General features: G+C 68.4%; 55 protein-coding genes and 1 pseudogene (1 of these 56 cut by a window edge). 30 read left to right on the top strand and 26 right to left on the bottom strand.

What is annotated here, in order from left to right; genetic code table 11:
- Nucleotides 1–1,146: the 5' portion of an ABC1 kinase family protein gene (locus RJ05_RS06095; protein WP_036534119.1), read on the bottom strand. 222 nt of this gene lie to the left of the window's left edge; 1,146 of the gene's 1,368 nt are visible here — the first part of the coding sequence; it begins with the start codon at nt 1,144–1,146; its stop codon lies off the left edge, out of view.
- A 271-nt stretch (nt 1,147–1,417) separates the two neighbouring features.
- Here RJ05_RS06095 and RJ05_RS06090 point away from each other — a divergent pair, with 271 nt between their 5' ends.
- Nucleotides 1,418–2,224, top strand: a complete 807-nt coding sequence (locus RJ05_RS06090; RefSeq protein WP_036534064.1) for a VOC family protein — start codon at nt 1,418–1,420, stop codon at nt 2,222–2,224.
- Between the two features lie 63 nt (nt 2,225–2,287).
- On the opposite strand, the gene ilvD is transcribed toward RJ05_RS06090, so the two are convergent.
- Together ilvD and RJ05_RS06080 are read right to left on the bottom strand one after the other, a co-directional pair.
- Entirely contained in the window at nt 2,288–4,003 is a 1,716-nt protein-coding gene (ilvD, locus tag RJ05_RS06085; protein ID WP_036534116.1) for a dihydroxy-acid dehydratase, read from the bottom strand.
- Nucleotides 4,004–4,064: 61 nt separating this feature from the next.
- A complete protein-coding gene (locus tag RJ05_RS06080) occupies nt 4,065–4,415 on the bottom strand; it encodes a hypothetical protein (RefSeq protein ID WP_036534061.1) in 351 nt (116 codons plus the stop codon).
- Between the two features lie 257 nt (nt 4,416–4,672).
- Between RJ05_RS06080 and RJ05_RS06075 the strand changes: the two genes are divergently transcribed.
- A complete protein-coding gene (locus tag RJ05_RS06075) occupies nt 4,673–6,178 on the top strand; it encodes a hypothetical protein (protein ID WP_036534058.1) in 1,506 nt (501 codons plus the stop codon).
- Between the two features lie 34 nt (nt 6,179–6,212).
- Here RJ05_RS06075 and RJ05_RS06070 read toward each other — a convergent pair whose 3' ends face one another.
- Nucleotides 6,213–7,052, bottom strand: a complete 840-nt coding sequence (locus RJ05_RS06070; RefSeq protein WP_228790712.1) for a DUF72 domain-containing protein — start codon at nt 7,050–7,052, stop codon at nt 6,213–6,215.
- Nucleotides 7,053–7,111: 59 nt separating this feature from the next.
- Between RJ05_RS06070 and RJ05_RS06065 the strand changes: the two genes are divergently transcribed.
- Nucleotides 7,112–7,588 (top strand): RrF2 family transcriptional regulator, encoded by a 477-nt coding sequence (locus tag RJ05_RS06065; protein ID WP_036534052.1) that lies wholly within the window; start codon nt 7,112–7,114, stop codon nt 7,586–7,588.
- A 43-nt stretch (nt 7,589–7,631) separates the two neighbouring features.
- Nucleotides 7,632–8,966, top strand: a complete 1,335-nt coding sequence (locus RJ05_RS06060) for an MFS transporter (protein ID WP_228790715.1) — start codon at nt 7,632–7,634, stop codon at nt 8,964–8,966.
- Here the strand turns inward: RJ05_RS06060 and RJ05_RS06055 are convergent.
- The gene (locus tag RJ05_RS06055) at nt 8,955–9,758 is read right to left on the bottom strand and encodes an SDR family oxidoreductase (protein WP_036534049.1); all 804 of its coding nucleotides are present in this window, start codon (nt 9,756–9,758) and stop codon (nt 8,955–8,957) included. The genes RJ05_RS06060 and RJ05_RS06055 overlap by 12 nt on opposite strands.
- 171 nt (nt 9,759–9,929) lie before the next feature.
- Here RJ05_RS06055 and RJ05_RS06050 point away from each other — a divergent pair, with 171 nt between their 5' ends.
- Complete coding sequence (locus RJ05_RS06050) at nt 9,930–10,631, top strand: metal-dependent hydrolase (RefSeq protein ID WP_036534046.1); 702 nt, start codon at nt 9,930–9,932, stop codon at nt 10,629–10,631.
- A gap of 56 nt (nt 10,632–10,687) precedes the next feature.
- Here the strand turns inward: RJ05_RS06050 and RJ05_RS06045 are convergent, their stop codons facing one another.
- The 3 genes from RJ05_RS06045 to RJ05_RS06035 form a co-directional block, all read right to left on the bottom strand.
- The gene (locus RJ05_RS06045) at nt 10,688–11,956 is read right to left on the bottom strand and encodes a diguanylate cyclase domain-containing protein (protein WP_036534106.1); all 1,269 of its coding nucleotides are present in this window, start codon (nt 11,954–11,956) and stop codon (nt 10,688–10,690) included.
- A gap of 36 nt (nt 11,957–11,992) precedes the next feature.
- Complete coding sequence (locus RJ05_RS06040) at nt 11,993–12,802, bottom strand: SAM-dependent methyltransferase (RefSeq protein ID WP_036534044.1); 810 nt, start codon at nt 12,800–12,802, stop codon at nt 11,993–11,995.
- A gap of 210 nt (nt 12,803–13,012) precedes the next feature.
- On the bottom strand, nt 13,013–14,524 hold the full coding sequence (locus tag RJ05_RS06035) for a flavin-containing monooxygenase (protein WP_036534041.1): 1,512 nt from the start codon (nt 14,522–14,524) through the stop codon (nt 13,013–13,015).
- A gap of 70 nt (nt 14,525–14,594) precedes the next feature.
- Here RJ05_RS06035 and RJ05_RS06030 point away from each other — a divergent pair, with 70 nt between their 5' ends.
- The 14 genes from RJ05_RS06030 to RJ05_RS29215 all read left to right on the top strand — a co-directional run bounded on the left by RJ05_RS06030 (nt 14,595) and on the right by RJ05_RS29215 (nt 28,111).
- Nucleotides 14,595–15,626: an AraC family transcriptional regulator gene (locus RJ05_RS06030; protein ID WP_036534038.1), complete on the top strand. Its 1,032-nt coding sequence runs from the start codon at nt 14,595–14,597 to the stop codon at nt 15,624–15,626.
- A 9-nt stretch (nt 15,627–15,635) separates the two neighbouring features.
- A complete protein-coding gene (locus RJ05_RS06025; RefSeq protein WP_036534035.1) occupies nt 15,636–16,370 on the top strand; it encodes a VIT1/CCC1 transporter family protein in 735 nt (244 codons plus the stop codon).
- Between the two features lie 59 nt (nt 16,371–16,429).
- Nucleotides 16,430–17,221, top strand: coding sequence for a hypothetical protein (locus RJ05_RS06020; protein WP_138445755.1), 792 nt, complete (start codon nt 16,430–16,432; stop codon nt 17,219–17,221).
- A gap of 145 nt (nt 17,222–17,366) precedes the next feature.
- Nucleotides 17,367–18,221 carry an MlaE family ABC transporter permease gene (locus tag RJ05_RS06015; RefSeq protein ID WP_036534030.1) on the top strand — a complete coding sequence of 285 codons (855 nt, stop codon included), beginning with the start codon at nt 17,367–17,369 and terminating at the stop codon, nt 18,219–18,221.
- Between the two features lies 1 nt (nt 18,222).
- Entirely contained in the window at nt 18,223–19,083 is an 861-nt protein-coding gene (locus RJ05_RS06010) for an ABC transporter permease (protein ID WP_036534027.1), read from the top strand.
- Between the two features lie 8 nt (nt 19,084–19,091).
- The gene (locus RJ05_RS06005; RefSeq protein WP_036534025.1) at nt 19,092–20,735 is read left to right on the top strand and encodes an MlaD family protein; all 1,644 of its coding nucleotides are present in this window, start codon (nt 19,092–19,094) and stop codon (nt 20,733–20,735) included.
- 102 nt (nt 20,736–20,837) lie between these two features.
- Complete coding sequence (locus RJ05_RS06000; protein ID WP_036534022.1) at nt 20,838–21,863, top strand: MCE family protein; 1,026 nt, start codon at nt 20,838–20,840, stop codon at nt 21,861–21,863.
- Nucleotides 21,863–22,945, top strand: a complete 1,083-nt coding sequence (locus RJ05_RS05995; protein ID WP_051016285.1) for an MCE family protein — start codon at nt 21,863–21,865, stop codon at nt 22,943–22,945. Before RJ05_RS06000 ends, RJ05_RS05995 begins: the two co-directional genes overlap by 1 nt.
- Nucleotides 22,942–24,036, top strand: coding sequence for an MCE family protein (locus RJ05_RS05990; protein ID WP_036534101.1), 1,095 nt, complete (start codon nt 22,942–22,944; stop codon nt 24,034–24,036). The genes RJ05_RS05995 and RJ05_RS05990 overlap by 4 nt, the downstream gene beginning before the upstream one ends.
- A complete protein-coding gene (locus tag RJ05_RS05985) occupies nt 24,033–25,163 on the top strand; it encodes an MCE family protein (RefSeq protein WP_081597187.1) in 1,131 nt (376 codons plus the stop codon). The genes RJ05_RS05990 and RJ05_RS05985 overlap by 4 nt, the downstream gene beginning before the upstream one ends.
- On the top strand, nt 25,160–26,422 hold the full coding sequence (locus tag RJ05_RS05980) for an MlaD family protein (RefSeq protein ID WP_081597186.1): 1,263 nt from the start codon (nt 25,160–25,162) through the stop codon (nt 26,420–26,422). Before RJ05_RS05985 ends, RJ05_RS05980 begins: the two co-directional genes overlap by 4 nt.
- Before the next feature lie 27 nt (nt 26,423–26,449).
- On the top strand, nt 26,450–27,112 hold the full coding sequence (locus RJ05_RS05975) for an Rv1363c family protein (protein WP_036534020.1): 663 nt from the start codon (nt 26,450–26,452) through the stop codon (nt 27,110–27,112).
- Nucleotides 27,113–27,137: 25 nt separating this feature from the next.
- On the top strand, nt 27,138–27,728 hold the full coding sequence (locus RJ05_RS05970; protein WP_051016284.1) for an SRPBCC family protein: 591 nt from the start codon (nt 27,138–27,140) through the stop codon (nt 27,726–27,728).
- Nucleotides 27,725–28,111 carry a phage holin family protein gene (locus RJ05_RS29215; RefSeq protein ID WP_051016283.1) on the top strand — a complete coding sequence of 129 codons (387 nt, stop codon included), beginning with the start codon at nt 27,725–27,727 and terminating at the stop codon, nt 28,109–28,111. The genes RJ05_RS05970 and RJ05_RS29215 overlap by 4 nt, the downstream gene beginning before the upstream one ends.
- 11 nt (nt 28,112–28,122) lie before the next feature.
- Here the strand turns inward: RJ05_RS29215 and RJ05_RS05960 are convergent, their stop codons facing one another.
- Nucleotides 28,123–29,223: a DUF6670 family protein gene (locus RJ05_RS05960; RefSeq protein ID WP_051016282.1), complete on the bottom strand. Its 1,101-nt coding sequence runs from the start codon at nt 29,221–29,223 to the stop codon at nt 28,123–28,125.
- A gap of 104 nt (nt 29,224–29,327) precedes the next feature.
- The gene (locus RJ05_RS05955; protein ID WP_036534015.1) at nt 29,328–29,957 is read right to left on the bottom strand and encodes a TetR/AcrR family transcriptional regulator; all 630 of its coding nucleotides are present in this window, start codon (nt 29,955–29,957) and stop codon (nt 29,328–29,330) included.
- Between the two features lie 81 nt (nt 29,958–30,038).
- On the opposite strand from RJ05_RS05955, the gene RJ05_RS05950 reads away from it, so the two are divergent.
- Both RJ05_RS05950 and RJ05_RS05945 read left to right on the top strand, forming a co-directional pair.
- Nucleotides 30,039–30,563 carry a MarR family winged helix-turn-helix transcriptional regulator gene (locus RJ05_RS05950; RefSeq protein WP_036534085.1) on the top strand — a complete coding sequence of 175 codons (525 nt, stop codon included), beginning with the start codon at nt 30,039–30,041 and terminating at the stop codon, nt 30,561–30,563.
- On the top strand, nt 30,560–30,940 hold the full coding sequence (locus RJ05_RS05945) for a DUF5313 family protein (protein WP_036534012.1): 381 nt from the start codon (nt 30,560–30,562) through the stop codon (nt 30,938–30,940). Before RJ05_RS05950 ends, RJ05_RS05945 begins: the two co-directional genes overlap by 4 nt.
- A gap of 59 nt (nt 30,941–30,999) precedes the next feature.
- Here RJ05_RS05945 and RJ05_RS05940 read toward each other — a convergent pair whose 3' ends face one another.
- From RJ05_RS05940 to RJ05_RS05900, 9 genes are all read right to left on the bottom strand, one after another.
- The gene (locus RJ05_RS05940) at nt 31,000–31,956 is read right to left on the bottom strand and encodes an MlaD family protein (RefSeq protein ID WP_036534011.1); all 957 of its coding nucleotides are present in this window, start codon (nt 31,954–31,956) and stop codon (nt 31,000–31,002) included.
- Nucleotides 31,953–33,032 carry an MlaD family protein gene (locus RJ05_RS05935; protein ID WP_051016281.1) on the bottom strand — a complete coding sequence of 360 codons (1,080 nt, stop codon included), beginning with the start codon at nt 33,030–33,032 and terminating at the stop codon, nt 31,953–31,955. The genes RJ05_RS05940 and RJ05_RS05935 overlap by 4 nt, the downstream gene beginning before the upstream one ends.
- The gene (locus RJ05_RS05930; protein WP_036534079.1) at nt 33,029–34,132 is read right to left on the bottom strand and encodes an MlaD family protein; all 1,104 of its coding nucleotides are present in this window, start codon (nt 34,130–34,132) and stop codon (nt 33,029–33,031) included. The genes RJ05_RS05935 and RJ05_RS05930 overlap by 4 nt, the downstream gene beginning before the upstream one ends.
- Nucleotides 34,132–35,211 carry an MlaD family protein gene (locus RJ05_RS05925; RefSeq protein WP_036534008.1) on the bottom strand — a complete coding sequence of 360 codons (1,080 nt, stop codon included), beginning with the start codon at nt 35,209–35,211 and terminating at the stop codon, nt 34,132–34,134. The genes RJ05_RS05930 and RJ05_RS05925 overlap by 1 nt, the downstream gene beginning before the upstream one ends.
- Nucleotides 35,199–36,203: an MlaD family protein gene (locus tag RJ05_RS05920; protein WP_036534005.1), complete on the bottom strand. Its 1,005-nt coding sequence runs from the start codon at nt 36,201–36,203 to the stop codon at nt 35,199–35,201. Before RJ05_RS05920 ends, RJ05_RS05925 begins: the two co-directional genes overlap by 13 nt.
- Nucleotides 36,200–37,225 carry an MlaD family protein gene (locus RJ05_RS05915; protein ID WP_036534076.1) on the bottom strand — a complete coding sequence of 342 codons (1,026 nt, stop codon included), beginning with the start codon at nt 37,223–37,225 and terminating at the stop codon, nt 36,200–36,202. Before RJ05_RS05915 ends, RJ05_RS05920 begins: the two co-directional genes overlap by 4 nt.
- A 20-nt stretch (nt 37,226–37,245) precedes the next feature.
- Nucleotides 37,246–38,112, bottom strand: a complete 867-nt coding sequence (locus tag RJ05_RS05910; protein ID WP_036534003.1) for an MlaE family ABC transporter permease — start codon at nt 38,110–38,112, stop codon at nt 37,246–37,248.
- Nucleotides 38,112–38,957: an MlaE family ABC transporter permease gene (locus tag RJ05_RS05905; RefSeq protein ID WP_036534073.1), complete on the bottom strand. Its 846-nt coding sequence runs from the start codon at nt 38,955–38,957 to the stop codon at nt 38,112–38,114. The genes RJ05_RS05910 and RJ05_RS05905 overlap by 1 nt, the downstream gene beginning before the upstream one ends.
- A 582-nt stretch (nt 38,958–39,539) precedes the next feature.
- A complete protein-coding gene (locus RJ05_RS05900) occupies nt 39,540–40,331 on the bottom strand; it encodes a hypothetical protein (RefSeq protein WP_036534001.1) in 792 nt (263 codons plus the stop codon).
- 530 nt (nt 40,332–40,861) lie between these two features.
- On the opposite strand from RJ05_RS05900, the gene RJ05_RS05895 reads away from it, so the two are divergent.
- Nucleotides 40,862–41,533 carry a phosphate signaling complex PhoU family protein gene (locus RJ05_RS05895; RefSeq protein WP_036533999.1) on the top strand — a complete coding sequence of 224 codons (672 nt, stop codon included), beginning with the start codon at nt 40,862–40,864 and terminating at the stop codon, nt 41,531–41,533.
- 131 nt (nt 41,534–41,664) lie between these two features.
- Here RJ05_RS05895 and RJ05_RS05890 read toward each other — a convergent pair whose 3' ends face one another.
- Complete coding sequence (locus RJ05_RS05890) at nt 41,665–42,585, bottom strand: LysR family transcriptional regulator (RefSeq protein ID WP_036533998.1); 921 nt, start codon at nt 42,583–42,585, stop codon at nt 41,665–41,667.
- Between the two features lie 70 nt (nt 42,586–42,655).
- On the opposite strand from RJ05_RS05890, the gene RJ05_RS05885 reads away from it, so the two are divergent.
- The 3 genes from RJ05_RS05885 to RJ05_RS05875 all read left to right on the top strand — a co-directional run bounded on the left by RJ05_RS05885 (nt 42,656) and on the right by RJ05_RS05875 (nt 45,414).
- The gene (locus RJ05_RS05885; protein ID WP_036533996.1) at nt 42,656–43,798 is read left to right on the top strand and encodes a TDT family transporter; all 1,143 of its coding nucleotides are present in this window, start codon (nt 42,656–42,658) and stop codon (nt 43,796–43,798) included.
- A gap of 579 nt (nt 43,799–44,377) precedes the next feature.
- Nucleotides 44,378–45,154 carry an HNH endonuclease family protein gene (locus RJ05_RS05880; RefSeq protein WP_036533994.1) on the top strand — a complete coding sequence of 259 codons (777 nt, stop codon included), beginning with the start codon at nt 44,378–44,380 and terminating at the stop codon, nt 45,152–45,154.
- Between the two features lie 35 nt (nt 45,155–45,189).
- Nucleotides 45,190–45,414, top strand: coding sequence for a hypothetical protein (locus RJ05_RS05875; protein ID WP_081597185.1), 225 nt, complete (start codon nt 45,190–45,192; stop codon nt 45,412–45,414).
- A gap of 101 nt (nt 45,415–45,515) precedes the next feature.
- Here the strand turns inward: RJ05_RS05875 and RJ05_RS05870 are convergent, their stop codons facing one another.
- From RJ05_RS05870 to RJ05_RS05855, 4 genes are all read right to left on the bottom strand, one after another.
- A complete protein-coding gene (locus RJ05_RS05870; RefSeq protein WP_036533993.1) occupies nt 45,516–46,736 on the bottom strand; it encodes an FAD-dependent monooxygenase in 1,221 nt (406 codons plus the stop codon).
- Between the two features lie 179 nt (nt 46,737–46,915).
- The gene (locus tag RJ05_RS05865; RefSeq protein ID WP_036533991.1) at nt 46,916–47,563 is read right to left on the bottom strand and encodes a PadR family transcriptional regulator; all 648 of its coding nucleotides are present in this window, start codon (nt 47,561–47,563) and stop codon (nt 46,916–46,918) included.
- Between the two features lie 89 nt (nt 47,564–47,652).
- Nucleotides 47,653–49,683: an MDR family MFS transporter gene (locus RJ05_RS05860; protein ID WP_036533989.1), complete on the bottom strand. Its 2,031-nt coding sequence runs from the start codon at nt 49,681–49,683 to the stop codon at nt 47,653–47,655.
- Nucleotides 49,684–49,811: 128 nt separating this feature from the next.
- The gene (locus RJ05_RS05855; RefSeq protein WP_036533986.1) at nt 49,812–50,456 is read right to left on the bottom strand and encodes a TetR/AcrR family transcriptional regulator; all 645 of its coding nucleotides are present in this window, start codon (nt 50,454–50,456) and stop codon (nt 49,812–49,814) included.
- A gap of 114 nt (nt 50,457–50,570) precedes the next feature.
- Between RJ05_RS05855 and RJ05_RS30690 the strand changes: the two genes are divergently transcribed.
- The 3 genes from RJ05_RS30690 to RJ05_RS05840 all read left to right on the top strand — a co-directional run bounded on the left by RJ05_RS30690 (nt 50,571) and on the right by RJ05_RS05840 (nt 53,027).
- Nucleotides 50,571–50,861, top strand: coding sequence for a hypothetical protein (locus RJ05_RS30690; RefSeq protein ID WP_138445754.1), 291 nt, complete (start codon nt 50,571–50,573; stop codon nt 50,859–50,861).
- Nucleotides 50,862–51,033: 172 nt separating this feature from the next.
- The gene (locus RJ05_RS05845) at nt 51,034–51,993 is read left to right on the top strand and encodes a sigma-70 family RNA polymerase sigma factor (protein WP_036533980.1); all 960 of its coding nucleotides are present in this window, start codon (nt 51,034–51,036) and stop codon (nt 51,991–51,993) included.
- A gap of 173 nt (nt 51,994–52,166) precedes the next feature.
- Nucleotides 52,167–53,027, top strand: coding sequence for a haloalkane dehalogenase (locus tag RJ05_RS05840; RefSeq protein WP_036533978.1), 861 nt, complete (start codon nt 52,167–52,169; stop codon nt 53,025–53,027).
- Nucleotides 53,028–53,159: 132 nt separating this feature from the next.
- Here the strand turns inward: RJ05_RS05840 and RJ05_RS05835 are convergent, their stop codons facing one another.
- On the bottom strand, nt 53,160–54,065 hold the full coding sequence (locus tag RJ05_RS05835; protein ID WP_036533976.1) for a LysR family transcriptional regulator ArgP: 906 nt from the start codon (nt 54,063–54,065) through the stop codon (nt 53,160–53,162).
- A 70-nt stretch (nt 54,066–54,135) separates the two neighbouring features.
- On the opposite strand from RJ05_RS05835, the gene RJ05_RS05830 reads away from it, so the two are divergent.
- A complete protein-coding gene (locus tag RJ05_RS05830; protein ID WP_036533974.1) occupies nt 54,136–54,762 on the top strand; it encodes a LysE/ArgO family amino acid transporter in 627 nt (208 codons plus the stop codon).
- 33 nt (nt 54,763–54,795) lie between these two features.
- Nucleotides 54,796–55,167, top strand: a complete 372-nt coding sequence (locus tag RJ05_RS05825; protein ID WP_036533972.1) for a VOC family protein — start codon at nt 54,796–54,798, stop codon at nt 55,165–55,167.
- 235 nt (nt 55,168–55,402) lie between these two features.
- On the opposite strand, the pseudogene RJ05_RS31300 reads toward RJ05_RS05825, so the two are convergent.
- Nucleotides 55,403–55,663, bottom strand: a pseudogene (locus RJ05_RS31300) (cytochrome P450); the annotation flags it as partial.

The raw sequence follows: 55,663 nt of genomic DNA, 5'->3' as shown, positions 1-55,663 counted from the left end.
CACCGCCCCGGTCGCCAACTCGGGGGTGATGGTGATCTGCTCGTCGAGCAAGTGCCAGCCCGCCGCCGCCCAGACGTATTCGAGGCATTCCTGTGGACTCACTCCGGCGGCCGGGTCGATGATGCCGCGCCCGACCCAGGCCTCGTAGAGCTCCTCGGCCCGGTGTTCGCCGGCGTAGCGCAGGCAGTTGCGCTCGAAGTCGGCGTGCACCGGGTCCATCTGGTTGTAGAGCCCGAAATCCACGAAACCGACCCGGCCGTCATCGGCGAGCAGGATATTGCCTGGATGCGGATCGCCGCAGAATTCGTAGTCGACGAACAGCGAGCTGACGTAGAAGCGATAGATGAGCTCGCCGATCCGGTCGCGATCGGCCTCGGGCAGTTCCCGGATCTGCTGGAACTGCCTGCCTTCCACCAGCTCGGTCACCAGCACATGGCGCCCGCACAGTTCTTCGACGCTGTCGGGCACCACGATGAACGGATGACCGCGATAGCGTTCGGCCACCCGATGCTGGGTGCGGGCCTCGCGCGGATAGTCGAGTTCGCGTTCCAGATTGCGGGTGATCTCCTCGAGCACAGCGGCGTCGGCGGCGCTGGGCAGGACGGACTTCCAGAGCCTGCTGAAGAACTCCAGGTTGCGCATATCGGCGGCGATGGCCTCGGCCACGCCGGGATATTGGACTTTGACCGCCACCTCGCGACCGTCGTGCAGCCGGGCCCGATACACCTGGCCGATGGAGGCCGCGGCCATCGGCGTCTCGTCGAAATCGGCGAAGGCCCTCGACAGCGGCCCGAGATCGTCCTCGATGACCTTGCGCATCTGCGCGAACGACACCGCGGGCGCCTGATCGCGCAGTTCGGCGAGCTTGACCCGGAACAGTTCTCGATGTGATTCGGGGACCATGTCGATATCGAGTACCGACAGCATCTGGCCCAGCTTCATCGCCGCGCCTTTCATGCCGCCGAGCACGGTGACGATCTGCTGCGCGGTCTGCAGTGCCGAGCGTTCGGCGAGCACCTGCCTGGCCTGCTCGGTGCGCCCGACCATCGACAACCGGGTGCCGACCCCGCGCACCGCCTGCCCCGCCGCCAGCCGTCCGAGCCTGCTCCCCCGCGCGAAACGACTCTTCGGCACGCGACCGGCCACCATCTCCCACCTCCTCGGCCCGCGCACCGTAGGACGGGCGTCACGATCCTCTCGCGCGCCGGACGATCTTGTCGACCACTCGGCCGAAGTCTGTGCTCGATCACTGCCACATCCGAGCGGTCGAAGCCGGCGTGCGCTCGGGGGTTCGCCCGGAACGGGTGAACATACGCCGCGACCCTGTCGCCGGCCGCGGCCGAGTGATTGACTGAGCGGACGCCGACCGGGTTCAGGCGGTCGGTCTTCCGACTCGAATGCCAGGGAGGTTCCGCTGATGCCAACCCGTGAGAAGGCCTGGCCGGAAGGCACACCCTGCTGGGTGGACTGCCAGGTCGACGATGTGGCTCGAGCTCGTACGTTCTACGCCGACCTGTTCGGCTGGGAGATCTCCGACAGCCCCCAGCACGCGGGCGGCTACCTGATCGCGCTGCGCAAGGGCCGGCCCGCGGCCGGAATCGGCCCCAAGCCCGCGGGTATGCCGATGCCGTCGACCTGGACGACCTACCTCGCCGCCGATGACGCCGACGCCGTCGCCGCCCGGATCGGCGCGGCGGGCGGGACGGTGATGCTGCCGCCCTTCGATGTGCTCGACGTCGGCCGGATGTGCGTCGCGGCCGACCCGACCGGCGGCGTCTTCGGTGTGTGGCAGGCCAAGGCCCACCACGGCGCCGGGATCTTCAACGAGCACGGCGCCTACTGCTGGAACGAACTGCACACCGGCGATTACCGGCGGGCACAGGAGTTCTACGCCGAGGTCTTCGGCTGGACGTACACCGAGATCGGCGACGGCGAGAACTTCACCTACTCGACCTTCGGCCACGCCGGAAGCGACCACCCGCTCGGCGGCATCAACGACATCACCGCCGGCGACTCCGCGTACTGGCTGGCCTGGTTCCAGGTCGACGACACCGACACCGCGCTCACCCGCGCCACCGAGCTCGGCGCTCGGGTGATGAGCGGTCCGGGCGACAGCCCGTTCGGCCGTCAGGGCGTGGTGCGGGCGCCGCAGGGTGAGACGTTCGCCGTCATCGATCCGACGACGACGACGGTCGGCACACCGCCCAGCGGGCGCCCGGCCTGAGGTCAGGCGGCGCGTGCGGGCACGATTCGAGTGCCGCACGCGCTCGGCCCACGACGTCGAACCTCAGTCGCAGACCGCGCCGGATGACGCCGAACCGACCAGCTTCGAGTACTTCGCCAGCACGCCGCGGGTGTATCGCGGCGGCAGCGGCGCCCAGCCCTCGCGCCTGCGGGCCAGTTCGTCGTCGTCGACCAGCAGGTCGAGGGTGCCGGCCGCGACATCGAGGCGGATCCGGTCACCGTCGCGGACGACAGCGATCGGCCCGCCGTCGACGGCCTCGGGCGCGACGTGACCGACGCAGAGTCCGGTGGTGCCGCCGGAGAACCGGCCGTCGGTCAGCAGTAGTACGTCCTTGCCGAGGCCGGCGCCCTTGATCGCGGCGGTGATCGCCAGCATCTCGCGCATGCCCGGCCCGCCCTTCGGGCCTTCGTACCGGATGACGACCACATCGCCCGCGGTGATGGTGCCGTCTTCGAGCGCGTCCATCGCCGCCCGCTCGCGGTCGAAGACCCGCGCGGTGCCGAGGAAGACATCGGAGTCGAAGCCGGCCGACTTGACCACGGCGCCGCCGGGAGCCAGCGAACCGTGCAGGATGGTGATACCGCCGGTCGGGTGGATCGGCTCGGCCAGGGCGCGCACCACCTTGCCGTCCGGGTCGGGCGGGGCGATCGCGGCCAGGTTCTCGGCGACGGTGCGGCCGGTGACCGTCAGGCAGTCGCCGTGCAGCAGACCGGCGTCGAGCAGGGCCTTCATCATCACCGGCACGCCACCGATGCGGTCGACATCGGTCATCACATGCCTGCCGAACGGTTTGACGTCGGCCAGGTGCGGCACCCGGCGGCCGACCCTGGCGAAATCGTCCAGGGTCAGGTCGACGTTGGCCTCGTGCGCGATGGCCAGCAGGTGCAGCACCGCGTTGGTCGAGCCGCCGAAGGCCATGACGACGGCGATCGCGTTCTCGAAGGCTTCCTTGGTGAGGATGTCGGAGGTGGTGATGCCGCGCCGGATCAACTCGACCACGGCCTGCCCACTGCGCCGGGCGTAGCCGTCGCGCCTGCGGTCGGTCGCGGGCGGCGCCGCGCTGCCGGGCAACGACATACCGAGCGCTTCGGCGGCACTGGCCATCGTGTTCGCCGTGTACATCCCACCGCAGGCACCCTCGCCCGGGCAGATCGCCCGCTCGATGGCGTCGACGTCCTCGCGGCTCATCAGCCCACGCGAACACGCGCCGACGGCCTCGAACGCATCGATGATCGTCACTTCGCGTTCGGTGCCGTCGGACAGTTTGGCGATACCGGGCAGGATCGAGCCGGCATAGAGGAAGACGCTGGCCAGGTTCAGCCGGGCCGCCGCCATCATCATGCCGGGCAGCGATTTGTCACAGCCGGCGAGCAGCACCGACCCGTCGAGACGCTCGGCCTGCATGACCGTCTCGACGCTGTCGGCGATCACCTCCCGCGAAACCAGCGAGAAGTGCATGCCCTCATGTCCCATCGAGATGCCGTCCGACACCGAGATGGTGCCGAACTGCATCGGGAACCCGCCCGCGGCGAACACGCCGTCCTTACAGCCCTGGGCCAGCCGGTCGAGGGAGAGATTGCACGGGGTGATCTCGTTCCACGACGAGGCCACCCCGATCTGCGGTTTGGCGAAATCGTCGTCGTCCATGCCGACCGCGCGCAGCATGCCGCGCGCGGCGGTTTTCTCCAAGCCGTCGGTGACGTCGCGGCTACGGGGTTTCATATCGGGTGTTTCGGTTCGGTCGGCCACGACCGCCATCATCCTCGCCCCGCCCCGGTTACGGCAGTCACCCACGCCGATCGCCGGGCATGGTGCGATATCAGTAGGCGCTTCCGGTCGGCGGGAGCACGATCACCGGCCACAGGTAGTAGCCACCGTAGTTCGGGTAGCTGTAGCCGCCGTAGCCATAGCCGCCGTACCCGCCGTAACCCGGGTAGCCGTAGCCGCCGTACCCGTAACCGCCGTATCCGCCGTAGCCATAGCCGTAGTACACCGTGTCGGCCGACGCGTCCGGCGTGGTGTGCTCGGCGGATTCGATCGGTTCGAGGATGAGCGGCTCGGCGACGGCGGGCGCGACCATCACAGCGGCGGGCCCGAGCGCGATCGCGGCGACGGCGGCCGCGCGCGCGAGGCCGCGGCGGGTGCGGGCGAGGACAGTGGTTCGGTTCATCGGAACTCCTGGTTCGGATCGCATCGCCGCGGTCCTCGGCGATGCCCGGTCGCGGTCCGCGGAGAGCGGGAGGCGCGATGCTGATCGTCAATTAATGTACCGTTAAACAACGGCACGTTCAATAGGTTTCGCATTCCCTCTCGAGGCCAGGACAACCAGGTGCTGCCCACCTCGGATTTGTGGCAGACTCGGCCCGATCACCCGAGCCGGCCGATAGGCGACCGGATACGGAAGGTGATGCGGGAGTTGGGATCGCGATGGATCTGAGCGCCATCGAGCGCCGGGTGGCCACGGATCGACGTGCCGCCATGGACCGTTCGGCCGAATCCGAACTGCAATTGGCGACCTCGCTGTGCGAGCTGGCCACGGCACTGGCCGCCACCAAGAACGATCCCACCGCGCGCGACCGCTCCGCCGCCGCCCTCGAACCCGCTCAGGAAGCGGTCCTGATCCGGTTGCGCTGGCTCACCAACGGCCATGTCTCGGCTCAATTCGCCGGGCAGGTCCAGGACGCGTTGCGCATCCTGGAACAGGCCGCCCGCGCGATCGGGCACCGCGAACTGGCCACCGCCACCATCCGGGACGCCTGCAACGCCTACCGCCACGTCGCCGCCACCCATCCCAATGCCGCGGGTGTCTGCGCCGACGGTTTGTCGAAATGCGGTGTGTGGCTGTGCCGTTTGGATCCCGGCGCAGCGGTGGCGGCCACCGAGGAGGCGGTGCGGATCCGGGCCGGGCTGTTCGCGGCCGACCCCGATCAGTCCAGCAAGTACCTCGCCAGTTTGAACACCCTGCTGCGGACCCTGATGGTCGGCAGGCAACGTAAACAGGCCGTCGCCATGTACCGCGAGCGCTACGCCGCGCTCACCTCACCGGCGATGACGGCGACCATGCGCGAGACCAAGATCAGCGAGATCGGTTTCACCAGCAAGACTCTCGGCGCCTTGAAGAAGCTGGAATGTCCGACCCTGGAACGGGCAGGACGGCTGACCCAGCAGCAGATCCTCTATCAGAGCGCGGGCGATCTCTCCACCATCGAGGAGATCAACTGGAACCTGGCGCTTGTCGGTTTGAAGCCGCTGGCCGCGGGCGCCATGCCCGATCCGCCGTCCAAGCCGGTGGACATCGCCACCTCGTTCGGCGCGCTGGCGGTGCGGTGCTCGTCGGCCGACGCGGTGGCGCAGATCCGTGCCGCCGTCATCGCCGCCTACGCGGCCGACGGCGCCGCGCCCGTCGCCATCTCCGCTTTTCAGGGCGTGGACCGAACGCATTGGAGCACACCGGATCCCGAGCTGAACACCGCGACCACCCTCGGTGACGACCTGGTGCTGATCGAACGGCTGTCGGGCAGCTGGGTGTCGGTGCAGAGTTTGAACTGGGAGATCGCACCGGTCGGCAGGCATCCGCTCGCGCTGCGGCTGTCGCAGCGCTGGCCGGTGGTCAGCGTGACCACCGTGGAGCAGCTGTCCTACGAATTGTGCTGGTACGAGCAGGGCGTACCGACCCAGTACGCCGCGCTCGGCCGCCCCGCCGAACCGACGCCGCTGGATACGCCGCTGGCGCCGTTGAACTTCGGGGTGCTGGCCGATTACGGCGCCGATTACGCCTCGGAGACGCAGGTGCGAGCCGCGTTCGGCAATACGCCGATGTTCGCCAAGCTGACTCAGCTGCCGGCCAGCGGTATTCGCCAGGCCGTGGAGTCGCGTCCGCTCACCGATTACGGCGAGCATGTGCTGTCGTTCCGAGGCGGGCGGTCGAGCTAGCCGCGGTCCAGACAACGCCGCGGTCTCGGCGCGGTCAGAACAAGGTCATCGGTTCGGTCGAGACCGGTTCCGGCAGCGGCTCCAGTCGCGGCACCTGAGCGCGGACCTCGTCGTGGAAGCGGCGAGCCAGCTCCGGGGCCGCGGCGTTGTCGGGGGTGTGCAGGAACACCGTGGGCGAGCGGCCTTCCCGCAACCATTGCGCGACGGTGGCGACCCATGGCTGCCACCCCGCCACGGTGGGTTCGGTCGCGTCGCGGCCGTGATAGCGCACGATCGGGAACTCGGTGACGGCCCGCATCCGGCGGGGCAAGCGTGGCTTCTTGCCCCAGGCCTCGCGTTCACCGTCGCTGGCAGGTGGTGCGGCGAACAGCGTTGTGGTGTCGAACGGTATCCATTCCGCGTCGACCCGGGCCAGCACGCGTTCCAGCTGCCGCGCGATGCCCTCGTCGGTGAAGAAGGCGCTGTGGCGGACCTCCACCGCGACGCGATAGCCCTCCGGTAGTCCACGCAGGAAACCGGCGAGCACACCGAGATCGGTCGGGCCGAACGAGCCCGGCAGCTGGATCCACAGCGCATGGGTGCGCGGGCCGAGCGGTTCGATCGCGTCGAGGAAGGCGCGCAGTTCGGCATCGGCGCCGAGGAGCCGGCGGTCGTGGGTGACGGTGCGGGGCAGCTTGGCGACGAAGCGGAAGTCCGGGCCGGTCTGCGCGGCCCAGGTCTGCACGGTCTGCCGGGACGGGGTGGCGTAGAAGGTGGTGTTGCCTTCGACCGCGTTGCACCGGGCCGCGTACCACCCCAAACGCTGCCCCGCAGGCAGCCGTCGCTGCTGCCAGTGCGGATGCTGCCACATCGCACAGCCCACATGAAGCCGCATGCCCCGACGCTAGCGCACCTGCCCGACAGGGCTTAATCGGTACATGTAATATCCCCTTCATGCGGATGGGCGAAGGCGTCGAATGGGGCATCCACTGCTGCCTCACCATTGCGTGGCTCGAGGATCAGGGGCCGATCCCCACCACCCGGCTCGCGCAGTGGTTCGACCTGCCGCAGCAGTACCTGAAGAAGCGGCTGCAAGATCTGGTGCGCGCACAGATCCTGTCATCGATCCCCGGGGCCCGTGGCGGATTCGAGCTCGCCCGCCGCCCCGAACGGATCACCCTGATGGATGTGGTGAGCGCGATCGAGGGACCGGACGAGGCCTTCCGCTGCACCGAGATCCGCCGCGACGGCGCGGGCAGCACGGCACCGGCCTCCCGTTTCGCCCGCCCGTGCGGCGTAGCCACCGCCATGCGCAAAGCCGAACTGGCCTGGCGGCGCGAACTCGCCGCGACGACCATCGCCGACCTGATGGCCCAGACGCCCGCGAGCACCGCCGAGTGGACGCGGCGCACTTACGCGCAGATGAACTAGATTTCACCGCCCTCGTGGCGGCACACAGGTGAGGAGAATAGGGATGCGAAATATCCCGATACGAGGGGATGTCGAAGCTGGAGCGGATTCTGATCCCGGCATCGTCACCGGCAAGCCCAGCCTGAACGAGCCGGGCACGGGTGGACTCGGCGACGGCAGAGCTGAGGCGGACGGGCGCGACGGGAGTGGGCTCGGGTCGGTGTGGATGCTCGGGCTCGGCACCTTCGCCGTCGGCACCGATGCCTTCGTAGTCGCCGGGTTTCTGCCGGATATGGCCGAATCGCTGTCGGTGTCGACAGCGACAGCGGGGTTGTCGGTCACGGTGTTCGCGGTCGCGTACGCGGTGGCCGCTCCGGTACTGGCCACGCTGACGGCGCGGATTCCGCGACGCGGACTGCTGGTGGCGGCGCTGATCGTGCTCGCGGTGGCGAATCTCGGGTCGGCGCTGGCACCGACCATGGCGTTGCTCCTGGCTGCCCGGGTGGCGGCGGCGCTGGGGGCCGCAGTGTACACGCCGAACGCCGGTGCGGTGAGCGCGGCGTTGGTTCGGCCGCAGCTGCGGGCGCGGGCGCTGGCGATCGTCGTGGGCGGATTGACGGTCGCCACCGCGCTCGGGGTGCCGTTGGGCACCGTAGCGGTGCGGTGGCTGGATTGGCGGGCGGCGCTGGGCATCGTCGCGGCGCTCTGCCTGCTGGTGGCGATCTGGTTGTCGCGGCTGCTTCCTTCGCTGCCGGGGAACCCGCGGGTGCCGGTGCGGACGCGGCTGGCGGTGCTGGCGAAACCGGCGGTCGCGGCGATCCTTCCGTTGACGGCGATCGGGATGGCCGCCGGTTACGTCGCCTACGCGTACACCGTGCCCGCGCTGGCGAGCGTCGGCGTCCGGGAGCACGCGGTGACGCTGATGCTTTTCCTGTACGGCGCCGGTGCGGTAGCGGGCAACCTCGCCTCGGGCTACGCCACCGATCGCTGGGGACCGACGCGAGTACTGGCGATCGGGTACGCAGGCATGGCCATCGGGCTGGCGGCGCTGATGTGGATCGCGGTGTCGGGCCTGCGCTCCCCCGGACTCGTCGGGGTGCTGGTGCTGCTGTGGGGCGCGGGTACCTGGTGCCAGACTCCGGCTCAACAGCATCGTTTGATCGACGCCGCACCCGGCGAAGCGCCGCTGGTCGTGTCGCTGAACGCGTCCGGCATCTATGCGGGAATCGGACTCGGCACGGTGCTCGGCGGCGCGGTGGTAGCGGCGCGCGACGGCGCGATTTTCGGACTCGGTGCGTCGATTGCCGTGGTGGCGTTGGTCTTTCTTCTGGTCACCAGCAGCGTTCGTGCTCGGCACGCTCGGGGAACTCAGCGGCCGACCGCGAGCTCAGCGCCGTAGACCGTGCGATCGGGCGACGACCTTCTCGATCACCGTCGCCGGCAGCAGCCTACGCAGTAGGAAAACCAGCGGCGCCCGGCTTCCGGTGGCGTACAACGGCTTCGGCTTGCCCGCTTCGATGGCGCGCAGGATCAGCGCCGCCACCTGTTCGGGCGGAATGCCCGCGCGTTCGTTGCGGTCGAGCCGTTCGATCATGGTGTGGAAGTCGGCCAGGTAGGGCGAATCGTCGCCGATGTATTTGGTGCGGCGCTCACCGATACCGGTGCTGATCGAGCCGGGCTCGACCGTGCTGATCCACACCCCGAACGGCGAGGTCTCCAGCCGGGCCGCATCGGCGAAACCCTTCAGCGCGGCCTTGGCCGCCACATACGAGGACCGGTAGGCCAGCGGGAAACTCGCCAGCATCGAGCCCACCATGATAATGCGCCCGTCACCGCGCGCCCGCATGCCGGGCAGCACCAGCTGCGCCAGCCGCACCTGGCCGAAAACATTGACCTGGAACAGCCGCTCGATCGCGTCCCGTGGCAGCTCTTCGATCGGTCCGGACTGACTCTCCCCCGCATTGTTCACCAGCACATCGACCGCGCCGAGGTCGGCACCGAACGCTTCGATCGATTCGGGGTCGGTCAGGTCGAGTGCGCGATACTCCACGCCGGTGATCCGATCGTGTTCGGCGATCGCGTCCGGATTGCGGCTGGTGCCGATCACCCGATAGCCACGCTCGGCCAGCAGTCGCGCGGTCGCGCGCCCGATACCCGACGATGCGCCGGTCACCACTGCGGTTTTCGTCATGCTCGCCCCGCTCCTCGATTCCGCTGACACCAGCGCCCTCACCTCTACACAGTTCGATACAGGAACGTATCGGATGTGGCCGGCCCGCGAAAGCGGAAACCGGCTTGTCGGCGGGTGTTGTTAAGTTGTTCGGGCACATGACGGTCCACCGGTTGGGGGGAACAGCACAGAATGCTCGGGCACTCGCATGCCACCAGCGGGGCGCTGGCCTTCGCGGCCGCGGCGACCACGGCACCGGTCGCCGTCCTGGAATTGGTGCAGGGCCCGGTGCGGGTGAGTGCGATGGAGCTGGTGCTCGGCACCATCATCACCGCGGGCGCGGCGTTGCTGCCCGATATCGACCATCCGAAGGGCACCATCTCCCATTCCCTCGGCCCGGTGAGTCACCTGCTGTCACAGGGCGTTTCCGCGGTGTCGGGCGGACATCGGCACGGCACGCACAGTCTCCTGTTCGTGCTGCTGGCCGGCTGGGCGACCTGGGCCGGGCAGCATGTGTGGGGCAAGTACTTCACCTTCGGGCTGATCTTCTTCATGCTGGCGCTCGGCGCGCGCGCCCTGCATCTGTGCCCGTCCGGTGATTCGCTGAAGGCCTATGGCCCATGCGTTCTCCTGGCCGGCGGCGGCACTCTGCTCATGGCGCGCTGGCTGCCCGACGTCCCGCCGTGGTTGCCGTTCGCGATCGGGCTCGGCGTGCTGATCCACATCCTCGGCGACTGCCTCACCGATAAGGGCTGCCCACTGCTGTGGCCGCTGGGCACGCGCGCCGGCATCCCGCTGATCTCCCGTACCGGCAACAAGATCGAGACCTGGCTGCTCACGCCCGCGATGACGCTGGCCACCATCGCCCTGCTCTACGTGCACACCGTGCCCTGACCGTCCGTGCATGCCCGTGCCCGACCCGCCCAGGCCTGCCGTGCCGTACCACTCGGCTACTGCGCCCGCGTCCGTGACGGCTTGTTGCGGTACATGGCGGTGTCGGCCGCGTGCATGGTTTCGTCCACGGCCGCCGGCGGCTCTTCGAGGTAGACGGTGCCGATGCTGGCGCCGATGGTGATGGGCCGGTGCTCGATCATCATCGGTCGGGTCAACGAGGCGAGCAGATCCTCGCGCAACGCGGTGAGCTGGTCTTCGCCGGTGCACTGTTCGACCATGACGATGAATTCGTCGCCGCCGATGCGCGCCGCGAGCCCGCCGACCCCTGCCACCCCCTCCTGGAGGCGTTCACCGACCACGCGCAGCACCTTGTCGCCGATGGTGTGCCCCCATTCGTCGTTGACTTCCTTGAACCCGTCCAGGTCCAGATAGCAGACGCCGACAGGCGGGATGGCGCAGGCGAGCCGGTCGAAGAACAGGCCGCGATTGGGCAGCCCGGTGAGACCGTCGTGGTTGGCGTCGTACCAGAGTTGGTCGGCCAGCACTTTGCGGTCGGTGACGTCGACGACGACGCCGATCAGGAAACGCACCCGCCCGGTGTGATCGCGAACCGCCGACATCGACAGGTCGAGGCAGGCGATGGTGCCGTCCCGGCGCAGGTGATCGGTTTCCAGCCGGAATCGGTCGATGGTGCCTGCCAGCAGGTTTTTCATCTGGTCGTAGGCCTGCCCGACATTGGCCTCACCCAGTAGCTCGGCTACCGGGCGCCCCGGCATGGATTCCGCCGAGATCCCGAGCATCTCCGCCAGTGCGGCGTTCACATCGAGCACCCGCCCGTTGACGTCGACGGTGCCGATGCCGACCGACGCGTCGGCGAACACCGCGGCGAAGCGGGCCTCCGACAGTTCGCGCCGGGATTCGGCCGTGCGCGCGGCCCCGAGCGCCGCGGCCAGGGTCGCTTCCTGTTCGGTCAGCGCCGCCGAACGCAATGCGGCGGTGAAGCCGGTGGCGAATTCGGCCGCGACCAGCACGGCACGGTCGCGCACCGCTTCCGCGGCGTCATCGATTCGGCCCGCGTGCTCGGCCATCGCTCCGAAGATCACCGGAATGGTTCGCCCCACCACCTGCGGATCGCGATAGTTCGCGGCGACCAGCGCCGCCGCCGTCTCCCGCACGGCGACCGGTTCGGTCTGTGCCCGCAGCGCGGCGACGAGTTGACCGGCCAATTCGGCCAGCAGTTCCTCGATCCGGTCGCGGTTGAGGGTCGGCGCCACCGCACCGTCGAGCGCATCGGCCCACGCCACCGCGAGCTCACCGGCACCCACGCTCACACCCCCTGCCACATCCCCTGCCGCTCTGGTTCAGCCCTTGCGCGCGAGCCCCGCCAAGCCGAGCGAGCGGCCGGGTGCTTCGTGGTGATCGCGCTCGGATTCGGGCCGCCAGGCAGGCAGCTCCACCACACCCGGCTCGACCAGGTCCCATCCTTCGAACATAGCCTCGATGGCTTCGCGGCTGCGGAAGTGGATGCCCACCCGGTTGTCGTTGGCGGCCGAGGCGCCGAGCCTGGCGGCGTCTTCGGGGCGCAGCGCCGAGGTCAGATGCGAGATCGCGACGTAGCTGCCCGCCGGGACGGCGGCGCGCAGTTCGGCGACCTTGCCTGCCGGGTCGTCGGCGTCGGCAACCAGGTGCAGCACCGCGACCAGCAGGACCGCGACCGGGCGATCGAAGTCGATGAGGCCGTGCTCGCGCACGGCGGCCAGCAGGTCGGCGGGTTTGCGCAGATCGCCTTCGATGGCCGCGGCCTGCTCGGCGTCACCGAGGATGGCCCGGGAGTGGGCGACGGCGACCGGATCGATGTCGACGTAGAGCACCCGGCTGCTCGGATCGAGCTCCTGGGCGATCTCGTGCACATTGCCGGCGGTCGGGATGCCGGAGCCGATATCGAGGAACTGGGTGACGCCGGCCTGCACGAGATAGCGCGCCGCCCGGCGCAGGAAGGCCCGGTTGCTCAAGGCCAGCCGTGGTAGATCGGGCACCAGTTCGGTGCCCATCTCCGCCGCGCGCCGGTCGACCTCGAAATTGTGCGAGCCGCCGAGTAGGGCGTCATACATCCGTGCCGGGCTCGCCTGCTGCATATCCACGCCCTCGGGCGCCCACGCCGGCCTGTCCATCGATACCCCTCTGCCTCGACGATCGCGGCTCGCCCCGCGCCGAGCGCGTCACGGCCTGTGTGCTCGTTCACCCGAACGAACCAAGCGCATGATAGCCCGGCCCACCGACAACCGGGCGCGGACCGGGCGGCACCGCCGATGTCCTTTCGGATTCAATTATTTTGCCCTCGTTGACAATTCACCGATCGGATCGACCGAGGCAGAGCCGGATCAGCGCACCCGGGCATCGACCGGCTTCCGCACGGCCGAACGCGGCGTCGGCGCGAGCGTCTTGCCGAGATCGGTGCGCATCGTGGTGGCGGAATCGAGCAGATAGTTCTGCCGCACCTTCCACGGATGCCGATCGCCCTGACGCGGGAAGTCGCCGATGGAGCGCTGGATATAGCCCGACGCCAGATCCAGCAGCGGACGCTCGTCGAGCCTGCCATCCGGGCGCGGTACCACGGCCGCGTAACCGTTGCGGTCCATGTGGTTGATGACCTTGCAGACCAGCCGCGATGTCAGGTCGGCGCGCAGGGTCCAGGAGGCGTTGGTGTAGCCGATGCAGACGGCGAAATTCGGTACGCCGGTGAGCATCGCGCCCTGCCAGACGAACTGTTGCGACAACTCCACCCGGCGCCCGTCCACGACCGGGGTGATGCCGCCGAAGGCCAGCAGTTGCAGGCCCGTCGCGGTGATGACCACGTCCGCGGGCAGGGTGCGGCCGGACGCCAGCCGGATACCTTCCGGGACGAAGGTGTCGATCCGGTCGGTGACGACCTCGGCCTTGCCCTTGCGGATGGCCTTGAACAAGTCGGCGTCCGGCGCCGCGCACAGGCGCTGATCCCACGGGTCGTAGCTGGGCGTGAAGTGTTCGGCGACGGCCCGCTTGTCCTTCAGGATGCGGGTGGTCAGGCCGGTGAGCAGCTTGCGCGCAGCCTCGGGACGGCGGCGGCAGTACTGGTAGAAACCGACGTTGAACAGGATGTTCTTGGTGCGGATGAGCCGGTGCGCGAGGTTCGGCGGCAGCGTGGCCCTGATCCGGTCGGCCACCTTGTCGCGGCCGGGCACCGGGCTGATCCAGGTGGGTGAGCGTTGCAGCATGGTGACCAGTTCGGCCTGCTCGGCCATCGACGGCACCAGCGTCACGGCGGTGGCGCCACTGCCGATGACGACCACGCGCTTGCCGGTGTAATCCAGCTTCTCCGGCCAGAACTGCGGATGCACCACGGTGCCCGCGAAATCCTCGATGCCGGGGAATTCGGGCGCGTGGCCCTGGTCGTAGTTGTAGTACCCGGCGCAGGCGTAGAGGAACTCGCAGGTCAGCTCGCGCTGTTCGACCGCGCCGTGTTGGTCGCGCTGTTCGAGGGTGAGCGTCCAGCGCGCGGTGTCACTGGACCATTCGGCGGCGACGACCTTGGTCCGGTAGCGGATCTTGCGGTCGATGCCGTTCTCGGCGGCGGTTTCGGTGATGTAGCGCAGGATCGAGGGGCCGTCGGCGATGGACTTGGCGTCGCGCCACGGCTTGAACGGGTAGCCGAGGGTGAACATGTCCGAATCGGAGCGGATGCCCGGATAACGGAACAGGTCCCAGGTGCCGCCCATGGCGTCGCGGGCCTCGAGCACGGCGTAGGACTTGCCCGGGCATTCGGTCTGCAACCGGTAGGCGGCGCCGATGCCGGACAGCCCGGCGCCGACGATCACCACATCCAGGTGTTCCGGAGCAACAACGGTCTCGGTCATGGTCTCCAGTGTGCGAGGCGCGGGCCCGCCTCACTTGACTTCACGCGACAAGTATTTGATTCTGGGCGACATGTCGGTGATTCGTTCCGCGGGTCTGCGCGGATTCCGGGTGACGGTCGCCGAACTGGGCGGCGATGCCGAGGAGCTGGCCACCTCGTGCGGGCTTCCCGTCGCCGCCCTGGACACCGATGACCTGTTGGTCTCCGATCAGGCGGTGGCGGCGGTGCTGGAACTGGCCGCGCACCGGCTGGACTGCCCCGACCTGGGCTTGCGTATGTCGGCGCGCCAGGATCTGGCCATGCTCGGGCCGCTGGCGCTGGCCATCCGTAGTTCACCAACCCTGGCCGACGTGCTCGAATGCAGTTCCCGGTATCTGTTCGTGCACGCGCGCTCGCTGAGTCTGTCGCTCGATCCCGACCCGTACGGCGACCGCGGTGTGGTGGCGTTGCGCTACGGCGTGCGGGCCGCGGCGGCGACCCCGATACAAGGCACCGACCTCGGCCTCGCCTTCGTCCACCGGGCCATCCAGCGGCTGATCGGCGATCGCTACGGCCTGCGTTCGGTGGAGCTGCCGTATCGGCCGCCCGCGCCGCTGTCGGTGTACGAGCAGTTCTTCGGCGCGCCGGTGCGGGCCGGTCGCCGCGACGCGTTGCTGCGGGTGCCGAGCAGCCTCGCCGGGCGTCAGCTCAGCGGCGGTGACGAGCAGTTGCATCGGCTGGCCATGGAGTTCCTGGCCCAGCAGACCGCCACCACCGGCAGCTCGGTGGTGCCGACCGTGCGCGCCGCCGTCAAGCAGCTACTCGGCACCACCCCACCCGAGATCGGCGTGGTGGCCAGCCTTTTGACGATGCACCCGCGCACCCTGCAGCGCAGGCTCAGCGCCGAGGGCACCACCTTCGCCGCCGTGCTGGACGACGTGCGCCGCACCGAAACCCGCCGGTACCTCACCACCACCGATATCTCGATGAGCCAGATCGCCTCGCTCGTCGGTCTCACCGAACAGGCCACCTTGACCCGCTGCTGTCGCCGCTGGTGGGGTAGGCCGCCGACCGCGATCCGCAACGAACCCGGTCTCGCCCGCGGGCAGGCCGCCCTGGCATAGGCTGCGGCTATGGACGCATCGAGCGAGATCGACGGCGCGGCGCAACACCCGGGAGAACCGCACACCGAAGCCTTGGCGACGCGATTGAACTGGTTGCGCGCCGGCGTCCTCGGCGCGAACGACGGCATCGTCTCGACGGCCGGTCTGGTCGTGGGTGTGGCCGCCGCGAATACCGCCACCAGCACCATCTTCACCGCGGGCATCGCCGGATTGAGCGCGGGAGCGATCTCGATGGCGGTCGGTGAGTACGTCTCGGTGAGCACCCAGCGCGATTCCGAGAAGGCGCTACTGGCCAAAGAGCGCCGGGAATTGCGGGAGGAGCCGGAATCCGAACTCGCCGAATTGACCGCGATCTACCGTGCCAAGGGGTTGTCACCGGAGACGGCGCGCCGGGTCGCCGAGGAACTCACCGCGCACGACGCGTTCACCGCGCACGCGGAGGCCGAACTGGGTTTGAACCCTGACGAACTCACCAACCCGTGGCACGCGGCGTTTTCCTCCGCCGTCGCCTTCACCGTCGGCGCGTTGCTGCCGCTGCTGGCGATATTGTTGCCGCCCACCCACCTTCGCATCCCGGTGACGTTCGCGGCGGTCCTCATCGCACTCGCGCTCACCGGGTCGATCAGCGCTCGACTCGGTGGCAGTCGCCCCGGCCGGGCGGTGGTGCGGGTGGTGGCCGGTGGGGCGCTGGCCATGGCGATCACCTACGGGATCGGACAGCTCGCGGACGTCTCCGGTATCTGAGGTCCGATATCCGCGGAGTGCGGGGGGCATCCCGTGGCGGTTAGTGCTGTACTTGGCGGGTGAGTTCAGTGTTCGCCGTATTGCCTGCCGCCGGAACAGGTTCGCCGGAACAGGCTTTCGGGCAGTACCGGGCGATCCTGGAACACTCGGAGCCCACGGCGCCCCTGCCGGTGGTCGGGATCGTCGTCGCGCAACTGCGGCGTCAGGCGGGTCCGCTGTCGGTCGTGCGGCCGCCCGATGGACGCGGACTGTTACTGGGAGTCGAATCCGATGATCACCTGGCCGGGCTGTGTATCGCGTTGCGGCTGACCGCGACTCGCGATCTGGCCGTGTTCGAGGTCGACGCCGGCCGCCTGCATCATCCGCGCACCGCCGCTCGCGTTCCCGTCGAAGCCGGGCCGCACACGTTCCCCACGGTGACCGAACCCCTGGTGGACCTGCTGATCCCGGACACCCGCAATATCGACCGGCCCACACTGACGTTGGCCCATGATCGCAACACCCAGCTCCGTATCAGACAGTTACCCGACGCCATCCTGGAACTGACCCACCACACCGCGGGCGCGCACTTCCGCCTGCTCACCGACGACGCCCCGCTGGCCCGTAAGGTCACCTGGTCCTGGGCTCGCCGAGATACCTGGTGGCACGAGGCCATCTCGTGGCAGCCGTGCGATCCGCCGCGCGACCACGCACCCGTCATCGATGAGGCCGCCGCCCTGCTGGCCGACCTCGACGAACTGCGCGCCGAGGTCGATGGCATCGAAGCGCTCGATATCGGTGCGGCCATGGATCAATTGGATGCGCTGACACAGTCGGTGCTCGATATCGATATCCCCGACATCGACTTCTGAGGTCCGCGAGACCGCACCGAGAATTTCCACGAAAGGCTAGCGGGTCGCCGTCGACCTTGTTACTGTCTCAGACAATTCGCTTCGCTCGTGTAGGAACACGGTCGGTGCGCGGGGGTTGATGCTCTGACCAGCCAAAGGCGGCTACATGATCAGTACGGACAATGTTGCCGATCCGACCGATCGGGAACGGATCATCAGGTTCGGTCTCGACTACTGGCGCGACCATCCGCAGAAGTCGGTGGAGACGGCCGGGCGGCAGGTCACCATGACCGGCCGCGCCTTCGCCGAGTTGTTCACTTCGCTGGCGCGACGGCGGTTTCCGGGCCGGGAGTTCCTTCAGCAGGCCGCGTTCATGGCCAACGTATCGGCCGCGCCGACGCTGCTCATCGCCATTCCCATCGCGGTGGTGGTGTCGATTCAGGTGGGGTCGCTGGTCAGCCAGGTCGGCGCGACCACCTTCATCGGCGCGGTGAACGGGCTCGGCATCATCCGGCAGGGCGCGCCGCTGGTGGCGGCGCTGATGATCGCGGGCGCGGTCGGTTCGGCCATGTGCGCCGATCTGGGCTCGCGCACCATTCGCGAGGAAATCGACGCGATGCGGGTGATGGGCGTCGACCCGGTGCGGCGGTTGGTGGCGCCGCGGCTGCTGGCGGCGGTGCTGATCAGCATGCTGCTGTGCGGATTCGTCGTCTTCGTCGGATTCGCCACCGGGTACGTGTTCAACGTCTACATCCAGTCCGGGACACCCGGCTCCTACGTCAGCACCTTCGCCTCGTTCGCGGTGGCCGCCGACCTCGTCGTCGCGATCGTGAAGGCCGCGATCTTCGGAGCGCTCACCGCGATCATCGCCTGCGATACCGGGCTCACCGCCAAGGGCGGGCCGGCCGGGGTCGCGAACGCGGTCAACTCCGCGGTCGTCACCTCGGCGATCGTGCTGTTCGCCACCAATATCGTGATCACCCAGATCTACAACACGCTGTTCCCGGCGAAGGTGCTCTGAGATGAGTTCCTACACACCGCCGCTGCTGCGTCCCGCCCGCGCACTGGCCGCCGCGGCCACCGGGCCCGCGCACGCGAGTGTGCGACTCGGCCACATCGGGCTGGTGCTGGTGCAGTCGATCGCCGCGATGCCGTTCGTGCTGCGCCACTATCGCAAGGAGCTGCTGCGCCTGATCACCGATGTGACCTGGGGAAACGGTTCCCTGGTCGTGGGCGGCGGCACGGCGGGCGTGGTGCTGATCCTGTGCGGGTTCGGCGGCATCACCGTCGGTATGGAATCGCATACGGCACTCGAACTGCTCACCATGACGCCGCTCACCGGTGCGGTCTCCGGCTTCGCCACCACCCGGGAACTGGCTCCACTGCTGGCGACGCTGGCCTTTGCCGCGCAGGCCGGCTGCCGGTTCACCGCGCAGATCGGTTCGATGCGGATCTCGGAGGAAATCGACGCGCTCGAGTCCATCGCGATCCGGCCGCTGCCGTACCTGATCAGCACCAGAATGCTGGCGGCGCTGGTGGCGATCGTTCCGCTCTACAGCATCGGCCTGGCCATCGCCTATTTCACCACGAAAGTTTCGATCCTGTTCCTCGGCGGCACCACCCTCGGCACCTTCGACCACTACTTCCATCAGTTCCTCGATCCCGTGGACATCGCGTATTCGGTGCTCAAGGTGGTGACATTCGTGCTGCTGGCGACGTTCATCCAGTGCTACTACGGGTTCGTCGCCTCGGGCGGGCCGGAGGGCGTCGGCGTCGCAGCCGGCAAGGCCATCAAGACCACCATCATCGTGGTCGTTTTCGCGAATCTGCTGTTGACACTGGCGATCTGGGGTATCGACCCGGGTCTGCGGATTTCCGGGTAGGGGCGGCGATGATCATCGATCCGAGTGGACGCGGGCCGTCGAACCGCGTGTTGGGCGTGGCCGGGGTGGCCGTGGCGGTCGTCATCGCCACGGTGGTGGCGCTGCTCGGCCTGCGCTACACCGGCGCGTTCGACGATCGGGTGCCGGTCGTCGCCATGCTGACCAGCAGCGGAGACGGGCTGCCCGAGCGGGCGGATGTGAAGTTCCGCGGGATGCTCGTCGGCTCGGTCGCCGGGGTGGACATCGTCGCCAAGGGTGAGCGTCAGCGGGTGGAGATCGACCTGTTGCCCGAGGCCGCCGAGGCGATTCCGGGCAGCGTCACCGCACGGGTGGTGCCTGCCAATATCTTCGGCGTCACCGCCGTGGAGCTGGTCGACAACGGCGCGGCGCCGCTGGGCCTGCGGGCCGGCGCGACCATCGAGCAGGACACCGGCCGTGCGACCACCGAACTCCAGACCACCCTCACCACCCTGCGGACCGTGCTCGACCACATCCAGCCCGAAAAGCTCGGCCGGGTGCTCGGCACTCTCGCCGACGCGCTCGACCCCGCCGCCCGGGTACCGGGCTCGACCATCGAACGCCTCGACATTTGGACCACCCAGGTCCGCGCGATCCCCGGAATCGGTGAGTTGCTCGGCGATCTCGGTGCGGCGACCAGCGCGATCAGCGCATCGGCACCCGAGTTGATCGACGTGCTGGCCGAATCGGTGACCTCGGCGCGCACCATCACCGAACGGCGCGCCGGCGTCGTCGCCTTGCTCACCGGTGCGAGCAGCACCATCGACGCCACCAACGCCCTGTTCGCCCGCAACCCGGACGCAGGCAAGGAATTGGTGGCCGGCCTCGACGAGACCTTCGGCGCGCTCGCCGCCGACCCGGACGCGCTTCCGGTGTCGGTCGCCAACCTCAACGCCGCACTCGGCAAGCTGGTGACCGTCTTCAACTGGGGCCCGAGCAAGCAGATGAGCTGGGCCATCGACGTCACGTTCACGCCGTTCCAGCAGTACACGGCACAAGACTGCCCGCGATACGGGGAGGTGGCCGGACCGCGCTGCACCGATGGTTCCGTGCCGAATACGGCTCCAGCACAGCCATTTCCGCCCGGACTGGTCCCGCGCCACCTGGATTCGGCCGGGCCTGCCCCGATCGCGCCCGGCATTCCTGGAGTGCCTGGAGCGCTCGCGCTGCCCGGTGCTCCGGGAACGGCCGGAGCACCGGGTACGGCTGGGGCGCCTGGGACCTCGCCGGTGCCGGGGCTCCCCGGTTTCCCGCTCATCCCGGGTCTGCCGCCGCTCCCCTTCCCGATCCCCGGTGTATCAACTCCGCCGCCTCCGCCAGGATCTCCGCGTCCCGACCCAGCGGCTCCGGGAGCACCTGGAACCGCCTCGAACACGACCGGCACCGCCGGATCCGGCGCGGCCACCTCGCACTCCGATCCGGCACCCGGCTCCCCCGCCGTCCCCGATGCGGCACCCATCGCCCGCCGGTCCGCGTCCGCCACCTCCCGGCCACTGCGCGGCCGGGCCGCCGTCGCCGCCCTCGTCGGCGGTGAACCCAACGCCGCGCAGCTCCTGCTGCTCGGCCCGGTGCTCGCGGGCGGTTCGCTCACCGTCCGCGACACGACCGCGCAGGTGCGGGACGGGGGACGTTGACATGCAGGCAGCGACACCGGATGCCATCGGCCCATGTTTCGGGCCCGCGATCTCGAGCGGCGGGCTCGCATCCGTCCCACCATCAGCCGACCAGGGGAACCGATGACATACTCCCGCCGTTCGATAGCAGGACTGGCAGTATTCGTGGCCCTCGCTCTAGGCGCCACGTACACGATCTGGTCGACCCTGCAACGCTCGGTGCCCGGCGACACCACCGGCTATTCCGCCACCTTCACCGATGTGCTCGGTCTGCGGGTCGGTGACGACGTGCGGATGGCCGGGGTGCGGGTGGGCCGGGTCGATGCGATCGAACTCGATCCGCAGCGTAAGGCGCGGGTGGAGTTCTCGGTGCAGTCGCGGCAGCGGCTCTACACCACCACCAAAGCCCTGATCAGGTATCAGAACTTGATCGGTCAGCGGTATATCGCGCTGGCGCCGGGCGAAGGTGGTGGCCAACGGCTGACCGACGGCGCGTCGATTCCGTTGGAGCGCACCGAGTCCTCCTTCGATGTCTCCACGCTGCTGGCCGGGTTCGAGCCGTTGTTCAGCATGTTGCAGCCGGACGAGGTGAATTCGCTGTCGGAGACGTTGGTGCAGGCCCTACAGGGCGACGGAGTATCGCTGTCGGCGCTGATCACCCGGGCGGCGAGTCTGGCGAGCACGTTCCGGGAGCGCGACGAGATTCTGGGTGCGGTGATCACCAATCTCAGCGGCGTCATCGCGGGGCTGGCCAATCGCAGCCACGAATTGGAAACGCTCATCACCCAGTCACGCGCGCTGGTCACCGGCTTGTACGAGCAGGGCGAGACGTTGAAGGGCGCGGTCACCCAGGTTGCGGATTCGACCGACAAGCTCACCGAACTGATCGGACAGGTGGCACCGGGGATGGCACAGGCGCAGCTGGATGCGTCCGCCGGGGTGAGTCTGCTGCTGTCCAACGGCGCCCGGCTCGACCGCGCGGCCGTCGAGCTGCCGGATGTGCTGGCCGGGCTGGCGCGCATCAGCGGCAACGGGACCTACATCAATTCCTATGTCTGCGGCCTCGATGTGTCGCTGTGGGGCGTGCTGTTCCCGCAGGGCATGTTCTCGCAGGTCGGCGGGAATTCGCATACGGAGGTGTGCCGGTAATGGAGAAGTTCTTGGAACGCTTCCGGCTGATCAACCGCGTTCTCGTGCGGTTCGGGCTGCCGACCATGCCGCAGATGTGGGCCGCCGTCCCCAGCTATTCGCAGAACCGGCACTGGTGGCTCGGGCTGGTGGCCGGTGCGGCGGTACTCGCGCTGCTGGCCGGTTCGACGCTGCTCACCCAGGCCGGGATCGGGCACCGGACGGTGCGCGCGGAGTTCGCTCAGGCCGCGGGGCTGCGGCCGGGCGACAGCGTGGACGTCGCCGGGATCGAAGTCGGGACGGTGAAGGCGGCCCACCTGCGGCGCGACCGGATCGTGGTGGAGCTGTCCATCCGCGACGATCTCACCCTCGGCCCGGACGCCGGTGCGGCGATCGAGATGTCGACGATCCTCGGCAAGATGCACGTCGAGCTGAACCCCGGCACCGGCAGCGGCCTGCCCGGCGAGCTGATCCCGCTCGACCGCACCAGGGTCCCCTACAACCTGTCCAAGGTCATCGACGACCCGACGTACCAGCATTCCTTCGAGCACATCGAACGCCTCGACCCGGACAAGCTGCGGGCCGCGCTCGAGGCGGTGCACGAGCAGATGGGTGATTCCCCCGAACTCACCGCGCAGGCACTCGACAGCGTGGGCGTGCTGGCCGGGGTGATCGGTGATCGCCGTGCCGAAGTGGACAGTCTGCTGAAGAACATGGACGCCGTCGCACAGCTGGTGGCCGACAACCAGAACGGCGTGCTCATGCTGCTCACCCACGGCCAAGCCATCGGTGACGCGGTGGCGCGCCGCCAAGAGTTGATTCGCGGACTGCTCGACAATATCGCCGCCGCCTCGAAAACCTTGCAGGACATGGGTGTACAGAACAACGGCCGGCTGGGCCCGCTCATCCAGAACCTGAACACCATGTCCGAGGGCCTGCAGAAGAACCGCGACAACCTCGACGCCCTCTACCAGGTGATGCCGGTGGCGTTGCGGCAGTTCAACAATGCCTTCGGCAACGGCCCGTACGGCGAGGTCTATCTGCCGTGGGTGTTCCCCGACAACTGGCTGTGCCTGGCACACGCGGTACAGGAGTGCCGATGAATCACAACCGCATCCGTCTCGTCGTACTCGCTGTGGTCGCGGCGTTCGCCGCCGGCTGCTCGGCGCTCCCGCACAATCTGACCTCACTACCGGACCGTCTGCTCGGGAACCTGCTACATATCAGCGCCGATTTCGACAACGTCGCCGGGCTGTATGTCGGCAACGAGGTCTCGGTGCTGGGGCTGCCGATCGGCCGGGTCGACGCGATCGAGGCCAAAGGCGCGTACGTGGAGGTGCGCATGACCATCGACGATGTGGGGCTGCCTGCCGACACCAAGGCGGCGCTGATCTCACCCCAGCTGATCACCAATCGGCACATCGAACTCACTCCCGCGACCAGCGACGACGCGCCCACCCTGGTCGACGGTGCGCATATCCCATTGGCCCGCACCAGGACTCCCGTCGAACTCGATCGGATCCTGCGCAACTTCGAACAACTCGGCGAGGCGTTGAAGGGCAGCTCCACGGAGGGGCCGATGGCCAGCCGGGTGCTGTTCCCGATGCTGGACGGCAATGGCGACAAGATCCGCGCGACCCTCGACGCGCTGTCGTCGGCATTCGAGGTGACCCTCGCCAACAAGGATCAGATCTCCAACACCATCGTCCGGCTCAACGACATCACCCAGATCGTGGCCGAGAACGACCGGACCGTCCGCGATTTCAGCGCCCGGCTCACCGAACTGGTGACCTTGATGAGCGATCAGGCGCCCGGTTTGCAAGCGGTGCTCACTCAGCTCAACGACTTCGTCACCAACACCAGCGCCGTCGTTGCGGAGAACCGGGAACCGCTGACGGCGGCGCTGAACCGGCTCACCACCATCACCGCGCAGATGCGCGCGCACGCGCGGGGGCTGACCGAGATCGTCGATGTGGGGCCGCTGTTCTTCCAGAACTTCGCCGCCGCGATGAGCCCGGAGCATCAGGCGCTGCGGTTGCATCTGCTCACCGATAAGTCGCTGTTGGACAACGAGACGCTGTCGTTGTTCTGCGAGCGGGTGCAGTTACGTTCGGATGGTTGCCGCACGGGGCGGCTCGAAGATTTCGGGCCCGACTTCGGGCTCACCGCTGCACTGCTGGGGCTGACGCGGTGAGCGCGGCCTCCGGCGGCCGCGCCGGCACCCCAGCGAGAGCCGGCTCGAGCGGACGCCTGACCCGGCTCAGCGCCGCCGCGCTCGCCGTGCTCACCCTGAGCGGCTGCGCGGTCACCATCGACAATCTCCCGCTGCCCCAACCCGGCGTGGACGGGCCGAGCTACACCCTGCACGCGGTGTTCGACGATGCCCTCAACCTGCCCGAACGCGCCCGGGTCAAGATCGGCGGCACCGATGTCGGCGTGGTCAGCGAGATCGACACACTGGATTTCCGTGCCGAGGTGGCGCTGGAGATCAGCAGCGAGATCCAGCTGCCCGAGGGCACCCGTGCCGAACTGCGCCAGGCCACACCGCTCGGCGATATCTTCATCGCCCTCACTCTGCCCGAAAAACGCCCGGACGCCGTGCTGCTCACCGACGGCGACACCATCGACCGCGCGCACACCTCGGCCGGTGCGTCGGTGGAGCAGTTGATGATGTCGATGTCGATGCTGCTCGACGGTGGCGCGCTCAATCAGGTCGCCCGGATCACCAGCGAGATGAACTCGATGATCGGTGGGCGCGGCCCGCAACTGGCGCATCTGCTCACCGAACTGACCGCGACGCTGGACGCGTTGAACCAGCGCACCGGCCAGATCGACAGCGTGCTGCACGGGCTCACCGGGCTCACCGCGGTGCTCAATGCCCGCAAGGCCGAATTGGGGGCGGCCGCCGAACAATTTCCGCCGCTGATCGGGGTGATCGCCGAGAACAATCAGGCCATCGTCGACCTCACCGCGAAGGTGTCGGTCACGATGGCCGCGCTCGGCGACTTCACCACTACCACCGGCGAGCAATTCCGCAGCCTGTTCGATAGCGTGCAGCAGCTGATGGGCGGGTTCACCCGGATGGGCGACAACCTGGCCGGGACCCTCGACGGACTGCACACCCTCTACCCCTCGCTCCAGGCGACGACCGAGGGCACCGCTCTCGCGGTGGGCGCGCGCATCTCGTACCTGAGCCTCGGCGCGCTCACCGATCCGAGTGGCAGCCGGTTGCCCGACGGCAGCGACCCGGCCGCCTTCGTCGGCAGTCTGGCGCAGGTGCTGGCCCGGGTCCAGGAACGATTGCAGGGCGGGCACCGATGAGACAACGCCTGATCTATCCGTTGCTGCGGATGTTCGATGCCGCGCTGCGCTTGGCGGATCGGTGGCTGGAGCGTGGCGCGAATGTGCTCGTACGGGTGGCGACGTGGCTGTTCGAGCGGGTGAACGTTGTCGCCTCGATCGGTCTGGTGGCGATGCTGCTGCTCGGTGCCGGGTATATCGCGGTGGACATCGTGCGGTTCAATCCGCTGCGGGAAACCTACCGGGTCACGGTGATGCTGCCGGTGTCGGGTGGGCTACTGGTCGACAACGACGTCACGCTGCGCGGGGTGCGGGTGGGCACGGTGCGGTCGGTGGAGTTGGCCGATACCGGTGTGGTCGCTGTTACGGAGATCGAGGCCGGCACCCGGATCTCACTGGACACCACCGCCGCGGTGCAGCGGCTGTCCGCGGCCGGTGAGCAGTACCTGGATCTGCGACCCAGCACCGGTGAGGGCCCCTACCTCGCCGACGGTTCGGTCATCGACGCGACGCGGGTGTCGACGCCGGTGACGATCGAATCGTTCCTGACCAACACCAGCGGGCTGATCTCCGGGCTGAATCCGCAACGGCTCACCGTCATCGTCGACGAGCTGGACAAGGCACTGGCCGACGGGCCCGACCAGCTGCGCAACGTCATCGCGGGTATCAGCCAGGCGATGGCCGGGCTCACCGGCATGCTGCCGCAGACCACCCAGCTCATCCGGAACCTGAGCGTGATCGCCGAAACCACCTCACATGCCCAGCCCGACCTGGGCACGCTGGTGCGCGGCTCGGGTGTGCTGTTCGACCAGTTGACCGCCGCCGACCGGGAGGTACGGCGCCTGCTCGACCTGGGGCCCGGCCAGCTGGCGACCCTCGGCGGCGTCATTGCCGAGACCACCGACCCGATGACCGATCTGGTGATCAACTTCGTCGCCATCACCCGCGCCGCCCGCCTGCGCACACCGGCCATGCGGGCCCTGTTCCCGGCGATCAGGCTCGGTTCGGCCGCCATGGGAATCCCGGCCCACGACAACGCTTTCCACACCCTCACCGACATCTGGCCGCGCCCGACCTGCGAATACGAGACCATCCCCGTCTCCCCCACCCAGGTCTCCGACGGCCGCGTCCGCCTCTACAACTACTGCGTCACCACCCGCCCGGAAATCCAGATCCGCGGCTCCGCCAACGCGCCGCGCCCGAACCTGCCCGACAACGGCGCCGGCCCACCACCCGGCGTCAGCGGCGACGAACTCTCGGTCCCGTTGCCCGCCAAGTGAATGCACCCCATCGACGACAGGACTGCCATGAGCGACAAAGACCCGGAACCGAACCGACCGGACGAGGCACTCTCCGAGGCCGGTGCCGACAGTGCGGACCCGGCCGCCGACTCCGAAAGGAGCGCACCTGCGGCATCCGATGCCGATGCCATCCACGGGCAGAGCCGCAGCGGCGCCAGTGCCGATCGGATCACCCTCCCTCGCAACACAGTAATTCGGTCGGCGGGCGTCGCTCTTGTGATCGCAGCGCTGGGGGCGGCCGGATACTTCGCGTTCCGCGCCGAACAGATCCAGTCCCGCGAGGATGCCAGAGAGACCGCTCGGCTGGCGGCCTGCGAGTACGCGCCGGTGCTGGCCGACTACAACGCCCGGAATCTGGACACCTATTTCGCCGCCGTGCTCGACGGCGCCACCGGCGACTGGAAGCAGGAATTCGATGCCACCAGCAAGGACTTGCGCGAGGTGCTGACGCAGGGGCAGGTGGTGTCTACGCCGGGAGAGGTGCAGTGCGCCATCGAATCCGGCGATGAACACAGTACCCGAGCGGTCGTCGTGATCGGGCAGTCGATCAGCAGTCTCGGCACCCAGGGGCAACCGCGCGAGGGGCAGCTCGCGGTCACCTTGTCCATGCAGAACGTGGACGGATCGTGGCTGGTGAACGAGGTCAGCTCGCCGCTGCTGCCGCAGTGACCACCATCTATCGAGGGAACAGCCAATGAAACAACTCGTCATCATCGCCGCGGTACTCGTCGTCGCCGGCGCGATCGCCGGGTGCATCGCCCTGGTCGTCCTGCGCTCTCGTGTGCGACAACTGTTGTCCACCACCGCCGAACCGGAGCGGGAATCGCTGTTGCGCACCCTGCAATCGCGGCGCCCCACCTTCGAGATGACGGTGATCTCCCGGTTCGCCGCACCACCAGAGCGGGTATACGACGCCCTCGGCGAGGGTGCGTTCGCCTGGCTGCCGCTGATCAACGGCATGCGCTACCAGGACAGTGAGCGCGGCGTAGGCGCCATGCGGACCCTCGATTCTCTGCTGTTCGCATCGGTCGAACAGGTCACCAGGGCCGAGCCGGGGCGCAGGCTGACCGTCGTCGGCGTGCGGACCTCGATACCGCTCGTGGTGCTCACCTACCAGCAGGATTTCCGTCTGGAGCCCACCGCGGACGGCGGCACAGAAGTCGCCTGGACCGTCGGCGGCCGTCCCGCCATCTTCGCTTTCCTCCCCGCGAGCTGGGCCGCGCCGTTCGTCCGCCCGTTCGCCCGCTTCGCCCTCGGCCGGCTGTCGACGCGAGTGTCGGCATGACCGAAACCATCACCGAACCGGGACCTGGCTCCACCGAGCCGCAACCGGATATCCTGCTCACCAGCAGCTATCGAACGCTGCGCGCAGTATGGAAGTGGTTGCGGCGCAAGGCGCTCGCACTACGGGCCGACCTGCTCGACCGCCTACAGACCGCCCTGCTCGGCGCTGTCGCTCTCGGCGCCGCGGCGATCATGCTGGCCTGCGCGGGCTATCTCCTGCTCGCGGCCGGTGTCGAAGTGCTCGACCTGTGGCTACCGCGCTGGGCCGCCCTCCTGGTCGAGGGCTGCGCGTTACTGCTCCTCGCGGCCACCGCAGCAGCTATCGGCCTATGGCTCCTGGCACGCGCTCGCCGCCGGGGACCGACCGCACCCGGACGCCACTGATTACCTGCCCCTCAGCGCCCCTCGCAGTCCACCCACTCCACGTACCCGCTCCCATCGATCGGGCGCCCGCGCCACCTGCCCGTATAGGTCATGGCGCCCGCGTATCCGCGGCCGTGCCCGTAACGCAGGGGTGAGTCGACCGTGCCGGTCAGCGCGAACACCTCACGCCTGCCGTCGCGTACCGACCAGCGCAGCTCGCGTGGCACCCGCATGACCCGGCCGAGTTCGTCCACGGCCGGGCGGTCGGACAGGACCTCCATGCGCACGTCGGTGAACGCGCGGGCGTCGCCGTCCAGGGAGCGCAGGTGCGCCATGCGGCAGGCGGTGGTGCCCGCGGCGCGGACGTCGGTGAGCAGCAGTTGGGTGCGTTGGTCGAGATTGATGATCTGGTAGGTGAAGAAGTCGACCGGCACTTTGAGCCTCTCGGGCACCGGGCGCGCGGTCAAGGCCTGTGGCGAGAGGCAGCGGGCGTATTCGACGGTGCACAGGGTGTCGATTTCGGTGCTGCCCTCGGCGTCGGTGAGGGTGCCGCGGCAGGTCGCCAGCAGGCTGAAGTGGTCGTAGACGGGGGTGCGGATGAACCAGGACACCTGCGGCGTCGCGGTGATCTCGGCGTCGACCCGGAACCCGGGATAGCGGCCCGCCACGGTGAAATGCGGGTAGCGGCCGGTGATTTCGAGGTCCTCACCCCATCTGAGAGACGAGCCGTCGGCCGCGAACTCACATTCGGTGCGGGTGTCGTAGGCCCGGTAGTGGCGTTGCCCGGCGTGCGCGGTCGAAGAGAAGACGGTGCTGGTATGCCGGGCGTCGGCGACGGCCAGATAGTCGTTGTCGAAACAGACCGAGCCGGTGGCGCCGATCAGCGTCATGGTGTTCAGGTAGCGGTGACGTCCGGGCAGGCGGGGCAGGAAGATCCCGTAGTGCGTCCACGCCCACAGCGACGAATCCTGGTGCGGCCGAAGCATCTCCGGCCGGCCGAACGGTCGGCTGGATTCGATGATCCGCCGGTCGACGCGTGGTGCGAGCCCCGCGAGCAGCGCCCGCGCCGCGAGCCGCACCGGCAGGCTGCGCTGCCCCGGCTGGGACCGATCGGTGCTACCGGTTGCCGACATAAGAGAACGTCCTCCCGACCAGCGTGGGCGTCCGCCGGGGCGGTCGCCCGGCCGACGCGCCGTTGCGTGACCACTCGGTAATTTACCGATCGGTCATACGAGGGTCAAGGCGTCCGCTGCCGATCGCGCACGCCCGCGTCGGCGATCAGGTCGACGATGCGCAGGCAGCGCGCGGCCATCTCCGGCGCCGACTGCTCCGGATGACGCAGCCACCACCGCACCACCGAGCTGACCATCCCGGTCCACACCTCGGTGAGCACGGCCAGATCATCGGCATCGACGGTCCGCGTGCCCGCCTCGCCGACCACCGCGACGCCCCGCGAAGCCTGCTCGATCAATCGCTGCCGCACCCGGGACGCCTCCGCCAGCGCGTTCCCGTCTTCGGGCAGGCCGCGGTCCCAGATGACATTCCAGTCGTTGGGCCGCGGTTCCAAGGCGGCGAAGATCGCGGTGAACACCAACGCGGGCAATCGCAGGCCCGAGGCGCCGTCGGCCATCGCGGTCTCGATGTGGTTGGTCAAGTTGTCGCCCGCCCGGCGCACACAGGCCGCGTACAGCCCATCCTTGGAGGAGAAGTACGCCAGCACCATCGGCTTGGAGACACCGGACCTGGCCGCCACCGCCGCCAGCGAGGTACCCGCGTAACCGTGGCGGCCGAATTCCTCGGTCGCGGCATCGAGGATCTGCCGCTCCCGCTCCGCGCGCGGAACACCCTTCGTACCTGCCGTGCCCATGCACCTATCAGACCACAGCACGCAGAGGATGCCGATCACATTACTTAACGCACTAACTATTAATGCGCTAACGTGGAGGACATGAACGGACAGCCGACGGGACTCGAGATCGACGATCCGCTGCGCCTGGATCGCCAGGTGTGCTTCGCGCTCGCGGTGGCCAACCGGGCGGTGCTCGCGGTCTACCGGCCGCTGCTGGAACCGATGGGCCTCACCCACCCGCAGTACCTCGTGATGCTGGCGCTGTGGGGCTCGGCGCCGATGTCGGTCAAGGAGATCGCCGAGGCCATCCAGCTCGACTCCCCCACCCTGTCGCCGCTGCTCAAGCGGCTGCACAGCGCCGGACTGATCACCAGGGAACGCGACCCCCGCGACGAACGCAACCTGGTGATCGACCTGACCGAGCAAGGCCGCGCGCTGCGCACTCAGGCCGAAGCCATCCCGCCCGCGGTGGTGCAGCGGCTCGGCGTCAGCCTGGCCGACCTGGAGGAACTGCACACCGTGCTGACCCGGGTGAACCAGGCCGCCCGCCGCTCGGTGCTCGCCGAGCCCGAAGCGACCGAAGCGAACACCCACACCGCGCGCACCGAAGGAGCCCGCTCATGAGCCGCGAACACCGCCGCCCGAATCCGATCCAGTGGCTCGGCTACGCCTGCGGGCGCAAGCTGCCCGATTCCATGCGCGACTGGGTCCGCAACGATCTCACCGGCACATACGCCTTCCCGCGGCATGTGCTGCGCGGCCTGGTGCCGTTCGTCCCGCTGTTCGCGGTGTTCCTGTTCTTCCCCGGTGAGCTGTGGTTACGCGGTTCGATGGTGCTGCTGGCGCTGTTGCTCGCGCTGTTCTACACCGTCGCCTTCATGCCGATGAACCGCGCCCACCGCCTCGCCAAGCACGGCCTGCCTGCCGACCTCGAGAACCCCGAACGCGCCGACCGCCGCGCCGAGGAACGCGCCCGCTACGCCGCCCAGCACCCGCACTGAGAGTTACCTGAGCGAGGTATTTCCCGAGTGGCACCCTCGCTCAGGTAACTCTCGATGAACTACTTGACGGTGACGCGCACCTTCACGGCATCATCATCGGTGGATTCGAGCGCCTGCGCGATGAGCGCCGACAGATCCAGGCGCGGACCGGCGGTGGTGACGGCATCGGCCAGCGGTTGCAGGCCGGGCAGCAGCGAAGCCAGTTCCGGGCCGACCTGATGCACCCATTCGGTGAGCCGTTGCAGGAACGGCACCAGGCCGTTGCCCTCGAGGTACATCTGCGGGGCGTCGTCGGTCTGGATCAACCGGCCCACCGATTCGACCAGCTCGTCGAGTCGCTGCGCGAACTGGGTGAAGGCGGGCGCGGCGGCGGCGGTGGCCGGGCCCGCCCAGTCGATGTCCTGGGAGACGGTTTCGAAATCATTGAGCAGCTGCGCGATCTCCGGTTCCCTGGAGACGATGGTCGAGGCCAGCAGGTCGGCGGCGCGGGTGAGTTCGGGCATCACCGCGTCGGTGCCGTGCAGCGCCACGCTCATGGTTTCGGCCAGTGACCCGACCACCTCGGGGTCGAGCTGGTTCATCGTCTTGGTGACCATTCTGGCCGCCTCGGGAATCGACAGCGGGGTGCGCACGTCCTGCGAGTGCAGCCGCTGCCCGTCCTCGAGGTACGGTCCCGCACCGGTTTTCGGCCGGAACTGCACATACGGTTCACCGAGCGCGGACAGGTGCTCGATGGTGACGACGCTGTCGGTGGGCACCTTGTGCTCGCTGTCGACGCGCAACCCCACCTCCACGCCGGCGGCGGTGCGGTCCACCGACGTCACCCGGCCGACCTCGATACCGGTCAGCAGGATCGGCGAACCGACGCCGAGCCCACCGGAGTTCTTCAGCACCATCGATGCCTCGGTGTAGTCGGCGAACGGATCCACCTGCACCACACCGAAAGTCAGATAGCTCGCGCCGAGCACGGTGATGGCGGCGATGCCGCCGAGAGAAGCCAGCGGGCCGATCTTCATCGGATGGCTCCGATCATGCGCAGGGTGTCGATGATGCGGTCGATCTGGTCGTCGGCGGAGATCGGGGCGCCGCCCGCCGGTGTCACCTGGACGTCGGCGATGTTGACCTTGGCGCCGCGCTCTGCGAACGGAATGATCTTGTCGCGCAGCAATGCGGTGAGCAGCGCCAGATTCGACGGCGAGGCGGTGTTCAACGGTGCGCCCGTGGCCAGCGGCGCGAACGCCATCGCAGCCGCGTCTCCGGCCTGCACCAGCGGCGTCAGCCAGGTCATCGAGGCACCGACCGGCGCGAGGGCGCCGAAGATATCGGTGACCCCGCCGATGGAATCGGTGGCATAGGTCATCTGCTGCACGGATTCCGGGCTCAGGATATTGTCCAGCTCCGGCTGGATCCCGTGCAGCACACGAGCATTCGTGCCGAGACCGTAGAGCAGCCGGTCCACCTGATCCAGATTGGCGGCCAGGTCGACGACGTCGCCCGCGATCACCTGGGTGATGCGCTGGGTCTCCATCGGATCTTGCGGCAGCACCGAGTTGAACCGGTTGATGATGTCCTGCAACTGGCCGACCGCACCGCCCTGCACGAACACCGCCATGGTGGCCATGGTGTCTTCCAGCTGCACCGGCGGTTTGGTGTGATCGAGGGTGATGGTGCCACCGCGCGGCAGCAGTGTGCCGAACCCGTCGGGCGGGGTGGTCAGCGCGATGTGGATATCGCCGAGCACGGTGTTCTGCCGCAGTTCGGCGACGGTGGTGGCGGGCAGGCGCACGTCATCGGAGACCTCGATGTCGACCACCACATACCCGCCGCGTCCGTCGGGTGCCTCGGCCGCGGGCACCACCCGCACCGAATCCACCGTCCCGACCTGTGCGCCGTTGGCGATCACCTTGGCGCGGGCGGGCAGGTTCAGCACATTCGCGAACTCGATGCTGACTTTGTAGGTCGACCCGGACACCGACGTACCCGGCACCGGCACCTGCGACGGATCGAACGCGCAGCCACCGGCGAACAGCACCGCCGCCGATGCCAGCGCGATCGCGGCCGAGCGCATTCGCTTCCCGAGCAGCGTGGTCATCGCGCACCTGCCAATCCCAGCACCAGCTGAACGAGTTGGACATCGACCATGCCGTTGCCCGCGCCCGCGCACCGGCCGGGCGCCACAGCGTTGATGGCGGTGCAGACCTGGTCGGCGTCGCGCTGGGCGATGGCCACCTTCGGCGGGGCGTAGACCAGGCCGGGCGCGCCCGTCGACGGATCGGTCACCGAGCGGAAGGCCGAGGTAAGCGCCGGCGTCATCAGGACGATGTCGCGCAGCGATCCGACGTTGGCGCGCAACATCTTCACCAGCGGCAGCAAGCCGTCCAGGGTGCCCATGAGCGGGTCGGCCAGGATGGTGGTCAGGTCGTTGAGCATGGGCAGCACCTCGCGCAGCCCGTCGAACAGGGCCGCGCCCGGCACCAGCAGATCGTTGCTGGCCTGGTTGAGCACCGGGGCCAGCCGGGTGAGCATGGTCTTCAGATCACCCCAGTGCGTGCTGACCTTCTGCGACACCGAGGAGAACGCGTCGAAGATGCCCGCGAGGTGGCCGATATCGGCGTCCGGGGACTTCAGCGTCGAACCCAGCTTCATGACCAGGTTGTTGATCTGCGCGCCGGTGCCCGCGGTCGCCGAATCCAGTGCGCGCAAACCACCGGCCAGCGCGTCCGGCTGGGTCTGCGGGGTCCCGCCGATCTCCTCGGACAGGGCCGCCAGCGCGGTGATGGTTTCGGTGAGGCTCTTGGGCGTCAGGGTTTTGGTGATGCACTGCCCGGCGTCCCACTGCTCGGCAGTCTTGCCGCTGGCCAGCACTGCGAGCTCGCGGTCGGCGACGACGCTGTCGGAGACCGTGGTCGCGGAGGCGTCGGCGTACACCGGATACTGGCCGTCGACCTCGAAATCGACGCGCACGGCCGCGCCTTCGGGCCGGATGCCGGTCACCGTGCCGACATCGATCCCGCGCATCGAGACCTTGTTGCCCTCGTAGAGGCCGACACTGTCGGGCATGATCGCGCAGTACGACCGGGTCTCCTTGATCGGATCGAAGGCGATCACATAGCCGACGACGGCGAGCAGCACGATGACCAGCGCGCCCGCGATCGACATGAATGCCTGCGAGCCGAGAATCCGCTTCACCATCAGCACACCTTCCCCGGCACCGGAACACAGATCGGGCCCAGCGCCGCAGCCGGGTCCAGACCGGGTGGCGCGGTGACGGTTTCGCCCGAACGGTCGATGGTCACCGGCCCGTCCGGGATCACCAGCCCGCTCAGCCGATCGCCGAGCCCCTGCACGGCGGTGATCAGCGGTTCGAGCTGGGTGCCGAACTCTTGCAGCCGCGGCAGCGCGTCCGCGAGCTGCTGCGCCTTCGGTTTCAGTGTGTCGTCCCAGGACGGAGCCAGCGTGGCCAGTCGCTGCACCACCGAGGACAGCAGCCCGACCGCCGCTTTCAGTTCGGCGCGCTTGTCCAGCAGCACCGTTTCCATCAGGTTGACGTTGTCCATCAGCCGGCCCAGATCGGACTTCGCGCCGTCGTACATGGTGACGTACTCGTCGGCCACGGCAATCGCGTTGGACACCTGGGTGCGCTGACGTTCGATTGCGTCGAGGTACTGGCCGAGGGTGTCCAGCGTGGTCCGCAAGGTGTCGGGCGCACCGTCGATCGAGGTCTGGATCGAGGCCAGATTGCGGCGCAGGGTATCGCCGTCGGTGGCCTGCAACGGCGCGGTGGCGTCCTGGAAGGTTTCGATCAGGCTGTAGGGCAGGCGAACCCGCTCGGCCGGAATCGCCTTGTCTCCCAACGGCTGGTCACCGGCCGGGAACAACGCGACGTAGTGGCCGCCGACGATGGTGAGCATCCGGATGTCGAGGGAGGTCTGATCGCCGACGAACACCTCCGAATCGACGGTGAAGCGCATGACCACCCGATCCGGCTTCAACTCCAGCGATTCCACCGTGCCCACCGAGATACCGGCCAGCCGCACATCGTCGCCCGCCTTCACCGATTGCGCCTCGGTGAGTTCGGCGGTGTAGGTGGTCTTGCCGAACGGCACCACGTACACCACCGCGGCCGCGACCGCGGCGATCACCAGCGCGACGGCGCCGATGATGCCGAGCCGCAATTCCTTACGCAGCCGGGTGGGCTCGTCCATGATCGGGGTATCGCCGCTGAACACGCGGCGGATCCGGTCCAGGCCGGGCAGTTTCACGCGTTGCATATCGCGACCTTCTGTCCGCCGATGAGCACCTGCACCGGCTCGGGCAGTTCGGCTTGTCCTTTGCTGCACTCCGGTTTCCACCCGGCGACGGTGCGCGGCAGGGCGTTGTCGACCGCGGCGAGCAGGCCGGGCAGCCGGCCGAACACCTCGACCGCCTCCTGCGGGTCCGGGAACAGCCCGCGGATCATCGCGTCGACATCGGTGCTGCCGTCGGTGGCCAGGCCGAGTGCGTCGAGCAGGCGGTCGATGGGGCCGAGCACCGAGGGCGCGGTCATGGCGAATTCGGCCAGGCCGCCGACATTGGCGCGCAGGCCCTCGAAGATGTCGGACAGCCGCGCCAGCAGCGGCACCAGATGATGCACCCGGCCGCCGACCCGGTCGGCCAGATCGGACATGTTGCCGACCAGGGTAGCGATCACTTCTTGACGGTTGCCGACGTGCTCGCTGAGCTTGCCGATCGCGTCCAGCGCCGGACCCAGCCCCGCGCCGTCGCCCTCGATCACCGCGAGCATGCTCTCGGTGAACTGGTTGATCGCCTCCGGGGACATGGTGGCCAGCACCGGCTTCAAACCGTTGAACAGGCTGGTCACGTCGAACGACGGAAGCGTCATATCGGTGCCGATGCGGGCGCCGTCGGGCAGCCGGGTCCCCGGATTCGGCTGCTGCTGCAAATCGATATAGCGCTGGCCGGTGAGGTTCTGGTACCGGATGGCCAGCACGCTGTTGTCGTAGATCGGCGTCGAGGTCTTGACCGTCAGCCGCACCTCGGCCTGATAGCCGTCGAGCTCGATGCCCTCGACCTTGCCGACCTGCACGCCGTACATGCGCACGTCATCGCCGACCTTGAGACCGTTGGCGTCGGTGAACAGCGCGCTGTGCGCCTCGGTGTCACCGTCGACCGGCCGTTTGATGGCGGTGATCACCACCAGCAGGATCGCGACCATGACCGCGGCGAACGTCGCCAGTCGCCAGGCCGCACCACGCACCGTCATCGGACACCTCCCTTCGCGGGCAGCCCGAGCAGCGGCACCGCGATACCCGGCACGCCACGCAGTTCCAGCTCGACATCGAGAACGGGACCGTCCGGTGTGTCCTTCATGGCGGCGCCGAGCCGGGTCAGCAGTGCGCGCAGATCGGCCGCCGACCGCTGCGGGGTCGACACCGTGCGCGCCAGCACCGTGAGCATCGGCGCGAGCATGTCGGTGTAGCCCGACAGCTGCCCGGCTTCGGTGAGGGTGGTGGCCAGCGCGGGCAGGATCTGCCCGGTCAGCGCGGCCACACCGGTGTCGAGGCGCTCGCGGTCGGTGTTCAGCACGTCGATCTCGACGAACTGATCGATGACCTCGATGGTGGCGCCGGCGAACTTGCCGCCGCCGTCGAAGGCGCCGCCGAGGCGGCCGACCAGCTCCGAGGACGGCATGGACTGGTTGTCGGCGACGGTGCGCGCGGCCGCGATCAACGCCTGCGCCAGCGGCGTGAAAGCCTCCACGTCGGCGGCGGCCTGCGCGATGACGGTGGCCATCTGCGGGGTGAACACCGTCGCGCCCACCTGCGACATGCCGCGCAGCAGGCTGCCCATGGTGGCGTCGTAGACGTCGGCGGAGCGGTCGCCGGTCAGGTCGATCACCATGTCCGCGCGCAGCGGGGAACCGCCGGAACCGGGCAGCAATTCGAGTTCGCTGACGCCGAACAGATTCGACGGCGCGTAATCGACCTTCAAGCTGTCGTCCAGCCCGGACAGCCGGGACTCGTCGAGGTCGAGGGTGATGCGCTGGGTGCCGCGCTCAGCGGGAGCGATCTCGGCGACCTCACCGACCAGCACGCCGTCCACGCGCACCTGGGTGCCCGCGATGACACCGTCACCGATCTGCTCGGTCCGCAAGGCGATGCGCAACCCGTCCTCGGAGCGCAGCCCGCGATAGCAGACGGTGGCGAGCAACACCGCGACGATCACGCCGACGATGGCCGCGCCCACCGTCATCGCGCGCGTGCGATCCGCTGCCACTCCGGGCATTCCGTATTTCGGCATCTGTCCTACCCCGTGAAACTGATCGCCGCGTTGAAGCCCCACAGGGCAATGGACAGCACCATGTCGATCGCGATGATCGCCACGAAGCTGGCGCGCACCGCGCGACCGGACGCGATACCCACGCCCTCCGGGCCGCCGGTGGCGAAGAACCCGTAGTAGCTGTGCACCAGGATCACCACCGTGCCGAAGATCGCCACCTTGATCACCGCGGCGATCACGTCGAACCCGGACACGAACTGGAAGAAGTAGTGGTCGTAGACGCCCGCGGACTGGCTGTGCACCAGCGTCAGCAGGCCGCGACAGGCCAGGTAGCTCAGGATCAGCGCGATCAGGAACGTCGGCACGATCGCGATGGCGCCCGCGATGACGCGGGTGGTGACCACGAACGGCACCGACCGCAGGCCGAGCGCCTCGATGGCGTCGATCTCCTCGGAGATGCGCATCGAACCGATCTCGGCGGTCATCCGGCAGCCCGCCTGCGCGGCGAACCCGATGGCGGCGGCAATCGGTGCCAGCTCACGGGTCGAGGCGAAGGCCGACACGATGCCGGTGACCGGGCCCATGCCGAGCATGTCCAGGATCGCGAACGATTCCACGCCCACCGAGGCGCCCATCACCAGTCCGAGCACGATCATCATCGGCACCGTGCCGCCGCCGACGATGACCGAGCCGCGGCCCCAGGTCATATCGGTGATCGCCCGCATCGTCTCCTGGCGGTAGCGGCGCAACGTCAGCGGCACCGAGGACAGCACCTGCCAGACGAACACCGCGACGAAACCCAGCGATTCGACACCGCGCAGCACCCGGCTGCCGCGGCGGAAGTAGCGCGCGGCCCAGCCGAGCCCCTTCGGGACATACGACGAGGTCGACATCAGACCAGCCTCGTCGGCATGAACATGGCGCTGATCTGCGACATCGCCAGGTTCACGATCACGATCGACACCACCGACAGCACGACGGCGGCATTCACCGCGTCAGCCACACCGCGCGGGCCGCCCTTGGCCTCCAGCCCGCGCTGACAGGCGATGACGACCACCAGGAACCCGAAGATCAACGCCTTCAGCAAGGAGACCCACACGTCGGCGACGGTGGTGAACGAGCCGAAGGTCGCCCAGTACGAACCGGGCGTGACGCCTTGGCCGCCGATGGCCACCAGGTATCCGGCGAGCACGCCGACGAAGATGATCAGCACATTCAGCAGCGGCGCGACGATCAGCATCGCGACCATGCGCGGAATGACCAGTCGGTGGATCGGGCTGATACCCATGGTGTTGAGCGCGTCGATCTCCTCACGGATGGTGCGCGCGCCGAGATCGGCCGCGATCGCCGCCGCACCGGCACCACCGAGCAGGAATCCGGTCGCCATCGGCGCACCCTGTTTGATCACGCCGAGCCCGCCGGTCGCGCCGAGCAGCGAATCCGCGCCGAGAGTGTGGATGAGGTTGCCCACCTGCACCGACACGATCACGCCGAACGGGATGGCCATCAGGATCGCCGGGATCGCGGTGACGGTGATCAACCGCCACGCCTGGATCAGCGTCTCCTGCCATTGGAATTTGCCGCGCGCGATATCGCTGGCCGCGCCCGTCATCGACTCCTGCGCCATCCCGACCGCGCGACCGAAGGTCCGCAGCGACGACACCACCGTGCCGGAGAAGTTCTTGCGCACGATCGCGACGGCGGAATCGCTCGGGGGTTTCCGGGTATCCAGCGTCATCGGCGAAGTCCTCGCGCCGCGCTCGCGATGCTCGAGCACCCGCGCGGGCGGCGGCGTGTTTCGGGTTTCATGGCGCACTCTCTGCTTTCGGCGTCGATGCCAACCCTGAGGAAGCTAATCGTTACGAGAGGTGACATACAAATTCACAGGGGGGTGACCATGAACACAAAGAAACCGAATCCGACATCACCCGAGAGGGTTGGTGTTATAAGTCACCTTCGCTTGCGGAGTGGTCCGCCCACCGAGGAGCCGCGGGCACCGAACACGGGCCGACCCCAGACTATTTGCGCACGTCAGAAGGACGAGTAGGCGCAGATGGACTGCGTCGTCGGCTCCCACAACAAGCACGCCTGACCGATTACCGCGGGGCCCCTGGGGTGCCTAGCAGTGCCGGCGGTCCGGCGACATCTAGGGGCCTGGGCCTGCCACGGAAACCTTGGCCGCGAACCCGGCAAACGCCCGCGAAACACTGACATCCGCAGCCCGGTTCCGTGGTCGTCAGCGCGATCGGTTGCCTCGACCGCGGCTCGATAAGCGACCGTGCGGTGCCGAATACCGCACGGCGGGGAGCGCGGCTGGGTTCTAGCGGTCGACGCCGGTGATGCGCTCGCCGGTGGACGGGCCGTCGGGATCAGTTTGCGCCCCGGCCGGTTCGACGATCGCAGGTTTGTCCGTGGAAACCGCTTGCGCCGTCGCGGGTTCGGCGGCCTCGGAGCCCGTGCGCGCTGCGGGGGATGCGGATTTCAGGGTGGCCGCGCGACCTGCCGCGTCCCATTTCTCACGCAGGGCAGAGACTTTCGCCATCAACCCGCCGGGTTCGACACCGCGCCCGACCAACCACTGGGTCACCGCCGCCAATGCCGATACCACCGCGATTGTCGCGGCAGCCACAGCAGAGGCGGTGAAACGGGAGGTGGCGACGTACTGAGCCTCGCTCGCGCCGGGCACGATGAATTTGCCGTTGCCCTTGACCCAGCTCAGAAGCTGGCCGACCTGGCCGCCGAGATCGTATCTTCGATCGGTGAGGGCCTTGAGTGCGGCGCCCTTGCTGTCGAGATACACCATGGTGAACAGGACGAGCACCGCAACGCCCACCGACGAGAAAACCACCAGCCGGGCGAAGTACTCCGAGGGCATACGGAAATAGAGCACGACCAGACAGATCGTCAGCACGATGGCGGCCGCCGTCGCGAACGCCCAGAGCCCGCTGACCTGCGGGGTTTTCGGCGCAGAATTCGACCACACCATCAGGTATTTGGTGGACACATCAAGACGCCCGAAGGCCGTGGACTGCACCGAACCGTCGGCACCAACGGCCACCAGCCAGGGTCGGGTCATCAGCACCAGCGTGATGAACGCCCCCACCGCCGCCACCAGATAACCCCAGTGCCCTCGCAACGGAGCCCCCACCCCGCGAGCCGCCGCCGCGCGGGCGCGTACCGCGTCGGCGCGACGCCTCCTCGAATCTCCGGCGGATTCCCGCCCAGCGACGGGCGCAGTCTTCCTCTCGGTCGGGTCTTGCGCCACGTTCGTCGCGCCCGATTCATCGCGTGTGCTTGCGTCCGCCACACCGTCAGCGGAACCCACTCCTAAGAGCCCACCGTTGCCCGGCTCAGCGGGTCCCGGTGTGGCTTGCCGGTCGGAGCCGTGCGTGGACGCGGATTCGCCGGTGTCTCGGGCAGCCTTGGCCTGCCAGGGGTTTGGGCCCGCCATTACCGCAGTTTATGGTGTCTGCACTGCTGGGAATATCGCCTGACCCGGCCGGATCGGCGTCGGCGCGGACTGCCCGGGCGGGCAGCGGGCCTCGGATTCGCGGGGCGCGGGAGTGTATCTCGCGGGGTCGCGGCAACGAAGATCACGCGATCAATCGACCGGCGGGGTACACATAGGCGACAATTTGGCGCGTGCGGACCCAGTTCACCAATGAGCTCGTCGCGTTGACCGATGAGTTGACGCAGATGTGCCGGCTCACCCAAGACGCCGCCGAGCGCGTCACCGATGCGCTCGTCGAGGCCGATCTCACGGCGGCCTACGAGGTTTTCGCGCTCGACGAGCGCCTACAGGCCATGTACGCGGCGTGCGAGGAACGCACGGTGGTGCTGCTGGCGCTCCAGGCGCCGGTCGCCCGCGATCTGCGGCATGTGGTGACCGCCATCCAGATCGCCGGTGAGCTGTCCCGGATCGGCTGGCTCACCAGCCGGGTGGCCGATCAGGTCTACAAGAGCAGCCCCGACCCGGTGGCTCCCGAACCGATCGTGGCCCTGCTGGCCGAGATGGGCAGGCGCGCCGCCCGCGCGACCGCGCACGCGCTGCGCTCGGTCGCCGCAGGCCAGCAGCCGCCCGAAGACGCTCCCGACCCACCCGCCGAGACCATCGAAGAGCTCAACCACCAGCTCCACGCCGCCCTCAGCGCCCCCGCCTGGACCGGAAGCACCGACACCGCAATCGAACTCGCGCTGCTCGGCCACCATCTGGAACGCTGCGTCGACCACACCGCCCGCATCGAACGCCTCATCCGCTTCCTCGACACCGGCGTTCCACCGACCGCACAGCCCATCGAGGAGGAGCGGGACTGAACGCGCCGCCACGGTCGAAGCCAGGTCCCACCGGCATTCACCACGCCCCGTGGGAGGGGTAGGCACTCGCGCCGTCGACCGAAGCGAGTCCCGCTGTTCACACCACCCAGCGTTCGTGCCCGACGAACCGACTACCGCGCTGCCGACCCCGACCGCCGGGCAATCGCATACAGGTCCCGCGCCGGTCCCGTCGGGCGCGTTCCCGCAGGCCATACCGCGCGCAGCACGCGGTCCAGGTCGAGCCCGGTGACGACCGGCGCCACCAGTGTGCCCGCCGCGACCTCGGCCGCTACCGCGAGTGAGCTGAGCACAGCCGGGCCGACGCCCGCCGCCACGGCCGTCTTGATCGCCGTGGTCGAGGACAGTTCCAGCGCCACCGCCGGCTGCACACCCGGACGTCGACGAGCCAGCGCATGCTCGAACCAGTTCCGCGTCCCGGATCCGGTTTCGCGTTGCAGCAACGGCGTTTCGGCCAGCTCGTCGACACCCACCGATCCCCGGCGCGCCCAGCGATGCCCCGGCGCCACCACCACGACCAGGCGGTCCTTACCCACCACCCGGCTGTCCAGCCCCGCGAAACTCTGCCTGCTCTCGATGAAGCCGATGGCCGCGCGCCCGTCGAGCACCGCCTGCGCGACCTCCACCGAGTTGCCGGATTCCAGCGCGATGGTCAGGTCGGCGGCCGCGGCGCGCAGGGTGGTGAGCCAGCCGGGGAACAGGTATTCGGCGACGGTCTGGCTGGCGGCGACCCGCAGGCGCGAGTCGCGTTCGGAGCGCAGCGTGTCGATTCCGGCCTCAAGCTGTCCGGCGGCGTCGATGACGGCGCGGGCCCATTCCACGATGAGCGCACCGGCGCGCGTGGGTCGCGAGCCGAGCGTGGTGCGTTCCAGCACCGGCACGCCGACCAGTTTCTCCAGGGTGCGGATCCGCGAGGACGCCGAGGGCTGGCTGATGCCGTGCGCCTGCGCGGCCCGCCCGAGGCTGCCGAGCTCGACCACCGAAAGCAGCAGGTCGAGCGCGGCGAGATCGGGCACCCGCGGCGACAACGGCATAGAACCATTCTATGTACCCATAGAGCGATGACGCCTACCCGCCACGCGTCACGCCCGCGAGCCTGGATCCATGACCCTCACTGCGACCCACCGGCCCGTCTCCGTCGCCCGCCGCACCGCGTCCGCGCGTACCGACGCGCTGGCGCAGGTCGGGCTCAACTGGTTCGCGATCGTCATGGGCACCGGCATCCTCGCCAATGCCGCCGCCACCCTGCCGCTTCAGCTGCCCGGGCAGCGCGCCGCCGCCACCGGCATCTGGCTGCTGGCCACGGTGGTGCTTGCCGCGCTCGGCCTGGTGTGGGCGGTGCGGATGATCCGCCACCGCGGCCAGGTCCGGGCCGAACGCGATCACCCGGTGCTCGCCCACTTCTCCGGTGCACCGCCGATGGCCCTGCTGACGGTCGGCGCGGGCGCGATGCTGCTCGGCAAGGACGTCATCGGCGAACCGGCGGCGGTAGCGCTGGATTGGGTGCTGTGGCCGCTGGGCACCGCGCTCGGCCTGGCCACTGCCGTCGCCGTGCCGTACCGGATGATCACCCGCACGCCCGCCGGTGCGCCGGACGCCGCGTTCGGCGGGTGGCTGATGCCCGTGGTGCCGCCGATGGTTTCCGCCGCCACCGGCGTCCTTCTGCTTCCACACACCCCGCCCGGCCAGGCCAGGGTCACGTTGCTGGCCTGCTGCGGCGCCATGTTCGGGCTGAGCCTGATCGCCGCCCTGATCACCACCACCATGATCTGGTCGAAGCTGATGCATTTCGGCGCACCCACCGCCGCACTGGTGCCGACGCTGTGGATCGTGCTGGGCCCGCTCGGTCAGTCGGTGACCGCCGCGGGCGCGATGGCCGACGCAGCGCCCGCCGTGGCCGCGCCCGCGCAGGCCGCCGGATTGGCGCTGGCCGCCACCGTTTTCGGGATCGCCGCCTGGGGTTTCGCGATGCTGTGGTTGACGTTGGCGCTCGCGGTAACCGTGCGCACCTTCCGGTCGGGCGCGCTCGGCTTCTCACTCACCTGGTGGGGTTTCACCTTCCCGCTGGGTACCTGCGTCACCGGGAGCACCGCGCTGTTCGCGCACACCGGCGCGGAGTTGTTCGCCGTCGCGGCGGTCGCGCTGTACGGGCTGCTGGCCGCCGCCTGGTGCACGGTCGCGCCGCGCACCGCGCTCGGCGTCCGGGACGGTTCGCTGCTACGTCCGGCCGCTGCGGCACCGGTGTGATCGTGCCCACCGGAACCGCAGCTCACCGGGCACCGGTCCGATGCGTGAGCCGACTAACCCCCAGCCAGTCCCCCATTTCCGTACTCGCACCGTAGATGGAATGGCGACCACTGGGATAAAACTCCCAATCGTGGGAAGTGGGTAGGGTGTTTGCAGAGAAGAAATCAGACATCTACTATTCGATTACGTAGATGAAAGCTTGGTCTGGGTAGCTCCCGGACCGCGAACGTCACGACGAGTTCGCGCTCGTGCGACACGACACCCCGGGACTACCCCCTCATCAGCCTCGAGGTGTCGTGGCCCGGCCCGGTCTGGACAACCGGCCGCCCTCAGTCGCGCGGGCGGTGATCGAATTCGCCCGTGGCACGCCATCCCCGGATCGGCGCCGGCACGCCGGTCCGGGGATGGTCCACGTGGCCGCCCGCTCACGGTGTGCGTAATCTCATACCCGTCAGTCTCTTCGGCGACAGCCGGCACCGGGTAGCTTGACGCCCGGTAATTTTCGGGCGCAGGACAAGGAAGTCAGTTGAGTTTCACCGCACTCCAGATCGGTTCCTTCGCCCACGGTGAGGTCACACGGTGAACGATCTGCTCGCACGCACCTCTGGCCGCACCCGCACGATCATCGCGGCTGCTGTCTGCCTGATCGCCCTCGCCATCGTCGGCTACGGCTACGTCGACGACCTGTTCGCCAAGCGCGGCGCGGGTTCCGCGGGCGCGGCAACGACTTCCGGACGCGACGTCAGCGAACTGCTCGGCCGCCTCGCCGTCGCGCCGGAGGGCTCGATGAGCGGCTACAGCCGGGAGAAGTTCCCGCACTGGGACACCAACAGGCCCGAACACGGCTTCGGCCCCGAATTCGCCCAGTACGCCAAATGCACCACTCGCGAAGTGATGATGCTGCGCGACGCCACCGGCACGGTCACCCTCGACGCGAAGACCTGCGAACTGACCGTCGGCGCGGACGGCGGCTGGCGCGACCAGTACGGCTTCACCGACCGCAAGACCGGACAGCTGAAGCCGTACAAGTGGATGACCGATCCGGCCTCCGTCGACGCCGAGCACATCGTCCCGCTCGCCGAGGCCTGGCGTTCGGGTGCCGACAAGCTCGACGAAGACAGCCGCCGCCGCATCGCCAACGACGCGGGCAATCTCATCGCCTCGGATCCGTCGGCCAACCGGTCCAAGGGTGATCAGGACCCCGCGCACTACCTCCCACCGGGCAATTTCCGGTGTGGCTATATCGATCACTACGTCAAGATCAAGGTAAAGTACGGCCTCACCGTCGACCCCGACGAGCAGCAGGCCCTCCGCACCGCCGTCGACGATTGCGTCAAGCGAGGAGAATTCCGATAAGCGACATCATCGAGCTCACCGCCGCGGCTGCCGTCATGACCGAAGAGGAAGGCACGGTATCCGGCGACCTCGATGTCACCGTCGACGAATCCGGCAAAGGCTTGGTGCGCTACCGCGACACCGAAACCTGGTACACCATCGGCAACCTCGACGCCGAACCGCCACGCACTTGGACCTCGGTCACCGAACTGGTCACCGCGATCGAAGCCGGCATCGGTGCCCGTGACGCGGCGGGCAATACGATTCCCTTCGAGGCGTAGCCGCCCCACCGGGGGCGACCGCGCTGCCACCCCGCAGCGCGACGGGACTCATCACCGAATGCACGGTCCGGTCGCGCCGCGGTAGCGGCACCGCCTCCATTTCAGCGCACGGACGCCACCACCGATCCCAGTTCGGCGCCGACCGGCGCGTCCCAATCGATCACATACCGCTGCTCGGCACCCATCGTCTTCTGCTGGCCCTTCATCATTTTCATCATCACCGGCATCACCGCCCGCATGATCCGGCCGGCGATCGGCCCCGGCGTCTTCGACCGGTTGATCTTGGCCGCGCGTGCCGCGATCCCTTCCACCCGAGGACGACGCAGCGCCTCGTACGCGGCGAATGCCTCTGCGGGACCGGGCAGATCGCGCAGGCAGCGGGCCAGTTGGATGGCGCTCTCCACCGCCAGCGACGCGCCCTGACCGGAGCTGTTGGACGGCGCGTGCACCGAATCACCCACCAGCACCATCCGCCCGCGATGCCAGTGCGGCACCGGCGGCATGATGTGCAGCGCGCCGGTGATCTGCAACTGATCGGCGGTGGTCGCGCGGGCCAGTTGGCCGCCGGGGGTGTCGTCGGCGTAGGTGTCGCGCAGGATCTTCAGCCAGTGCTCGGCCGGGATCGCGCGGGCGTCGGTCAGCGACAGATACTGCTTGTGCGGCAGGTTGGCGCCCCACGCGATGGTGCCCGCACCCTCCGGCCAGTACAGGTAGTAGGCACGTTTGCCGAAGGCGAAGACCATGGTCTCGGGTGGGGTATCGATCTCGCATTCGGTCAGCGCACCGAAACCGAGCATGCCGGTGTATTCCGGGCCGGGCGCGTCCGGATCGATCAGTCCGCGCACGGTGGAGCGGATTCCGTCGGCGCCGATGAGGACGTCGGCGGTGGCGGTGCTGCCGTCGGTGAAGTGGGCGGTGATGCCGTCGGCGTGCTCGTCTACGGCGGTCAGTCGCTTGTCGTATTCGATCGGCACACCCGCATCGATCGCATGATCGTGCAGCACGCGATGCAATTCGCTGCGATCCACGACCTGCATCGGCTCCACATCGGGCAGGGTCGGTACCTCGATGCGTTTGCCACCGACGGACAGGTTCATCTTCGGGATGGGTACCGCGATCGCACGGACGCGATCGCCGGCGCCGATCACGTCCAGGGCGGCGAGACCGTTGGGCGCGAGCGCGAGCCCGCTGCCGATATTGATCGACGGCCCGGAATAGGCCTCGTAGACGCGGGCATCGATGCCCGCTGTGCGCAGGGCGGTGGCGGCCACCGGGCCTGCGATACCACCGCCGATGACCAGCGCGGAACGAATCGGGGACATGGGTAACTCCTGATGGGGGTCGTGTGTGTACGGCGAACCGCCCCACCGATCACCCACCCGGTTATCCTGTGGTTGCCAAACTCTGGCCGGGTGTGCGAATGCGGGCACGGTCCGAGACGGTTCCCCGAGTTCGGCGGCGGTGTTGCGAGCACCTCCGCCGGACTCGGTCTCGGTATCTGCTACGAGTGCGCTGTCCCCCCTTCCATGAGGTCACCGGCTTTCGCCTGATCCATGCCGTCGGCGTGCCAGGCGCGCCAGCCGTCCAGCCCGGGGAAAGTCCCGGACACCAGCTCGTCGCGGAATGCCACGGTCCACGCACGCTCGGCTTCCAGCATGGCCAGCCCGTATTCGGTCTCGACCATGAACAACCTGGGCAGTGCGCCCGCGACCGCGTCGAATTCCGCGCGCACGCCGGCGATCTGCTCGTTCAAGGCCTCGATCCGGCGCCCGAGGAGTTCGATCACCTCATCCGGCGGCAGCGCCGCGAGGATCGACAACCCGGCCACATATTGCCGCTGCTCGGGCTGCGGTTCGGCGATCAGTTCCCTGGTCCAGTCGATCAGTTCGGCGCGGCCGGCGTCGGTGATCCGGTAGATCACCCGCTCGGGCCGCGCACCTTCGCGTTCACTGCCGACGACTTCGAGGAATCCGGCCTTGGCCATGTTCTGCACAACCGTGTACAGCGATCCCCATTTGATGTCCATATCGCGGTCTTTGCCGCGGTCGCGCAGCGTGGAGGCGATCTCGTAGCGGTGCATGGGCCGTTCGATGATCACCGAGAGCACCGCCAACGCCAGCAGATTGCCGACCTTGCGTTTGGTGGCCATGCACACCTCCTTACTCGTATACGAATATACGTGGGCGAGTAATCGGCTGGCAAGGGCCGTCCCGCGCGTGCCTCCTGTGCGGATACCGATCAGTGCGCGGGGACGAGTTCCCGCACGTCCTGGTCGAGCAGCTTGGTGGCGATGCTCTCCAGCGCCTGATCCAGCAGCATCCGGTCGGTCGGATCGGTGCGGTCCCAATCGTCGAGCCGCATATCCAGCCAGCGCCGCCACGCCGCCTTGATCCGGTCGATCTGCGCCTGCCCTGCCGGGGTGATCGTGAGCAGCTGACCGTCCTGGCGGATGTATCCGGCCTCGCGCACCTCGGCGAAGACCGGCGCGATCACCTCGTCGGGCAGCCGGTGCACGCGCGCGATCGCGTCGAGGGTGGCCTGCCCGCGAATCCGGTTGTGCAGGTACACCTGCCCGAGCGCCCAGGCCTGACCACGGCTCAGATCGGTGCCCGCATCGGCGAGAATGACCGGGCCGATCGGCCCCTCGGCGCGCGCGGCCCGCATGGTCGCGGCGATCGCGCGTTCCAGCAGCACCACTCGGTCGGCCGAGTCCGGGACCGAGAAACCCTCCCCCACATCGCTCGCATCGGCGCGGGCGCTGTCGCGCAACGGCACTTCCTTCAGGAACCAGGCGACCACGAAACCGGCCAGCGCGACCGGAACCACCCACAGGAACACATGGTCGATGGCCGCCACGTAGGCGTCGATGATCGGATCGGCCAGCTCCGGCGGCAGGGCCCGCAGCGCCTCCGGATCGGCGGCCACTTCGGGCGGCACCACCTGCACCTGGGTCAGCGCGCCGGCGAGTTCGGGATCGAGTTTGTTGGTGTAGAGCGTGCCGAAGACGGCGGTGCCGAACGCGCTGCCGAGCGTGCGGAAGAAGGTGACGCCCGAGGTGGCGGTGCCCAGTTGCGCGTACGGGACGGTGTTCTGCACGACGATCGTCAGCACCTGCATCGCCAGGCCGATACCGAGACCGAGAATCAGCATGTACAGCGATTCCAGCCAGACGCTGGTATTGCGGCCCATCGTCGACATCAAGAACAGCCCGATCGCCATCACTCCCGTACCTGCGATCGGGAACCAGCGATAGCGCCCGGTCTTACCGACCACCTGGCCCGACAGGATCGAGGTGACGAACAGGCCGAACACCAACGGCAGCGTGCGCACCCCCGATGCGGTGGCCGACACACCGTCGACGTATTGCAGATAGGCGGGCAGATACGTCATCGAACCGAGCATCGCGAACCCGACGATGAAGCTCAGGATCGAGCACACCGTGTACACCTGACTGCGGAACAGCCCCATCGGCAGCATCGGTTCCTGGGCCCGCAACTCCACCCAGACGAACGCCGACAGCAGCACCGCCGCCGCCGCGAACAGCCCGATGATCTGCGCCGAACCCCACGCGTATTCGGTTCCGCCCCATTCCAGGCCGAGGATCAGGCTCGACACACCGAGCGCCACCAGACCGATGCCCGCGTAGTCGATGATCGGCTTGGCCATGGCTTTGACGTGCGGGATGGTGCGCGCGGCCAACGCGATCATCAGGATCGCCAGCGGGACGTTGACGTAGAAGCACCAGCGCCAGCTCGCGTGGTCGGTGAACAGTCCGCCGAGCGTCGGCCCGATGACGGTGGTGACGCCGAAGACCGCGCCGAGCGCACCCTGATACTTGCCGCGTTCCCGCAGCGGAATGATGTCGGCGATCAACGCCATGGAGGTGACCATCAGGCCGCCGGCGCCGACCCCTTGGATCGCGCGCGCGATGATCAGCAGCAGCATCCCGTTGGCCAGCCCCGCGACCATCGAGCCCACGATGAAGATCAGCGCGCTGAGCTGGAAGATCAGTTTTCGCCCGAACAGATCACCGAGCTTGCCCGCCAGCGCCGTCGCCACCGCCTCGGCCAGCAGATACGAGGTGACCACCCAGGCCATATGCCCGGCCCCACCCAGATCGGCGACGATCGTCGGCAGTGCCGTGGACACGATCGTCTGATCCAGCGCGGCCATCAGCATTCCCAGCACGATGGTCCCGAACACCACATTGGTCTTCGCCCGGCTCATCGGCTCGGGTGCCTGCTGCGCGACTGCCACCGCACCGCTCATCGGCCCAGTATGGGCCGCTGTCCCACACCCCGGAAGGCAGCGACACGGCAGCGGATCCGAGGTGGGGTGTGTCGGTGGGTCATCGGCGACTCGCACGACCGCATGTACCGCGGCAGCGTTATCGCCGGTCAGCGCACCGCGTAGGACCCAAGGGACGGTTCGAGCGCGTCGAAGGCCGTCGTGATGTGGCCGGTGAGCGCGGCGGCGATCTCGTCGTTGGATTGGCCGGCCAGGGTGCGGCGCATGGTTTCGTCGAACAGCACTCGGTGCACGCCGGCGAGCTGGGCGGCGGCGACGCGGGGGGTGATGGCGTCGGGTGCCGCGCCGGTTTCCTCGGCGAGGGTCCGGGCGAGGGCGGCTTCGCGGTCGTCGTGGAACTCGCGTAACCGGGCGACCAGGGCGGGGCTGGCGGCGATCATGCCGGCGAAGGCGGGGCCGGAGAAACCGATGACCGGGTCCTGCTCGGCGGCAGCGGTGAGGTACGCGCGACGCAATGCGGCCAGCGCGGATTCGCCCGGCTCGCGCTCGCGGACGGTGCGGGCGAGTTGATCGACGAAGACCTCACCCAGGTCCAGCGCGAGATCTTCTTTGCGGGGGAAGTAGTTGGTCACCGTCATCTTGGCAACCTGCGCGGCCGCGGCGACATCGGCGATCGTCACCTTGTCGAAGCCGCGCTCGAGGAAGAGCAGGGTGGCCTGGTGGGAGATGTTTTCCCTGGTCTGCTGCTTTTTCTTGGCGCGAAGGCCCTGCGGTTCGGCCATCTCTGTGGTCATAGCTACCAGACTACCTGAACTCGTCATAAATTTATGCTTGACACATTTTTGGTTCTGACCTAAATTTGTGCTCACGTCGCCACGGCGGCGCTGAACAGTCGAAGGAGAACGCGCATGACTCACGGCCCCGACAGCACCATCCGTCCCGCAAGCACCCACCGAAACGGAGCAGTCACTTTGGCCGAGAAGTCCACCCCGCAGTCAGCGTTCGATGCCGCGATCGAGCAGATGCTCACCGCGAACGCCCAGCCGCCGGTCCCCGCGAGTGCGCCGCGCGCTCGCCGCACCGACACCGGTTTCCCGAGCACCGGACGTCGCCGGAAGGCTCGCGATGAGCGCAGCGTCGCCCGCAGCCAACAGTTCCGGGCCGTCCCGCATCGGCCACTGCGCATCCCGGGGCGTTGACATCGGTGGCGCCTGCGGGTTGACGCAACCCGCAGGCGCCACCAACGCGACCGAGCCGGAATCGGCCACATGGCCACCACCGCCGCCGCGCGCCGCACGGGCGCGAATCATGCACGCGCACTGGATGAGCCGGTACATCGCCCCACACTCCCCGACTGTCGAGAGGAATCCCTTGACCAACCGATGCCTCCCCTCCCGCCGCACCACCTCCCCCAACCTCGGCACCGTCAGCGATGACCCGATCCGCGACTACCTGCGCATCATCGGCCGCACACCTTTGCTGAGCGCGGACGAGGAAGTCGCGCTGGCCGAGCGAATCGAGGCCGGCGTCCTCGCCCAGCAGCGGCTCGACGAGTCCGGCGACCTCCCGCCCGCCGAACTGCGCACCCTGCGCCGCGCGGTGGCCGACGGAGCGCGTGCGAAGGAACACATGATCCAGGCCAACCTGCGCCTGGTCGTCTCCATCGCCAGGCGCTACCCGACCAACCCCGGAATGTCGCTGCTGGATCTGGTACAGGAAGGCACCTTCGGCCTGATCCGGGCGATCGAGAAGTTCGATCACCGGCGCGGACTGAAGCTGTCCACCTACGCCACCTGGTGGATCCGCCAGGCCATCGGCCGCGCGCTCGCCGATCAGGGCCGCACGATCCGCATCCCGGTGCACGTGGTGGACGTGCTCAACCGAGTGATCCGCACTCAACGCACGCTGTCCCAGCGGTTCGGCCGCGACGCCACCGCCGCCGAGATCGCCGCCGAGCTGGAGCTGACCGAAACCCACGTGACCGAACTCCTGCAGCAGGCACGCGACCCGATCTCGCTACACACGCCCATCGGCGAGGACGCCACCGAATACGGCTCCCTCATCCCCGACACCGCCCCGGGACCCGACGAACTCGCCACCGCCGCCACCATCGGCACCCAACTGCGCGCCATGCTCGCCGCCCTGTCCGACCGCGAAGCCGAGGTCCTCACCCTCCGTTACGGCCTCGACCACGCCGAACCCCGCTCGCTCGCGGAAATCGGTGCGGCGCTCGGGGTTTCGCGGGAACGTGCGCGCCAGATCGAAGCCAAGGGCCTGTCGAAACTGCGCACGCCAGGGCGGACGAAGGTGATGGCGGGGATGCTCGGATAGCGCCCCCGCCGCGATCGCCGGTTCCTGCCGCGTCAGCAGTGCGGTCGGCGCGGCAGGTTCGATCGTGGCCGGGAGCGCACCCGACGCGCGACTGCATCGTGCGGGTAGTTTCGGCTTTCCAGCGGGCGCGATGCCGTTACCGACCGGTAATCTGACACCGGAGGGAGGGCACCATGTTCATCGATTTCGTTCCCGACAGGGACGTGTATCCATTCGAATCCCGGTGGTTCGACTCGTCCGCCGGACGCGTGCACTACATCGACGAGGGGACCGGGCCGGCGATCCTGTTCTGCCACGGTGCGCCGGCCTGGAGTTTCGTCTACCGGCACATCGTGAAAGGCCTGCGTGACCGATACCGGTGTATCGCGGTGGACTATCTGGGCTTCGGATTATCCGAGCGCCCAGAACGTTTCGGCTACACCATCGCCGAGCACACCGCTGTTGTCGGCGAATTGATCGATCATCTGCGGCTCGACGATGTCGTCGTGATGGGACAGGATTGGGGTGGGCCGATCGGGCTCGGCGCTGCCACCACGCGCGCCGATCGGGTGCGCGGGATCGTGCTGGGAAACACCGCGCTCTGGCCGATCGACGCATTGGCCAACCGGGCGTTCAGCGCGATCATGAGCAGCCGCCCGATGCGGAAGCGGATCCTCGAGCAGAATTTCCTGATCGAACGGGTTCTGCTCGGCGAACTGGGACGCACACTCAGCGCCGCCGAAGCCGACCACTACCGCCTGGTGCAACCCACCGCCCGAGCCAGGCAGGCCCTTGCCGAGACGCCCAAGGAAATTCGCCGGGCCCGCCCGCTACTGGCCGAACTCGAACGCGGCCTGCCCGCCGCGCTCGGCGGCAAGCCGACGCTGTTGGTGTGGGGAATGAAGGATATGGTGTTCCGCCCGAAGGCGTGCCTCCCGCGGATGCGGGCCATGTTCAGCGACCTCGAGGTCGTCGAGCTGCCGAACGCACGGCATTTCGTTCAGGAGCACGAACCGGACGCGATCGCCACGGCCATCGCCGAACGGTTCCCGTAGTCGAGGTATTGCCGCCGAGCGCCTTTGGGACCATTCCCACCAGACGTAACAGTTCAGAGGCTCTTGTCCGACGGTCCGCCACGCCCACGTCGTTGATGCGTCGACACACGCGGATCGAACGACGATTCGCGCTCAGCGTCGCTGATGCAGAGCTTCCGCCGCGGCTCGCGCAACCGTGTCCGCGACGAGAGCGAGCGCTGGAACATCGAGCTTCCACTGCTGCCAGTACAGCGGCACGTCCACCCACTTGCGGCGGCCGAGCTCGACCAACGCACCCGATCGCAGTAGCGGCACGGCTTGCTGTTCGGGGATCAGGCCCCAGCCGAGGCCCGCGACGACGGCGTCGCAGAAGCCTTGCGAGGTGGGGATGTAGTGGCGCACGTCGCTGGCAGCGGACTCACCGGCGGTGATGGTGCGGACGTAGCGGTCTTGCAGCTCGTCGCGCCGGTCGTAGACGATGACGGGCGCGTCGGGCAGGCGGTGGCGCAGCGTTCCCGAACCGAAATGCCGGGCGACGAACTCCGGGTTCGCGACCGGCAGATACCGGGCCAGGCCGAGCAGCCTCGATGTGCAACCGGTCACCGGCTCGGCCGACGACGTCACCGCCGCCATCACCTGGCCCTCGCGCAGCAGGGTCGCCGAATGCGATTCGTCCTCGCGGTGGAGCTCGAAGCAGATCGGCGGGTCCTGCGGAACCCGGGTCAGGGCGGGCAGGAACCAGGTGGCCAGTGAGTCGCCGTTCACCGCGATGGACAGCCGCGCCGGGTCGGTTTCGTCACCGATGCCCAAGTGCCGCTGCGTATCCCGTTGCAGTTCAGCGATCTGGCGGGCGAATTTGACGATCACCTGCCCGGATTCGGTCGGTTGCGCGGGCTTGGTTCGCGTCAGCAGCACGCGGCCGGTGCGGTGTTCGAGCGCCTTGATCCGCTGGCTCACCGCCGATGGCGTGACGTGGAGTGCGGCCGCGGCGGCATCGAAGGTGCCCTCGTCGACGACCGCCAGCAACGTACGTACCTGATCGAACGGCAGCTCTGTCATCACGCGAGCTAATGATAGTTAAGAAACTTTAGCTGTACTGATTCTGCCGATTTTTCTAGCGTCGAGTGACGTGAACAGCGGAATCTTCCCGGCGGCGCTCGCCGGATTCGGTGCGGGGTTGTCCCTGATCGTTGCCATCGGCGCGCAGAACGCCTTCGTCCTGCGTCAGGGTGCGCGCGGGCACGCGGTCCCGGTGGTCGTGGCGATCAGCGCGATCTCCGATGCGTTGCTCATCGCCCTCGGTGTGGCCGGGTTCGGCTCGGTGATCACCGCCTGGCCGGCCGCGCTCACCATCGCCGGCCTGGCGGGCGGTGCCTTCCTGATCGGCTACGGCGCGCTGGCCGCCCGCCGCGCAGTACGGCCGCCCGCAGGCCAGGCCTTGTCCAGCGCGTCCGGCCCGGCCGGCACCCTCCGCAACGTAGTGCTCACCTGCCTGGCCATGACCTGGCTCAACCCGCACGCCTACATCGACACCGTGCTGCTCCTCGGCACCGTCGCCACCCAACGCGGTTCGCTGCGCTGGATTTTCGGCCTCGGCGCCATGCTCGCCAGCCTCACCTGGTTCACCACCCTCGGCTACGGCGCCCGCCTCCTGGCCCCCATCCTGTCCCGCCCCACCGCCTGGCGCCTCCTCGACACCCTCGTCGCCACCACCATGCTCACCATGGGCACCGCCCTGGTGGTCCGCGCACTGTGATGCCCCGGCCGACCGCCACCCTAGGCTTGCGTCATGATCCACCACGTTCAAGTCAGCTGCCCGGTCGGCGGCGAAGACCGGCAACGAGCGTTCTACTCCGGCGTGCTCGGCTGGATCGAACTCCCCAAACCACCACTGCTCGCGGCCCGGGGCGGATGCTGGTTCCGGGTGCCCGGGGTGACCGGCCCGGACGGTGAACTTCACGTCGGGGTAGAACAGGACTTCCGCCCGGCCACAAAGGCACACCCCGCCTTCGTCGTCGACATCGACACCACCGCAGCAGCTTTGATCGCCGCAGGCTACCCGGTAACCTGGCCCGACCCCGCGGAGATTCCCGGCCGCCGCCGCTTCCACACCGTCGACGGCGTCGGCAACAGACTCGAATTCCTCGCCGCCGACCACTGACGCCGCTGTGGTCGTCGCACATCGAGGCCGCGATCTATCGGGTGGACCCGGAAACCCGCTACACCTGCGTGATCACGTCTATTTAGTCGGGCGGCTGGGCCGAGTTCGGTACGCATGCGCGGATCGGTCGCTGGTGGTGCCAAGCGCTTTCGACAGTGCCCTGCGCTGTATCCGCGGCCGGCCGACGTCGGCCCGGTCCGGTGCGAAGCCGGTCAGGCGGCCCCGGTTGGTGGCCCTAAACGGTGAGTGGGGCCGCGGGTGGGAAGGTGACCGGGAGTTCTGCGAGGGCGCGGTGGAAGGGGCCGGGGCGCCAGGTGGGGGTGTTATCGGGGAGGTTGAGGGTCAGGTCGGGGAGGGCGTCCAAGAGTTGGTCGATGGCGTCTTGGGCGATCAAGTAGGCCAGGGATTGGGCGGGGCAGGCGTGGGGGCCGACGCCCCAGGCGAGGTGGGCGCGGTTGCCGAGGAGTTCACCGTTGCGCACGGCGGGGTCGTTGTT

Source organism: Nocardia cyriacigeorgica NBRC 100375 (genome assembly GCF_000308555.1).
GTDB classification, from domain to species: Bacteria; Actinomycetota; Actinomycetes; order Mycobacteriales; family Mycobacteriaceae; genus Nocardia; species Nocardia cyriacigeorgica.
The sequence above is the reverse complement of the archived record's forward strand: the minus strand, read 5'-3'. Positions and strand labels throughout refer to the sequence as shown.

Excerpts from the sequence above, each read along its gene's own strand:
- RJ05_RS06090 (WP_036534064.1), top strand. The coding sequence starts at position 1,418 with ATGCCAACCCGTGAGAAGGCCTGGCCGGAAGGCACACCCTGCTGGGTG.
- ilvD (WP_036534116.1), bottom strand. The coding sequence starts at position 4,003 with ATGGCGGTCGTGGCCGACCGAACCGAAACACCCGATATGAAACCCCGT.
- RJ05_RS06080 (WP_036534061.1), bottom strand. The coding sequence starts at position 4,415 with ATGAACCGAACCACTGTCCTCGCCCGCACCCGCCGCGGCCTCGCGCGC.
- RJ05_RS06075 (WP_036534058.1), top strand. The coding sequence starts at position 4,673 with ATGGATCTGAGCGCCATCGAGCGCCGGGTGGCCACGGATCGACGTGCC.
- RJ05_RS06070 (WP_228790712.1), bottom strand. The coding sequence starts at position 7,052 with ATGCGGCTTCATGTGGGCTGTGCGATGTGGCAGCATCCGCACTGGCAG.
- RJ05_RS06065 (WP_036534052.1), top strand. The coding sequence starts at position 7,112 with ATGCGGATGGGCGAAGGCGTCGAATGGGGCATCCACTGCTGCCTCACC.
- RJ05_RS06060 (WP_228790715.1), top strand. The coding sequence starts at position 7,632 with ATGCGAAATATCCCGATACGAGGGGATGTCGAAGCTGGAGCGGATTCT.
- RJ05_RS06055 (WP_036534049.1), bottom strand. The coding sequence starts at position 9,758 with ATGACGAAAACCGCAGTGGTGACCGGCGCATCGTCGGGTATCGGGCGC.
- RJ05_RS06050 (WP_036534046.1), top strand. The coding sequence starts at position 9,930 with ATGCTCGGGCACTCGCATGCCACCAGCGGGGCGCTGGCCTTCGCGGCC.
- RJ05_RS06040 (WP_036534044.1), bottom strand. The coding sequence starts at position 12,802 with ATGGACAGGCCGGCGTGGGCGCCCGAGGGCGTGGATATGCAGCAGGCG.
- RJ05_RS06035 (WP_036534041.1), bottom strand. The coding sequence starts at position 14,524 with ATGACCGAGACCGTTGTTGCTCCGGAACACCTGGATGTGGTGATCGTC.
- RJ05_RS06030 (WP_036534038.1), top strand. The coding sequence starts at position 14,595 with ATGTCGGTGATTCGTTCCGCGGGTCTGCGCGGATTCCGGGTGACGGTC.
- RJ05_RS06025 (WP_036534035.1), top strand. The coding sequence starts at position 15,636 with ATGGACGCATCGAGCGAGATCGACGGCGCGGCGCAACACCCGGGAGAA.
- RJ05_RS06015 (WP_036534030.1), top strand. The coding sequence starts at position 17,367 with ATGATCAGTACGGACAATGTTGCCGATCCGACCGATCGGGAACGGATC.
- RJ05_RS06010 (WP_036534027.1), top strand. The coding sequence starts at position 18,223 with ATGAGTTCCTACACACCGCCGCTGCTGCGTCCCGCCCGCGCACTGGCC.
- RJ05_RS06005 (WP_036534025.1), top strand. The coding sequence starts at position 19,092 with ATGATCATCGATCCGAGTGGACGCGGGCCGTCGAACCGCGTGTTGGGC.
- RJ05_RS06000 (WP_036534022.1), top strand. The coding sequence starts at position 20,838 with ATGACATACTCCCGCCGTTCGATAGCAGGACTGGCAGTATTCGTGGCC.
- RJ05_RS05995 (WP_051016285.1), top strand. The coding sequence starts at position 21,863 with ATGGAGAAGTTCTTGGAACGCTTCCGGCTGATCAACCGCGTTCTCGTG.
- RJ05_RS05990 (WP_036534101.1), top strand. The coding sequence starts at position 22,942 with ATGAATCACAACCGCATCCGTCTCGTCGTACTCGCTGTGGTCGCGGCG.
- RJ05_RS05980 (WP_081597186.1), top strand. The coding sequence starts at position 25,160 with ATGAGACAACGCCTGATCTATCCGTTGCTGCGGATGTTCGATGCCGCG.
- RJ05_RS05975 (WP_036534020.1), top strand. The coding sequence starts at position 26,450 with ATGAGCGACAAAGACCCGGAACCGAACCGACCGGACGAGGCACTCTCC.
- RJ05_RS05970 (WP_051016284.1), top strand. The coding sequence starts at position 27,138 with ATGAAACAACTCGTCATCATCGCCGCGGTACTCGTCGTCGCCGGCGCG.
- RJ05_RS29215 (WP_051016283.1), top strand. The coding sequence starts at position 27,725 with ATGACCGAAACCATCACCGAACCGGGACCTGGCTCCACCGAGCCGCAA.
- RJ05_RS05960 (WP_051016282.1), bottom strand. The coding sequence starts at position 29,223 with ATGTCGGCAACCGGTAGCACCGATCGGTCCCAGCCGGGGCAGCGCAGC.
- RJ05_RS05955 (WP_036534015.1), bottom strand. The coding sequence starts at position 29,957 with ATGGGCACGGCAGGTACGAAGGGTGTTCCGCGCGCGGAGCGGGAGCGG.
- RJ05_RS05950 (WP_036534085.1), top strand. The coding sequence starts at position 30,039 with ATGAACGGACAGCCGACGGGACTCGAGATCGACGATCCGCTGCGCCTG.
- RJ05_RS05945 (WP_036534012.1), top strand. The coding sequence starts at position 30,560 with ATGAGCCGCGAACACCGCCGCCCGAATCCGATCCAGTGGCTCGGCTAC.
- RJ05_RS05940 (WP_036534011.1), bottom strand. The coding sequence starts at position 31,956 with ATGAAGATCGGCCCGCTGGCTTCTCTCGGCGGCATCGCCGCCATCACC.
- RJ05_RS05935 (WP_051016281.1), bottom strand. The coding sequence starts at position 33,032 with ATGACCACGCTGCTCGGGAAGCGAATGCGCTCGGCCGCGATCGCGCTG.
- RJ05_RS05930 (WP_036534079.1), bottom strand. The coding sequence starts at position 34,132 with ATGGTGAAGCGGATTCTCGGCTCGCAGGCATTCATGTCGATCGCGGGC.
- RJ05_RS05925 (WP_036534008.1), bottom strand. The coding sequence starts at position 35,211 with ATGCAACGCGTGAAACTGCCCGGCCTGGACCGGATCCGCCGCGTGTTC.
- RJ05_RS05920 (WP_036534005.1), bottom strand. The coding sequence starts at position 36,203 with ATGACGGTGCGTGGTGCGGCCTGGCGACTGGCGACGTTCGCCGCGGTC.
- RJ05_RS05915 (WP_036534076.1), bottom strand. The coding sequence starts at position 37,225 with ATGCCCGGAGTGGCAGCGGATCGCACGCGCGCGATGACGGTGGGCGCG.
- RJ05_RS05910 (WP_036534003.1), bottom strand. The coding sequence starts at position 38,112 with ATGTCGACCTCGTCGTATGTCCCGAAGGGGCTCGGCTGGGCCGCGCGC.
- RJ05_RS05905 (WP_036534073.1), bottom strand. The coding sequence starts at position 38,957 with ATGACGCTGGATACCCGGAAACCCCCGAGCGATTCCGCCGTCGCGATC.
- RJ05_RS05890 (WP_036533998.1), bottom strand. The coding sequence starts at position 42,585 with ATGCCGTTGTCGCCGCGGGTGCCCGATCTCGCCGCGCTCGACCTGCTG.
- RJ05_RS05885 (WP_036533996.1), top strand. The coding sequence starts at position 42,656 with ATGACCCTCACTGCGACCCACCGGCCCGTCTCCGTCGCCCGCCGCACC.
- RJ05_RS05875 (WP_081597185.1), top strand. The coding sequence starts at position 45,190 with ATGACCGAAGAGGAAGGCACGGTATCCGGCGACCTCGATGTCACCGTC.
- RJ05_RS05870 (WP_036533993.1), bottom strand. The coding sequence starts at position 46,736 with ATGTCCCCGATTCGTTCCGCGCTGGTCATCGGCGGTGGTATCGCAGGC.
- RJ05_RS05865 (WP_036533991.1), bottom strand. The coding sequence starts at position 47,563 with ATGGCCACCAAACGCAAGGTCGGCAATCTGCTGGCGTTGGCGGTGCTC.
- RJ05_RS05860 (WP_036533989.1), bottom strand. The coding sequence starts at position 49,683 with ATGAGCGGTGCGGTGGCAGTCGCGCAGCAGGCACCCGAGCCGATGAGC.
- RJ05_RS05855 (WP_036533986.1), bottom strand. The coding sequence starts at position 50,456 with ATGACCACAGAGATGGCCGAACCGCAGGGCCTTCGCGCCAAGAAAAAG.
- RJ05_RS30690 (WP_138445754.1), top strand. The coding sequence starts at position 50,571 with ATGACTCACGGCCCCGACAGCACCATCCGTCCCGCAAGCACCCACCGA.
- RJ05_RS05840 (WP_036533978.1), top strand. The coding sequence starts at position 52,167 with ATGTTCATCGATTTCGTTCCCGACAGGGACGTGTATCCATTCGAATCC.
- RJ05_RS05835 (WP_036533976.1), bottom strand. The coding sequence starts at position 54,065 with ATGACAGAGCTGCCGTTCGATCAGGTACGTACGTTGCTGGCGGTCGTC.
- RJ05_RS05825 (WP_036533972.1), top strand. The coding sequence starts at position 54,796 with ATGATCCACCACGTTCAAGTCAGCTGCCCGGTCGGCGGCGAAGACCGG.